Consider the following 55,023-nt stretch of genomic DNA (forward strand, 5'->3'; position numbering starts at 1 on the left):
TCGCGGGGCACCGGGCGGCCAATCCCTTTCAGCCACGACATCGGCTCACCCATGCCAGCCATACCCGGACCCCCGGGCGTCCCGATCTTACGAATGATCAGAAACAACCCACGAAGAAAGGTATGGAACCCATGGCCATCACCCACGTCCTCGCCGTCGCCCCCGTGCGGGACATCGAGCAGTCGGTCGCGTGGTACGAGCGGCTCTTCGGCCGTCCCGCCGATCTGCGGCCCATGCCCGGGCTCGCCGACTGGCATCTCGCGGTCGGCGGATGGCTGCACGTGTTCCAGGACCCGGAGCGGGCCGGGGCGACCCTGGTGAACTTCGCCGTCGAGGACCTCGACAAGGAGACCGCCGCCTTGGCCGAACGCGGTCTGGTGCTCGGCCCGGTGCAGCCCGGCGCGGGCGGCACCGCCCGGTTCGCCGCGATCGAAGACCCGGACGGGAACCGGGTCACGCTGATCGAGAACCCGGCGGGCTGACCCGTCAGACCTCGGCCTGCCGCCCCGCCGCGTCCAGGTAGGCCACGGTCGTCGCGTCCGCGTGCGGCAGGAGGAGCACACGGAGTTCCTCGGCGGCCGCCTTGACCAGGTGGCCGTCACGCGCGGCCCGGACGGTTTCGAGCAGGAAGACCACGCGGCGGGAGTCCTCGGTGACCCGCGTGCGGTCGGCGTCGCGGTGGTTCCAATGGCGGGTGAGGACACCCGACGCATCGGTGTAGACGACCTCGCCGGGCTTGGGCGTCTCGACGGTGCCGGGTTCGCCCAGCGGGGTGAACTGCTCGGTGCCGGCGGCGTAGTGGATCGCGATGTCGCCCGCGACGCGGTCGAGGTCGAACGCCCCCGCGGGCAGTCCGTGCCGCACCGAAACGGCGTTGTACGAGTCGACCGCCGGGTTGATCCGCGGCAGCGCGCCGCGCTTGGCGAGGCGGCGCCCAAGGGCGTCGACACTGGGCCGGATCCGCCGCGGGTTGGTCCCGAAAGCCCGGTAGGCCGCGTGCCAGGCCTCGATGCGCGGGTCGGTCTCGTCGGCGGGCCGCCACGTGCCCGCGGCCAGGTCGCCTTCGAGTCCGGCGACCGCCGCCTCGGTGACGGGCCACGGCTCGTGCCCGCGCAGTCCGGTGGCGGCCACGAGGGCGATCAGCGTGTCGGGGAAGGCATCGGCGACGGCGGCGTCGAGGCGGAGAGTCGGCAAGGCACGGATTCCGTTTCCTGAGGCGTCCCGAGGGCGGAGACGCCCCGACCTTGCCGCGCCGCGGCGGCCGGACGCAACCGGACGCGCGGCGGGCCGGCGGCAGTCGGTTCGCCCCGGCTCGCGGCGGGAGCGGACCAACCCCCTCAGTCCATCGCCCCCGTGACCAGCTCGTGCCCCAGCAGGGCCCCGCCGAAGACCACGAACCCGGCGCCGATGAGCCACGACTCGACGACGAGGAGCGTGCCGACGGTGCCGTAGGTGACGGCGTTGCTGACGATCAGGGGAGCGAAGACCAGGGTGGAGAAGAGCCGCAGGCCGACGAGCCCGACGATGGTGGCGATGGCGCCCGGGGACAGGAAGCGGGCGGGGACGCGTCCGCCGAGGAGGAAGTAGGGGCTCCACCAGAAGAACAGCCAGCCGCCGATCACGATGACGACGACCCGGATCACGCTGTGGGACGCGCTGTCGAGGGGCAGGTCGCGGCTGGCCGCCATGCCGAACAGGTAGAGGCTGAGCACGGCGAGCCAGATCGTGCCGCGCCACGCCCGGTGCCACGCGCCGACGGTCAGGCCCCAGATCTTGGCGTAGCCCGTCTGCACGCTGGAGGCGAAGGTCAGGCCGAACACCGCGAGGATGGCGAGGCTGAACGCGCTCGTGGTGCTCAGCACCTGGCGCGGCGCGGTGAACAGATCCTGCACCGAGGCGGCCGATCGGCCGGAGATCCCCATCGCGTCCACGATCCACCCGCCGAACCCGGGATAGGCCACGTCCTCGGGCAGCGGGTTCGCCGCGGCCATGACGATGAGCAGCGGCACCAGCGTGACCAGCCCCAGTGCGGCGAAGCCCATCGAACGGTGCATCAGCTCCACGTCGGTGGCGTGCTGGTAGCAGCCCCGCGCACTGGCCACCGACCGCCGGACGCCCGCGTTCCCGGACAGTCTGCGCAAGGCCGCCTGCCGGGCCGCGGGGCGGCGCTGTCGGCCGTCCGGCGCGGGCTCGTCGCGCCGCTCGCTCATGGCGCCCTTCCGTTTCGGTCCGCCGTCTGCAGGCCCGGCGCCGTCGCCATGGCCTGCATGTGCGCTACCCGGTTGGCGCTCGACTATCCCGCGGGACATGATCGCCACCCCGGTCGGGCGGGTCGCGCCGGTTCCCGCCGCACCCCTCGCCACCTGCGCGGACGATTCAATCGCCGGACGTGATTTTCGGCATATGACGGAGCGTCAGATAATGCGTCCGAAAGCGTTGCCTTCGGGGGAGGCTCGTCCCTAGGCTCCCGGCATGTCCGAGAACCTCAAGCCGGAGGAGTTCGTCACACCCTCGCGTGACGACATCCCCGCGATCAGCCGCCAGCACGTGCAGGGCCTGGAAGCCACCGACGACGACTCGGTGTGGATCTACGGCGGGATGAACCACGTCCTCATCCACACGGTCGGCCGGCGCACCGGAAACCTGCACAAGGTCGCGCTGCCGTTCTGGGCGGACAAGGACGGGCACCGCGTCGTCGTCGCGTCGTTCGCGGGCGCGCCGCAGAACCCGGCGTGGTTCACCAACCTCTCGGACCGCACCGCCAACCCGCAGCTGCTGGTGCGCGTGCAGGGCGCCACGTACTGGAGCGACCACGAGGTCCTGGACGGCGACGAATACACCGCCACTTGGGCCGCGCTGACCGCCGAGCGCCCGTTCTACAAGGACTACCAGGCCAACTGCGACCGCCGGATCCCGCTCGTCCGCCTGCCCGAGACGGTGCGGATCGCCAGCCGCGGCTGAGCACCCCCCTTGTGTGGCGAAAACGCCCGCTGCGCCCGGAACTCCCCGGGGGCCGCGGGCTTTTCCCGTGTCCGGCACCCGTGATGGGGTGGAGCCGCGACGCCGGGACCGCACCACGATCCGTTTGCCCGACCCTTGCTCTTGCATAGTTGCTTAACTGTTGAAGTGTTGTGCATGCTGCATGGTCGACGCTCTTGCGCGTACGTGCGGCCATTGCCGTCGGTGCAGGGATTTCGCAAGTACGGAACTACTCGCCGCCGGAAACCGTCTCCATCGTTGGACGCGCGCGGCTGCGGGCGCCGGCCGTTGGTGCGACGAGCGATGGAGACCCGTGACCGTCCGAGAAGAACAGCAATCGCGTGCCGCTGCCCGACGCGCGATACGCGGCGACCGGCGACGCATCCGTTGGCGCCGGCGATTGCGCACCGCCGGAATCACGACGCTGGTGCTCCTCGTGGTGATCTTCTCCGGCGCCGGCTGGATCTACTACAAGCTGAACAAGGACATCAACACGTTCAGCGACGACGGCGTCGCCCAGGACCGGCCGCCGGACACGTCGCCGGGGCAGAACATCCTGATCCTCGGCTCCGATTCGCGGTCGGGCGACAACTCGGACTTCGCCGGGGGCAGCGCGGAGAACGTCGGCGGGTCCGACACGACGCTCCTCATGCACGTGTACGCGGACCACAAGCACGCCGTCGCGGTGTCCATCCCGCGCGACACGCTCGTCACGGTGCCGTCCTGCCGCCAACAAGACGGAACGTGGACCAAGCCGAGGAACAACGTCAAGATCAACTCGGCGTTCGAGGTCGGGCAGTTCAAGGACGGCAACCCGGCCTGCACCCAGAACACGGTCGAGAAGCTCACCGGACTGCGCGTCGACCACACGATCGTGGTGAACTTCGCCGGGTTCGCCGCCATGACCTCCGCGGTGAACGGCGTCGACGTGTGCATGCCCAAGGATGTGTACGAGGGCGACCTCAACCCCAACCTCGGGCACCGGGGCGCACTGGTCTTCCCCAAAGGCCCGCAGAAGGTCTCCGGGCAGAAAGCGCTCGACTACGTCCGCATCCGGCACGGCATCGGCGACAGCTCGGACATCGGCCGCATCAAGCGCCAGCAGGCCTTCATCTCCAGCCTGCTCAAGGCCATCAAGGCGAAGGGCCTCAGCCCCACGACGCTGCTGCCGCTCGCCGAGTCCGCCGCCAAGTCCATGACGTTCGACCCCGGACTCAACTCGGTCGACAAGCTGCTGTCCTTCGGGCTCGGCCTCAAGGACATCGACCTCCACAACATCAAGTTCAGCACCGTACCGTGGCGTTACTCGGGCGAAGACGTCGCGATCGTGCAGCCCGACGCGAACGCCGTGTGGGCCGCGATCCGCGACGACCGCACCCTCGACAACCAGGACGCAAGCGGCAAGAACGGCCAGAACCCGTCCGCCTCGGCCACCCCGCCCGCGGCGCCCACCACCGCGCCGCCGACGGTCAACGGCAGCGGCATCCGCGTTGGTGTCTACAACGGCACCGTCACCCCCGGCCTGGCCGGCCGAGCCTCGGACATGCTGAAGGCCCAGGGCTTCACCGTGACCGCGGCGGGCACGGCGAAGGTGCAGGACCAGGCCACGACCCTGGTCGAGTACGCGGCCGGAAAGGCCGAGCAGGCGAAGACCGTCGCCGCCGCGTTCCCCGGCGCGCAGGTGCGGCAGACCGACGGCGTCACCGGCATCCGCGTCGTGCTCGGCGCCGACTACGCCGCCACCGGGCCCAAGGCGTCCGGCTCGCCGTCGGCGCCCGCCCCGACCTCGGTGCCCACGAAGGTCGCCGACGACGCGCGGTCGGCGGACGAGGACGTGTGCGCGGACCTGTCGTACGGGTGATCGGCGCCTGACAGGCGGCCATGCCGCGGCGCCCGGGTCTTCGGACCCGGGCGCCGCGGCATGGTCATGAGGCCCGCAGACCGCGAAGCGCGGTCTCCACGACCGCGTCCGTGTAGGCCGTCGTGACCGGGCCGGTGCGCAGCAGCCAGCGGTTCAGGAGCGGGCCCCAGATGGCGTCGACGGCGACGTCGAGGTCGAGGTCGGCGGCGAGTTGGCCGGCCTGTTGAGCCTTGCGCAGCCGCGCGCGCTTCAGTTCGCGGACCGGCTCGTCGAGGCGCTCCGCGTACAGCGCGGCGAGTTGCGGGTCGTGCGCGATCTCGGTGCTGAGCGCGCGCATCGGCTCGGCGATCCGCGGGTCGGCCAACTCCTCGACGGTCGCCCGCAGGACGGTCTTCAGGTCGGCTTCGATGTCGCCGGTGTCCGGGAGTTCGGCATCGCCGTCCGGGCCTTCGCTGAGCATGAGGAAAGCGTCGAACAGCACGGCGCCCTTGGTCGGCCACCAGCGGTAGATCGTCTGCTTGCCCACCCCGGCGCGGGCCGCGATGGCCTCGATGCTCAGCTTCGCGTAGCCCAGTTCGCCGGCCAGCTCGAACGCGGCGGTGAGGATCGCCCGGCGTGAGGCCTCGCTGCGGCGCGCGGAGTTGGGCCGGGCGGGGGCGGCGGGCGCGGGGGATTTCTTGGCGGGCGGCATGGGATCAGGCTAGCAGGGGAGCTAGACGAGACGGTCCGTCTTGACTCGTGGGGATCGGCGGCGCATAGTGGTGCCTCGAAACGAGACGGGCCGTCTCGTCTCGAATAGTCGAACCCCGGCCCGAGGAGTTGACGCGCAGATGCGTACCACCGCGAACCCCGCCGCCACCGCAAGCTCCGCCGCCGCGACCATTGCCGACACCGTCGCCGCCCCTGCGGCCGCCGAGGAAACCCGTTTCCGCGTCTGGCTCGTCACCGGCGCCAGCCGCGGTCTCGGCCGGGCCTTCGCCGAAGCCGCGCTGGCGGCCGGCGACCGGGTCGCCGCGCTCGCCCGCACGACGTCCGCGCTCGACGGCCTCGCCGACGCACACCCCGGCCGCGTGCTGCCGCTGACCGCCGACGTGACCGACCGCGACGCGGTGTTCGCCGCGGTCGACGCCGCCGTCGGCCGCTTCGGGCGGCTCGACATCGTCGTCAACAACGCGGGAACGCTGTCGATGGGCATGGTCGAGGAGTTCACCGAGGCCGAGGCCCGCGCCCAGATGGAGACCAACTTCTTCGGCGCGCTCTGGGTCGGCCAGGCCGTCATGCCGCAGCTGCGGGCGCAAGGCGCCGGACACATCGTGCAGGTGTCCAGCATCGGCGGACTCGGCGGCTTCCCGTCGACCGGCATGTATGCCGCGAGCAAGTTCGCCCTGGAGGGCATGAGCGAAGGGCTGGCCATGGAAGCCGCCGGCTTCGGCGTCAAGGTCAGCATCCTCCAACCCGGCGGCTACTGGACGGACTTGTACACCGCGATGCGCACCACCACCCCGCTCGACGCGTACGCCCCGCTGCGCGCCGAACTCGAAAAACAGTTCGCCGACGGCTCCATCGACAGCGAACCCCGCCTCGCCGCCGAGGCGTTGCTCACGCTCGTGGACGCCGAGGACCCGCCGCTGCGCCTGCTCCTCGGCAGCATGGTCTACGACTTGGCCTTCGACATCGCGCGGAAGCGGATGGCCGCGTGGTCGCAGTGGGAGGACGTCAGCCGCGCCGCCGAGCACGCGGTTCCGCCGCCCGCCGACCTGCACGAACGCCTCGGAGGAGCCTCGTGAGACGGCTGCCACGGAAAGCAAGTGTCCATATAGCGAGAAGCATTGTCCCGCATGGTGGATGGTGGGAGTAGGGTCTGGGCATGGCTCGAGAAACCGCCGTTTACACACACGGCCACCACGACTCCGTTCTGCGCTCCCACCGTTCGCGTACCGCCGAGAACTCCGCCGCCTACCTGCTGCCCCACCTGCAGCCGGCCATGAAGGTCCTGGACGTGGGCTGCGGCCCGGGCACGATCACCGCCGACCTGGCGCAGCGTGTCCCCCAGGGCTCCGTCACCGCCGTCGACGCCTCCGCGGACGTCCTGACCGCGGCGAGCGCGTACGCGGCGGAACGCGGGGTGGAAAACGTCGAGTTCTCCACCGCGGACGTCCACGCGCTGGAGTACGCGGACGACACGTTCGACGTCGTCCACGCACACCAGGTACTGCAGCACGTGGGCGACCCGGTGCAGGCGCTGCGCGAAATGCGCCGGGTCTGCAAGCCCGGCGGCGTCATCGCCGCACGCGACGCCGACTACGGCGGCTGGTTCTGGTACCCGGAAGCCTCGGGCCTGACCGAGTGGCAGGACCTGTACCGGACCGTCGCCCGCGCCAACGGCGGCGAGCCGGACGCCGGCCGGCGCCTGCACGCGTGGGCACGCGAGGCGGGCCTGACCGACGTCACGGCGTCGACCTCCACGTGGACCTACGCCACGCCGGACGAGCGGGCCTGGTGGGGCGGCCTGTGGGCGGAACGCACGCTGGCGCCCACCTACCGCGAGCGCGCGGTCGGCGGCGGCCATGCGACGGACGCCGACCTGGAGCGCATCGCCGGGGCGTGGCGTGCGTGGGTGGCCGAGCCGGACGGGTGGCAGGTCATCGTGCACGGCGAGATCCTGTGCCGCGCTTGACGGTCGGCGGGGCGGCGGCGAGCCGGACGTCTGCCGGCCGAGGCGGCGTCCGGCGCGGCCGCGTCGCACGATGCCGGCGGATACCGCGGGTGCCCGGGTTCGCCCCCGGGCACCCGCGGTCGCCGTTTCAGAGCCGGGCCATCCAGGTGTCGGTGATGCCGCGCGGTCCGCGGGACCCCGGCCGGACGTGCGTGTCGTCGTAGTCGTAGCGGAGATCGTGGGTCACCCCCACCACGCCGTCGACCGCCCGGCACAGCCGGACCACGAGCGGGACGAGGCTCCGCGTCTCCAGACTCCCGGCGAGGTGGACCCGCCCGGCGTCGACGGTGACGGACACCGTCGCCGGGTTGATCCACAGCGCGCGGCGCAGCACGTCGCCGACGATTTCGTCGTGGATCTCCCGGTCGCCGCGCAGGAACACGCGCAGGAGGTCGCAGCGGCTGACGACGCCTTCCAGACGGCCGTCCGCGTCCACGACCGGGAGGCGTTTGACGCCGCGGCGTTCCATGAGGCGGGCGGCGTCCACGACCGTGCCGTCCGCGCGGATGGTGACGGCGGGCGAGGTCATCAGGTCGCGGGCGACCTCGGCGCGGGACTTGTCGGCCGTGCCGCGGCCCCCGAAGAGCCGCCGCGCCGGAGCGCGGCACGCATCGTCGGCGTGGGCTTCCTTGCGCAGCAGGTCGGCCTCGGAAACGACGCCGAGGATCCGTCCGTCGGCGGCCGCCACGGGCACGGCGCTGATCCGCGCGCTCCGCAGAGTCCGCACGATGTCGGTGAAGTGGGCGTCCGGGTCGATGGTGACGACGTCCGTGGTCATGACGGAGCGGACGAGCTGGTGACCCATGGCGTGCCTCCGAGCGTGGTCGGGACGGGGGATGGGCGGGGCGGGGATGCGGAGCGGGGCCCGTCGGGCGCCTGATCGGCTCGGGCGGCGGGGGCGGCTCCTCGGCGTGGACCGCCGCGGGCGGAAAGCCGTGCCGATCGACGTGAACGGCGTCGGGCCGTCGGTCAGTGGCCCTGGCGGTGGCGGTGCCGCGGCGGGCCGCCGAGCGCGGCGCCGACCAGGAAAGCGACCACGCCCGCGCAGCCGACGATCAGGCCGAAGACCGTCCAGAAGTGGGTGTCGAAGAGGAACACGGCCGACCCCTTTCCTACCGTTGCGCCGGGGCGGTCTGCCCGGTCGTCCTGGGAAGACCTTCGCGCGGCAGGGGAGTTCGCCCGCAGAGGCGGTGGACCCGACGTCATGGGTCGAATGGCCGGTTGGGGTGTGCGCCAGGCCGGGGCCGGATCGCCCGCCCGGCGGGTGGCAAGGCAGCCGGGAGCGTCGCGCCGGGGCGGAGTCGGGGACGGCGGCGCACGTCGAAGGGACGTGCGGCGGTCACCGCCCGCCGGGCGGCAAAGCGGCAGGCAGGTTCGGGTCGGACCGGCGCGGGGACTGGGCATAACGATCAAAGGGACGCACGGCACGGGGTCGGCGGTCGGCTCAGGCATCGGCTCCGCCGAGCGGCCTCGGCTCCGTCACCCGCCTGCGGCGCGGCGTCCGCGATCCGGGCAGCCGGATCCGTCACCAGGCTGCGGCCTCCGGCGATCCGTCGCTGGTCCCGCCAACGGGATCCGGGCGCCGGATGCCGTCGCCGGCGGTCCGGTCCGCCGGTCCGCCGGTCCGCCGGTCCGCACGGGCCGAACGGCCCTGTCCGTGCCGTTCCCCGACCCGGCAGGGTCGTGGCGCGAGGCCGTCGCGCCCACGAGGTGCGCCGCCCGTCGGCCTCGGGCGTGCCCACCCGCCACTCCGCACCCGGAGGAACAGCGCTCATGAACACCACCCCGCCCTTCGGAGCCCCCGCCGCGGCGGGCGAACGCCACGCTCTCGCCGCCGACGGCACGATGCTGCGCCTGGCCGTGCCGGATCCCGCGGACGAACCCGCCGTCCGGGCGTTCTTCACGGGGCTGTCCGACGAGAGCACGCGGATGCGGTTCTTCGGCGCGAGCCGCGTCGCCGGGACCCGGACGGCCGCCCGGATATGCCGTCCGCCCGCGGAAAGCGGCGCCCTGCTCGCGTGGCGCGGCGACCGGGTGGTCGGCGCCGCCGAGTTCCACGGCACCACACCGCACGAAGCCGAACTCGCCCTCGCCGTCGCCGACGACTGGCACCACCGCGGCATCGGCACACTCCTCATCGAGCACCTCATCGACATCGCCCGCGGCCGCGGCGTGCGCCGCTGGACGGCCGACGTGCTCGCCGAGAACCGGGCGATGCTGCGCGTCCTGCAAGACCTCGGGCTGCCGCTGCACCGCCGTGCGGAAGCCGGGGTGGTCACCGCCGTGATCCCGCTCGACCCGGCCGCCGACGACCCCGGGCGCGAGGAGTTCCTGTCCGCGATGGGGCTGCGCGAGCGCCAAGCCGACACGGCGAGCCTGCTGCCGTTGTTCCGGCCGTCCGCCGTGGCCGTCGCGGGCGCCGGGCGGCGCCCCGACTCGATCGGCCGCGCGCTGCTGGCGAACCTGACCTCGGCCGGATGGCGCAACGGGCTCTACGTGCTGCACCCCACGGCCGAGTCCGTCGCGGGCGTGCCCGCCTACCGCCACATCGCCGATCTGCCGCGGCTGCCCGAGCTGGTGGTGGTCGCCGTCCCCGCGAAGGCCGTACCCGATCTCGCCGAGGAATGCGGGCAGGCCGGCGTCGCCGCGCTCGTCGTGGTCACCGCCGGTCTGGACGCCGACCAGTCCGCCCGGGTCCGCAACGCCTGCCACCGCTACGGCATGCGCATGATCGGTCCGAACGGCGTCGGCATCGCCGACACCGGCGGCCGCACCCCGCTCAACGCGAACTTCACCGGCATCCGGCCGGTCGCCGGGCACGCCGGCGTGGCCGTCCAGTCCGGCGGCGTCGGGATCGCGCTGCTGCGGCAGCTCGACCGGCTCGGCATCGGGGTGTCCACCTTCGTGTCGCTCGGCGACAAGTACGACGTCAGCGGCAACGACATGCTGCAGTGGTTCGAGACCGACCCGCGGACCGAACTCGCGGTCCTCCACCTGGAATCCTTCGGCAACCCGCGCAAGTTCTCGCGCATCGCCCGCCGTGTCGGGCGGTCCATCCCCGTGCTCACCGTGGACGCGGGGCGCTCGGCCTCGGCCCGCCGCGCCGCCGCGTCGCACACCGCGGCCGCGGTCACCCCGACCGTCGCCCGCGCCGCGCTGTTCCGCCAAGCCGGTGTCACCGCCACCCACTCGATCGGTGACCTGGTCGCGGTGTCCGCGCTGATGTCCGCGCAGCCGCTGCCGCGGAACAGCGCGGTCGCCGTCCTCGGCAACGCGGGCGGCCTGGGCGTGCTGGCCGCGGACGCGTGCGCGGATGCCGGACTGGCCGTCCCGTACCTCGGCGAGGAACTGGAGCGCGAGCTGAAGCAGATCCTGCCGCCCGGTGCGGTGTGCGCGAACCCCGTCGACACCACCGCCACCGTCACCGGCGAGAGCCTGCGCCGGGCCGTCGACGCCATCGCCGCGACCGGACGGATCGGCGCGGTCCTGCTCGCCCTCGCCCCGACGGCGCTGGGCGACCCGCTCGCCGAGCTCACCCGGGGATCCGCGGTGCGCGGCATCCCGCTGGCCGTCGTCGCCCCGGAACGCGCCGAGGCCGTCGACCTGCTGCCCGCCTGGCACGGCGCGCTCCCGGTGTTCGCCGACTCGCGGACCGCCGCCGTCGCGCTCGCCCACGCCCGCGACCGTGCGCAATGGCTCGCCCGGCCGCGCGGCGTCGTCCCGCTTCTCCCCGGAATCGACCCGGACCGGGCCCGGGCGGTGGTGGCCGAGTACCTCGCCGGGCACGAAGCCGGCGGCTGGCTGCCGCCGGAGGAGTGCGCCACGGTGCTGGGCGCCTACGGCATCCCCCAGGCACCCATGCGCTACGTGACGTCGGGCGACGCCACGGTGCGGGCGTTCCGCGAACTGGCCGACCTGTCGCCCGCCGGGACCGTCGCGGTGAAGGCGTATGGTCCGGAACTCCCGCACAAGTCCGACGTCGGCGGCGTCCTCCTCGACATCGCCGACCCGAACGCCGCCTACGCGGCCTACGCCGAACTCGCGCACCGCCTCGGCCCGCGGCTCGCCGGTGCCGTCGTCCAGCCCATGGCGGCGCGCGGCGTGGAACTCATCGTCGGCATCGACCAGGACGAAGTCCTCGGCCCGCTCCTGCTGTTCGGCCTCGGCGGCACCGCCGTCGACCTCTTCGGCGACCACGGGGCCCGGCTGACCCCGCTCACCGACCTGGACGCCGACGACCTGCTCGGCGAGTCCCGCGCCGCCAAACTGCTCTACGGCCACCGCGGCGAACCGCCGTGCGACACCGACGCGGTCGCCGACCTGCTGCACCGGGTATCGCGCCTCGCCGACGACCTCCCGCAGATCGCCGAACTCGACCTCAACCCGGCGATCGCCACCCCGGGCGGCGTCACCGTCGTGGACGCCCGCATCCGCGTCGCGGTGCGGCACCCGCGCGACCCCTACATACCGCGCGTGCGCTAGGCCGCGGCCAGGCCGTGGCTACGCCGTCTCGTCCTCCGCCCCGGACAGGACGTCGGCGATCATGCGGGTGGCGAAGTCGTGGTCGTCGGTCATCCGATTGATGTGCTCGGCGAGGAGGAACGCGGTGGCTTCGAGCGGCGTCATCTCCTCGTTCGTCCAGTAGCCGTACTGCTTGCGCCACAGGTTCGGGCTCAGCCCGGTGCCCGCGGCGACGAGCAGGCCGGCCATCGTCGGAATGACCTCCGGGCGGATACTCTTCGGCATCATCCGCATGGTGGCCACGAGGTTCGGCACCACGGCCTCGATGGGGTCCTGGTCGTGGTCCTCGTAGGCCTGCCGCAGCTATGCCATGAACATGTAGATGAGCGTGCACGTGCCGTCCAGCACCGCGTCCGCACCCTCCGGGCCGAGGGACGCGATGTACTGGTCGACCAGCGCCTGTTCCTCGGGGTCCGGGCCGGTCTTGCCGTCGTAGATGCCTTTGAGGCGCGAGTCGATCAGCATGAGCGCGGCGGCGACGTCGCCGGCCGGAGCGTGCCGGGGGTCGCAGGGTGATGGCACGAGGTCCCTTCCTCGGGTGCGCGTCCGGGTAACGCGGCGTACACGTACCGTAGTCCGCCGGGGAACCCCGCGTCTCGGCCGGGTCGAGGCGTCGGGTCCGTCAGGTGTGTGCGGCGACGACCGACGCCGCGGCGGCGAGCAGCGGTTCGTCCGCGGCCGCGGCGGCATCGGGCTTGGTGGTCAGCACGGCGAGCACGAGTGGGCCGCGGGAGGGCGGCCAGGCGAGCGCGACGTCGTTGGCGGTGCCGTAGTCGCCGGTGCCGGTCTTGTCGGCGACGGTCCAGTCGCGGGGGAGTCCGGCGCGGATGCGGTTGGCCCCGGTGGTGTTGGCGCGGAGCCAGCCGGTGAGCAGCTCGCGGTGCCGGGGGTTGAGGGCGCGTCCCAGGGTGAGGCGGGCGTAACTGCCGGCCAGGGCGCGGGGTGTCGAGGTGTCGGTGATCCGGCCGGGTTCCGCCGAGTTGAGGGCGGGTTCCCAGCGGTCGAGGCGCGTCACCGGGTCGCCGAGCGAGCGGCAGAAGCGGGTGACGGCGGCGGGGCCGCCGAGCCGGCGGAGCAGCAGGTTCGCCGCGGCGTTGTCGCTGTAGGCGATCGCGGCGGCGCAGAGGGCGGAGACGGTCATGCCGTGCGTGAGGTTGTCGGCTCGGCCGGTGATCGGGGCGTAGCCCGCGGCGGCGGTGTCCTGTTCGGTGTAATGCAGCCGGGTGGCCAGGAATTCGCCGTCCCGGTCGAGGTCGCGCAGGACCGCGCCGACCGCGAGTGTCTTGAACGTCGAGCACATCGGGAAGCGCTCGTCGGCGCGGTAGGCGACGCCGCGGCCGGTTCGCGGGTCGTGGGCGAAGACGCCGAGGCGGGCGCCGTGCGCCTGTTCGAGTGCGCGCAGGTGTGCGGTGACGCCCGCCGGTGCTGTTTCCCCGGCGAACGCCCGTGCACCGGAGGGGTAGACCAAGGCGGCGCCCGCCGCGGTGAGGCCGACGAGTAACCCGCGCCGGCTCGGATTCCGTTCCATGATCCTCATACTGCCGCGCGGCGCGGGCCGGTAACCGCGCCCGCCCCCTGAGCAACGGCTTCAGTAACCGCCGCCGCCGGAGCTGCCGCCGGACGGGCTGGGCACCGTGGTGACCGGGTTGCCGTGGGCGTCGAGCACCCACCAGGTGCCGCCGAAGGTGTTCAGGCCTTGGCCGTTGACGTCGCCGGGCTTGGCGTCCTGGGCGTAGGTGTAGACCGGGTGCCCGTTGTAGGTGACCTGGCTACTGCTGTCGTTACGCGGTGTGGAGCCGACCTTGGAGGCGTCGGCCTGGCCGCTGGCGGGGGCGTTGACCTGCGTGTCGGGCGGCCAGATGGAGGCGCATTCGCCATAGCAGTTGGACGTCGTGCCCGCGTCGGCGGTGAGGAGGTACAGCGTGCGCCCGGAGCCGTTGACGAGGATCTCGCCGTACTGCGAGTTCGCGGTGTGCAGCCCCGCGGCGCTCGTCGCCGCGGACGGCGTAGGGGACGAACTCGACGAGCTGGACGACGAACTGCCGCAGCCCGCGGCCAGGGCCGCGACGGCGACCGCGCCCGCGGAGAACGCGAGGAGTCGATTCATGACGGACTTCTTCCACGAGTGACCCGGCTCGCCGCGGCGAGGCGGCGTCCGAGGTCCGACGTCGTGGTTGCGGACCGAAGGGCCCCGGCCGGACCCTCCCGCGGGCCCGGGACTGAGGCCGTGTCACCGGACACGACCTGAGGGTCATACCCCAAGCGTTGCACCGCGCGCGGACCGCTCGCCGCTCGTGCCCGCCGGTCGTCCGGATTTCCCGACCTACCCGCGGCGGTTCGGCGGATCAGGTGGCGGGGCGGCTGTCCACGTTGCGGGCCAGCGTGGTGAGGAGGCCGGGCAGGCCCGCCGCGGTGCCGGCCGGGAGGCCGGCCACCGTCTCCTCGGCGAGGGTGCGCCACAGCTCCTTGACCTGCTCGGTCAGCGCCGCGCCGCGCTCGGTCAGCTCGACGACGCCGGCGCGCTTGTCGGACGGCGCGGGCGTGCGGCGCAGGTAGCCGGACGCCTCGAGCTTGCGGGTCATGAGCGTGACGCTCGGCGGTTCGACCCCGAGCGCCCGACTGAGCCGGGCCTGGATCATCGGGCCGCTTCTGGCCAGTTCGAGGAGCACCGCCTCCTGTCCAGGATGCAGGCCCAACGGGGCCAGCAGCGCCGAGATCCGCGCGCGGTGGCGCAGGGTCAGCAGGCGGACGGCCTGGTTGACGGCGTCGGCTTCCTCGAAGTCCACGGGCGCTCCTCGACGGGGTGGTTACGCGGATAACCATCGACGGGGAATATTATCCGCATAACCAGGTGCGAGCGAGGAGAACGGCATGTCCGCACGTCCCAACGAATACGGCCAAGCCGTCGGTCGCCCTCTGCCCGGCTGGACGGCTGTTCCCGCGCCCGCCGGGGTCACCCTCGAGGGCCGCTTCTGCCGGGTGGAGCCCTTGGACGCGGACCGCCACGCCGGCGACCTGTACGCGGCCTTCGCCCTCGCGGCGGACGGCAGCGACTGGACCTATATGTCGGCCGGCCCCTTCGACAGCCCGGCCGACTACCGCGCCTACGTGACGGCGACGACGCAGGCGGACGACCCCCTGCACTACGCAGTCGTCGACCCGCGCACCGGCAAGGCCGCGGGCAGTCTCGCCCTGATGCGCCAGGACCCGTCCAACGGCGTCGTCGAGGTCGGCAGCGTGGCCTTCTCGCCCCTGCTGAAGCGGACCCCGATATCCACCGAGGCCCAGTACCTGCTCATGTCCTACGCCTTCGACGAACTCGGCTACCGCCGCTACGAGTGGAAGTGCGACAGCCTGAACGCACCCTCGCGCACGGCAGCCCTGCGGCTGGGCTTCACCTTCGAAGGGATCTTCCGCCAGGCGGTGGTCTACAAGGGCCGCAGCCGCGACACCGCCTGGTACTCCGTCATCGACTCCGAGTGGCCGCGCGTGGGCATGGCGCTGCGGGAGTGGCTCGCGCCCGGAAACTTCGACGCGGAAGGCCGCCAGAAGCGGTCGCTGTCCGATATCCGTGCTCCGGACGACGTGTGAACCGTCGAGGCTTCCCGCGTGCGGGAAGCTAGCCCCCGAGCTGCTGCCGCCAGTCGTCCGGGAGCCGGTCCGCGGGGCCCGGCGTGGACTGGTCGACGGGGTGGTGCTCCGGCGGGGCGAGCGCGGGGCCGGACTCGTAGAACTCGGACGTGGTGTAGTCCCAGAACCACGCCTCGCCCGGTTCGAAGCTGCGGATCACCGGGTGCCCCGTGTCGTGGGCGTGCGCGGTGGCGTGCTTGCTCGGCGAGTCGTCGCAGCAACCGATGTGCCCGCACCGCGCGCACCTGCGCAAATGCAGCCACCAGCCGCCGGACGCGTCGCATTCGGCGCAGCCGGTGCCGCTCGGCGGCACGGTCGGGTCGATCGCCTTCTCGGGGTTCATCGGGACTCCTCCGCGGGGTCGGTGTCGGCTCGGGTCCGTGCTTCCCGCTTCACAGGCTAGGCGGGGTGGCGGGAATCGGCCCGGTACGGCACGACACCGGTGTGTTGTCCGGGGCGCCGGGAATACCCCTTTGTCTTGGTCAACTCGCATGTGTGCCAAGTGGGTTACCATCCGCTCGGAGTTCGTCCGAGAGGGGGCGCGGTGCCTGCTGGGGGAAGATTCGTCGCGATGCTGGCGGCGGCCGGGGCGGTGGCCGTGGCGGGGGCGGTCGCCTCGGTCGTGGTGGCGACGTCCACGGGCGGGGGCGGCAACCGCGAACTGGAGAAGACCACGAAGGAGTTCCTGGCCGCGACGGCCGCGGGCGCGGCGGCGGACGGGTACTACGGCGTCTGCGACGGAACCCCCGACACCGGGGCGCCCCGGCGGCTCGTCGAGACGGAAGGCCCGGGGTTCACCTTCGACCTCACGTCGTCGACGGCGACGGGGGACACCGCGTACGTCAACCTCACCGTGGTCGGCCGGGACCGGTCCCCGACCCCCTACGCCGTCGACCTGCGGCGGGAGGGCGGGATATGGCGGGTCTGCCGAGTGGAGACCGGGAGCATCCAGATCGACGTGGGAGGCCCCGGGGCGTGGTGACCCGGGGCCGACGGCGGGAACGGGGTCAGCGCACGACGTCGAGGACCTGCTTCTGCAGCCCGTTGCCGTAGACCTCGTGCTCGACGATCCGCAGCTTCTGCGCGTCCTTGTCCGTGGCGCTGAACAGGCGCTTGCCCGCGCCGAGCAGCAGCGGGAAGACGAGCAGGTGGTAGCGGTCGATCAGGCCGGCGTCGGACAGGGCGCGGTTCAGCGACGCGCTGCCGTGCACGATGATCGGGTCGCCATCGGTCTTCTTCAGCTCGGCGACCTCGTCCAGCGAACGCAGGATCGTGGTCTCGCCCCAGTTGGAGACCAGCCGGTCGTCGGTGAGCGTCGTCGAGACGACGTACTTCGGCAGCGTCTTGTAGCGCGCGAAGTCGGCCATGTCCGGCCATACGGGGCTGAAGGCCTCGTAGCTCGCCCGGCCCATCAGCATGGCGCCGGCTTCCTCCTGCTCACGGCCCTTGATCTCGAACGCCTCGGGGAGGAACTCGACGTCCTTGAAGGTCCATCCGGAGTTGCGGTAGCCGGGCTCGCCGCCGGGGGAGTCGACGACGCCGTCGAGCGACACGAAGGCGGAGGTGATGAGGGTGCGCATGGGGTGCTCCTGGTGAGGTGTTCGTGTGCCGGGGCGGGCAGCGCTCAGGCGAGGGTCGTGGACAGCCACTGCTGCCACGCGGCTTCGGCGCCGTCGGTGTCGGTCTTCGGGCCGAAGAGGTGGTGGAACATGAGGGCGATGTCCGCGGAGTGGTGGAACGTGTAGAGGCCGTCGGCGGTGCGGACTTCGAAGCGCTCGTCGTCGGCCCAGACGACCTCGCCGTCGAGCGGCGGCCGGTCGGCCTGCGCGCGGGCGCCCTGGACGACCGGGATGCCGAGCCCGAGCGCGCGGGCCAGTGCGGCGCGGACCTCCGGCGCGGTGCGGTCGCCCGCCGGGGCCATGCCGAACACCGGGACGGCGGTGCGGCCGGCGAAGTGCGCGAGGTACTCGCGCAGCGTGTTGAGGTGGAACGGCCAGCCGCGGCGCAGCGCGTCGTACTCGTCCTGCCAGTCGTCGCCGAGCATTCCGCTGTGCACGACGCGGAGGACGGTGCTGCCCTGGTCGCGGCCTTCGACCAGGTACTCGAACGCCATGAAGCGGCCGTCCGGCGCGGTGCCGGTCCGGGTGGCCAGTCGCCGCCCGGGCTCGTAGGCGGTGATCTCGGCTTCCTCGCGGTGGCCGCCGGTGTCCATCGCGGCGGTGCCGGCCTCGGGGTCGACCTCGTTGCGCCCCATGAACCAGGAGTCGAGCCCCGGTCCGGTGGCGATGGCCTCCCAGACCTGCTCCGGGGTGGCGGGCAGCGTCGTCTCGAGGCGGATCTCGAAGGGCTCCGTCATGATCCTGGTTCCTGTTCCGATGCGGATTCGTGCGAGGTGCGGTCCGGGGCTCCGGGCTCCGGTGCGTCGGGGATCTGGTGGATGCCGGCGACGACCCGGTGCCGTCGGCCGCCGGGCGCCGACTCGTCGTGGTACCGGCTCACCAACGCGGCCACGGCCTGCGTCAGTTCCTCGGCGAACGCGGCCCGGTCGGCGGCGGACGCGAAGCGGACCTCGGTGTCGAGGCCGTACGTGGCCACCCGCCGCCCGGCCCGCGCGGCCCCGGTCACCAGCCCCCCGACTTCCTGCACCAGCCGGGCGCCGAGGGCGACCAGCCACCGGGCGGACAGCCGGTCGGGCGCCCGCGCCGGGTCGGGGCTGACGGCGGCCAGGGCGGCCGGCGAGATGACGTACGAGGCCGCGGCCGCCTGGTAGATCCGCTCGTTGACATTGCCCTTGCGGCGCTCCTCGGCCAACTCGACCAAGCCGTGCCGTTCGAGTTCCTTGAGGTGGTAGTTCACCTTCTGCCGGGGCAGGCCCAGGCGGGAGGCGACCATCGCCGCCGACCCGGGCTCGGCCAGGGACGCCAGGATCTCGGACCGTATGGGGTCCAAGGAGGCCTCCGCGGCCGCGGATTCTTCGATCACGAGTACGTCGAGCACGCATCCAGAATCCCTCCGACAAAAAAATTTGTCAAGGAGGATCTGATTGTCGGTAGTGGCCGGCGCACCCAGCAGAAGGCGGCGCGCCCGGGTCCACCGTGGTGGTCCCGACCGCGCCGCCCGGACGCTGTCCCCGCTATTCGCCCACCAGCACCTCGGATGCCGCCTCGACCCCCACCCGCCGCCAGTGCTCCCACCGCGTGCGGACGCTGCCCGGGTACGGATCCGTGGCCGGCAGTCCCGTCACCACCCACGCCAGCAGTTCGCCGTAGAGCCGCGCGGCGCGCTGCGGGTCGCCGGAGACGCCCAGCCAGTGGGCGTAGGCGTTCATCGCGTACAGCGCGACATCGGAGCCGTCGCCCAGCGTGCGGCGGCACTCGTCGACCAGGTGGGACAACTGGCGCACGGCTCGGGCCGGGTCGCCCGCGACGCCCAGCCACAGCGCACGCTCGGTGCGGGCGGCGAGGGCCAAGGGGTAATGCCCGGTGCAGTCGGCGGTGAGGAGCTCCAGGGCGTGGGCGGCGGTCTCGGGGTCGCCGGAGTGGCCCGTCCAGTACGTGTGTTCGCCGCGGAGCAGCAGCGTCCGCACGTCGGTTCGGCCCAACGCGCGCGCGGCGCGGTCCGCAGCCGTGCCCACCTGGTCGCGGGCGGCGCCGCACCAGCCCATCGCCCCGGTCATGTGGACGTGGCCGAGCAGCGCGAACACCGTCTGCGGGTGCCAGGGGCCGAAGTCCCGGGTCGTCTGGGCGTGGAGCGCGCGGAACGCCTTCCGGGCCTCGTGGTGCCGGTCGGCGCGGGCCAGTGCCGCCGCCGTGTCGTGCCGGGCCGCGCACGCGACCTCGGCGGCGGTGGCCGGGTGCGTGAACGACCGGAGGGCTGCGTAGCGGACGGCGCGCGGCTCGGGCGCGGAGACCGTGAGCGCCGGTGGAGCCGTCGAGGCGGCCTTGGTGGCAGCCGCCATCGAACCGTCCGCCGCGCCCGGCGCCGGCACCGGCAGCAGCGCCTCGCGGAACCGCCGCACCAGCGCCCGCCCTCGTGGGTCCAGCCAGCCCTCCGTATCGCGGTGTGCCGTCAGGTCGACCGCGTCCCCCAGCGTGCGGATCAACGCGGCCGGCGTCGGCCGCTTGTGCGGCACGGGGCGCAGGCAGTCGGCGACGATTCCCCGCAGCGGTTCCGGTAGTTCCGCGGGCAGTTGGCCGGTGGGGGCGGCCGCCCCGGTGGCCAGGTACAGGGCGGTCTGACCCAGCGCGTAGACGTCCGCCTTTGCGGTGACCGGCCGCCCGTGCACCTGCTCCGGCGCCATGAACGACGGCGTCCCCACGGCCGTCGTCCCCGCGGTGGCGGCACGGCCCCCGAGCGCGTGCACGAGGCCGAAGTCGATGACCCGCGGTCCTTGCTCGTCCAACAGCACGTTGGCCGGTTTGAGGTCCCGGTGCACGACTCCGGCGGCGTGGATCGACTGCAGGGCCTCGGCGATGCCCGCGGTGAGCCACAGCACGGTGTCGGTGCGCAGCGGGCCCGCGTCGGCGGTGAGCAGGTGCAGGGACGGGGCCGCGATGTATGCCGTGGCGATCCAGGGCACGGGGCCGTCCGGATCGCTGCCCAGGACCGGCGCGGTGAACATTCCGTTGACCCGGGCGGCGGCGCGCGCTTCCTGTGCGAAGCGGTCGCGGAACGCCGGGTCGCCGGCGAGCTCCGGGCGAATCGTTTTGACGGCGACCCAGCGGCCGGTGGCGGAGCGGGCGAGGAACACGTGCCCCATCCCGCCCGCGCCGAGCCGGGCCGTGACGCGGAACGGCCCGATACGGGCCGGGTCTTCCGGATCCACCGCGAACCACGGTGCAAACAGCATGACTTTCCCCCCAGGCTTGCGGCGGCGCGCGGCCGTGGCCTGGCCGATCCGCCGTCGTGATGCGCGGCATCCTGCCACGGCCCGCGACGCCCGGCGTGCGGTCCGCGCCGGACGGCAACCAGGCGCGCTCCCAACGGATGACGGGGTCATTTGATATGACGTATGTCGCCCGTGCGGCGCATCATTCGGGACGAACTTCCGTGCCCTGTCCACCGACACGCCGATTCGTGTTGCGCAGAGCGCGCCCCAACCCGCCTGTAGCGTGTCCGATATGTCACTTTCTGTTGCTTTATGGTCTGGTGACGACTCGGGTAGTGCGGCGCTCTCCCGGCGGCGGGTCCTGCAGGGCACGGCGGCTCTCGCCAGTGCCGCGGTCCTTCCGGTGGGGTTGGCCGCCGACACCGCCTCCGCCGCCACGAATCCGGTCGATCCCGAGCAGAGCCAAACGCGGATGGTTCCCGGGGGAAACGGGGTCATCTACAGCGTTCAAGCCGACGGCCGCCTGAAGTGGTTCCGCCACCTGGGGCGCGAGAACGGCACCGGAGTGTGGGTCGGCGGCGGCAGCCCCCGGGAGATCGGATCCGGCTGGCACCTCCATACGAACGTGCTGGCGGCCGCCGACGGGCAGCTGTTCGGCTTCTGCGGCGACGGCTCGCTCGTCTGGCACAAGTACCAGCTGGCCAACCAGGACACCGGCGAAGGCTCTTGGCATCCCAAGAGCAACACCGTCATCCACACCGGCTTCGGCGGCTTCGGCCAGATCTTCGGCGGCTGGGACGGCGTCATCTACGGGATCGACGCCAACGGCGACCTCTACTGGTTCAAGTACCTCGCCGGCGACGGGTCGACCGGCTCCGGTGCCTGGGCGAACGGCGGCCGAGGGTCCCGCATCGCCTCCGGGCGCCGCGACTACGACATGCACTTCGCGGACGCGGACGGCGTCATCTACGGCGTCCGGCACGGCGCCACCCTCGACTGGTTCCGCTACCTCGCGGGCGACGGCTCGAACGGCTCCGGCGCGTGGGCCAACGGCGGCAGCGCGATCCGCATCGACGACGGCTGGGACTGGGGCTCCCTCACCGAACGCTTCGCCGACCACGGGACGTTCTACTCCGTGTGGCTCGACCGGAAGGATCCCCCCGGCCGCGACCACGAACTCCACTGGAGCCGGCTGACGAACTGGCAGACCGTCGACCGCGACGGCCGCGGCACCTGGGCGGGCTCGGCCGGCGCCCTCGTCGGCAACGGCTTCACCGTCGGCCGCACCGCGAACCTCCAGGGGTACGCCGACCGCTGGTCGGTGGCCAACGGCCAAGCCCTCAACGTCTCCGTCTCGTCCGCGTTCGACCGGTACCAGGCCACCGTGCTCCGCCTCGACGGCCCGATCACCCCCGGCACCACGCTCGACCGGACGAACAGCCAAGTCGTGTCCGGCCCGACGAGCCACACCGGACATCTCCGCAGCGTGCAGTCCGGCTACCGCACCAAGGGCTGCGGCTGGCCCACCGACTTCACCGTCCCCATCGCGCAGGACTGGAAGTCCGGGTTCTACGTCGTGCAGCTCACCGGCGACCGCGGCGTGCGACGCTACGTCCCCTTCGTCGTGCGCCCGCCCAAGCCGGTCGCCAAGATGGCGCTCATGCTGCCGTTCCTCACGCACAGCGCCTACAACCACTGGGGCGGCCACTACCAGTACAGCTGGGACAACCCGCCGCACAACCGCACGCACACCATGCTCCGGCCGTTCGCCAACGCCTACATCGAACCGCCCGGCCACATGGACGTGCGCTTCTACGGCGACCTGCTGCTGCTGCGCTGGCTCGCGGACAACAGCGTCGCGTACGACTGCTACCAAGACCTCGACCTGCACAACGACGACACCTGGCTCGGCGGCTACAAGGCCCTCATGCTGGCCTCGCACCCCGAGTACTGGACCGACACGATGCGCACCCGCCTGGAGGCCTACCTCACCGGCGGCGGACGCGTCATCTACACCGGCGGCAACGGCATGTACGAACGCGCCGAGCCGTCCGTCAACGGCACCGCCCTCACCCACCGCAACGAACGCGGCGACCGCTGGCTGTGGCGCGACCAAGGCCACTCCGAGAAGAACATCCTCGGCGTGGCCTACAACGGCGCGTCCTTCATGGAGTTCGCCCCGTACGAAGTCGACGCCGACCACCCGTTCCTGGCCGGCACCGGCCTGCAGCCCGGCGACCAGTTCGGCAGGACCGGCTACAACTTCGCCGCCAGCGGCTGGGAAGTCGACACCTGCGACGAGAACGGCGCGCGGCTGCCCGGCGTCCAGCGCATCGCCCACGGCACCCAGCAGGGCGGATCCCACATGGTGCACTTCGAGCGCGGCAACGGAGGCTGGGTGTTCTCCGCGAGCTCTTTGTGCTTCAACGGCGCACTCGCGCACGACCGGGCGCTGGCGGGGATCCTGCGGAACGCCGTCAACGCGGGGGTGCAGTAGCCGCCCCGACTCGTCCCCGCAGACCGGGCGTTACGCCCCCGTGCCCTCCATCAGCCCCTTACCGATCATGTCCCGGCACACCTCCACCGAAAACGCCATCAGCGCGCCCGCCTGGGCGTCGCGGAAGTGGCGTTGGATGGGGGAGGTGCGCAGGAATCCCGAGCCGCCGCCGACCCGGAGGCCGAACTCGGCGATCTCCTTCGCGACTTGGTTCGCGTACAGCTTGGCCTCCATGGCTGCCGGGAGGCAGCCGGGGTCCTTGCGGTCCGCGAGCCACATCGCGCGTTCCGCGAGCGTGCGGGCCGCGAGGAGTTTGACGTGCGAGTCCGCCGCGTCGAACTGCACCCACTGCATCGCGCCCACCGGGGCACCGGTGCCCGGGACGATGCGGGTGCGCGCGTGGTCGGTCAGCGCGTCGAGCGCGGCTTCGGCGATGCCGATGGACAGCCACGGCAGGCCGAGCCCGATGATGTTCGGCGCGAGCGGGTCGACCATGTGCGCGCGGTTCTCCGCGCGCAGCAGCGTCCCGCGGAAGTTCAGCAGCTGGCTGCGGGTACCGCGCAGGCCCATCGAGTCCCAGATCGGGACCATCTCGACGGAGTCGTCGCGGTCCACGCCGAAGAACGCCGGGACGTCGTCGACCAGCGCGTTCACCAGGAAGTGGTCGGCGATCTCGCAGCCCGACACGAAGCGTTTCGCGCCGTCCAACACGTAGCCGCCGTCGGCCGGTTCGGCGTGCTGCAGGGGCATGAGGAAGCGGTTGCCGCCGCTGGGCTCGGACAGGGCGTTGGCGAACCGCTCGCCCGCGCGCAGCGCGTCCGCGTACCGCGGCGGCCCGAACGAGACGAGGGCCTGCGCCGCGCCGAGGTGCATCGTCCAGATGCACGCCGTCGCCGGGCAGGCCTTGCCGACGATCCGCAGGATCTCGCCCAGCGCCTGGTACGACATCCCCGACCCGCCGCGCTCCTCGGGCATCGCGGCCATGTCCAGCCCGGCCGCGTGCAGCGCGGTCAGGTTGTCCACCGGCAGGGTCGCCTCGTGGTCGTGCGCGTCCGCCCGCGCGGCGAACTGCGGGGCGAGGTCGCGCGCCGCGGCGACGAACCGCCGGTCGTTCCCGGGAACCGCAAACGGTGAGTCCACCGGGACAGCTTAGGGCGGCGGAGTTGCGGCGGGGGCCGATCCGGGGGCATCCCGCGAGACGTCCGGCCCGCTGCCGGGCGGGTGATCGTCCGCGTACAGCGCCGCCGCGCGGCGGGTCGCTTCGGCGACGCGGTCGCGGAGGTGCGGCGGGTCCAGGACCTCGGCTTCCGGGCCGAAGCGCAGGATCTCGAAGTAGCCGATCTCCCACGACTCGACCGGCAGCGTGACCGTCACCCAGCCTTCCGCGTCCGGCTCGCCCGCGGTGGCGAGCGCGTCGGCCGCGGCGGTGGCTTCCAGCAGCACGGCCAGGTGTGCGACGGCGATCGGGCTCAACCGGACTCGCGCCTTCTCGTGCAGCATCGAGCGCGCGAAATCCCGCGACGCGTCCTCCCAGTAGCCCGGCAGGTCGAACTCCGGGTCGCGGGCGAACCGTTCCTCGCCGACCTCGGCGCCGGCGAACCGGTCGACGCGGTAAGACGCCATCCGGCCGGACGGGCCGCGCGCCGCGACGTACCACTGCCCGGCCTTCAGCACGAGGCCGTACGGCTCCAGCCGCCGCTCCCGGCCGCCGTACCCGCCCCGCAGCACCCGGTCCTCCCAGACCGCACGCGACACCGCGCCGAGCAGCGGCGGGGTGTCGGCCTCGCGGAACCAGGCCGGCGCGTCCAGGTGGAACCGCTGTGTCGCCGCCGCGGGCGCGTCGCCGAGCGCCGCGGCGACCTTCAGCCGCGCGGCGAGGGCCTGCCCGGCCAGGCCCATGTCCCGCAGCGGGCCCGGCAGCCCGGCGAGGAACAGCACCTCGGCCTCGGGCCGCTCCAGGCCGGTGAGGCGGGTGCGGTAGCCGTCGACGAGGCGGTAGCCGCCGGCCCGGCCGCGTTCGGCGTACACCGGCACGCCCGCTTCGGACAGCGCCGCGACGTCGCGCTGCACGGTGCGCTCCGAGACGTCCAGCTCGGCGGCCAACTCGGCCGCGGTCATCGCGCGGCGGGACTGGAGGAGCAGCAAGAGCGCGATGGCCCGGCTCGCGCGCATGCTGCTCCTCTCCGGCGTGTGTGGTGCCCGGTCGTCTCGTCCCCGGCCGGTGCCGCGACCCTACCGAAGGGCCGGTCAGGCCTTCCGGTCCGCGAGCAGCTTGGCGAAGTCCGGCGCGAAGACGGTCATCCAGTGCGGGTGCAGGCGGAAGTAGACGATGTCCCGCTCCCAGTCGAAGGCGTCCGCACCGTAGAAGTCCTTGAAGTACGCGAGCAGGTCCGGCCAGTCCGCGGCGGGCTCGCCGTCCGCGGGGTTGAGGATCTCCACGGTGCCGTGCGTGAACACGCCGAGGTCTTCGCCGGCCATGTGCGCCGCGCTCGCCGCCGGCCGGGCGGCGAGGTGGCGGGCTTTGGCCGCGGTGCGGGCCGTGCCGAAGTGCCATTTGCCGTGCAGGAAGTGGCCGTCCACGCCGCTGATCCGCGGCTCGCCGTGCGCGGTCACGGTGGACAGCGCCAGCGTGCGCATGCCGGTGAGGACCTGGGTGAGCTGGTCGGCGGTGAGGCTGCGTTCCGCGTTGATGATCGAGCGGAGGTGGGACGTCGCGCCGGAGAGCGAGGCGTCGAGGAGTTCCTGGAGCGCGTCCAGCTCCGCGGGAGTTTCGTACATGGTCGTCCTTGCCGGTCGGTGCGGTGACGGTTCCCACGATCGCGCCCATACCCGACGTCTTGTGTCGGCATTTCCGGTGGCTTTTCCGCGGCATTGGCCCGTCCGGTCGATACGCCGGCGCATGCCGGGGTGTCGCCGTTACCGCATGCGTGCAAAATGTCAGGGTTGTCGCTCTTTAATCGTCACCCGTAGGAAGGCGGAATCCGTGAGCGTGAAGCCGATCCCGGAGAACTACCCCCGGATCACGCCGTACATCTGCGTCGACGGCGCGGCCGCCGCGATCGACTTCTACGTCGCGGTCCTGGGCGCCGTGGAGCAGGTGCGGATGGCGGGGCCGGACGGCCGCATCGGCCACGCCGAAATCCAGCTCGGCGACGGGATCGTCATGCTCGCCGACGAGTTCCCGGACATGGACTTCCGCAGCCCCAAGTCGATCGGCGGCACCGCGGTCACGCTGCACGTCTACGTCGAGGACGCGGACGCCGTGTTCGCCGCCGCGGTCGCCAAGGGCGCGAAAGCCGTCCGGCCGGTCGCCGACCAGTTCTACGGCGACCGCAGCGGCCAGTTCGAGGACCCGTTCGGCCACCGCTGGAACATCGCCACCCACGTCGAGGACGTCCCGCCGGACGAGATGGCCCGCCGCGCCGAGGCCGCCATGCGGTCCGCACCCGGCGGCGAGTGAGCGTACGCGCACCCGATGATCGAACGGCTCGTCCTCTTCGGCGCGACCGGTGACCTCACCGCGCGCTACCTGCTGCCCGCCCTGGCCGCCCTGCACGAAGCCGGGCAGCTCGGCGCCGCCGTGCGGCTCACCGGCGTGAGCCGGGAGGACATGGACTCCGCGGACTACCGCGCCTGGATCGCGGAGCAGCTGGAGCGGCACGGCGGCACCTACCCGGCGACGGCCCGGGAAGCCGTCGTGGCGATGGCCGACTACCGGCGTACCGACGTCACAGACCCCGCCGCGGTCGCCGACGCCGTCGCGGGGGAGGGGCCCGTCGCGGTCTACCTCGCCCTGCCCCCGGCGCTGTTCCCCGGCGTCGTCACCGCCCTGCACGCGGCGCGCCTGCCGACCGGCAGCCGCATCGTCCTGGAGAAGCCGTTCGGCGAGAATCTGGCCGGGGCCCGGGAGTTGAACCGCATCCTCGGCGAACTCCTTCCGGAGAACGCGGTGTTCCGGGTCGACCACTTCCTGGCGATGACGACCGTGCAGAACATCCTCGGCAGCCGCCTCGCCAACCGGGTCCTGGAACCGCTGTGGAACGGCGTCCACATCGACGAGGTCGAGATCGTCTGGGAGGAGACCCTCGCGCTCGAAGGCCGGGCCGGCTACTACGACCACGTCGGCGCGCTCAAGGACATGATCCAGAACCACCTCCTCCAGCTGCTCTGCCTGGTGGCGATGGAACCCCCGATCACCCTCGGCGAACGCGACCTGCGCGACCGCAAAGTCGACGTGCTGCGCTCGGTGCGCCCGCTGACCGAGGACGACGTCGTCCGCCGCACGCGCCGCGCCCGCTACCTGCCCGGCCGCATCGGCGACCGGGACATCCCGGCCTACGCCGACGAGGACGGCGTCGACCCGGGACGCGGCACCGAGACCTTCGCCGAGATCCGGCTCCAGCTCGACAGTTGGCGATGGGCCGGCACGACATTCCGGCTCTGCACCGGCAAAGCGCTGGCGGCCGAGCGCAAAGAGGTCGCGGTGCGGTTCCGCCCCGTGCCGCACCTGCCGTTCCGGCACGCCGGCGACGTTTTGCCCAACGTGCTGCGCTTCGGACTGGAACCCGAGGGGCTCACGCTCGACCTGACCGGCACCGGCGCCCGGCCCCAGGAACTCGCCCCGCTGTCGCTGACCGCGCACATGGAACCGCCCGCCGTGCCCGCCTACGGTCGACTCCTGCTCGACGTCCTGACCGGAGACGCCGCACTGTCCATTCGTGGCGACGAGGCCGAGGAGTCGTGGCGGGTCGTCGAACCCGTGCTCGCCGCCTGGCAGAGTGGCCTGGTCCCGCTGGAGGAGTACCCGGCGGGCTCGGCCGGCCCGGCCTAGGCCGTTTCCGGCGGACCCGACCCCGTCCGGGAGACCGCCGGCCCCGGAGACCGCCGGCCCCGGAGACCAGGAGGGACGCGATGCCGCACGCCGAAGCCGAGCCGCCGACCGTCGTGGTGATGGGCGTCTCGGGCACCGGCAAGACCACGGTGGCCCGGCTCCTCGCCGAGCGGCTGGGCGTCCCGTTCGCCGACGCGGACGACTTCCACCCCCGCGCCAACATCGTCAAGATGTCCGCCGGCATCCCGCTCGACGACGCCGACCGGCGGCCCTGGCTGCAGTCCATCGGCCGCAAAGTCCGCGACTGCCGCGCCGCGGGCACCGGCTGCGTCATCGCCTGCTCGGCGCTGAAACGCAGCTACCGCGACATCCTCCGCGACGTCTGCCCCGGCATCCGGTTCGTGCACCCGACCGCGCCCCGCGACGTGCTCGCCGCCCGGATCGCCCGCCGCACCGACCACTTCATGCCCGTCTCGCTGCTCGACTCCCAGCTCGCCGAACTGGAACCCCTCGGACCGGACGAGCACGGCGTCACCCTCGACGCCGGACCACCCCTCGACGTCCTCGTCACGAAGGCCCTGCAGGCGTTGCCGTACCGGCCTCCGCCGCCCGCGCCAGCTTGACCAGCATCGCCCGGTTGCGCAGGTTGACCGCCCAATCGATCGGCAACCCGTGCATCCGCCCGCCCAGGCCGCGCAGCGGATGCCAGTCGAACACCACCAGCGTGTCCGCACCCCACGGAATCAGCCGGATCGCGATCCGCGCCGCCCCGAAAGGCGACGCCTGCGCCTCGAGCTCCAGACGGCGTACCGGCTCGCTGATCCGGACCGTGCACGTGTCCTCCAACGAGACCGGCCCCGCGCCCACCCGCACCCGCAGGTGCGCGCCCGCGCGCGGCCACTCCGGCTCCACGTACGTGATCCGCTGCGCCCCGCTCACCCACTCCGCGTAGCGGTAGCCGTCGGCGAGCAGCTCCCAGACCGTGCGGGGCGGGCATTCGATCAGCTGGTGGCAGCGAGCCATGGGGCGGCTCCTTCGGGTCGGGCGGCCGGGGTGTCCCTCCAGGGTTCGCCGGGTCGCACGCCCGCGCACGTCGGCGAAATCCCACGTCACGTGCCCATTGCCTTCTCCGAAGAACCGTGGGAATGTCCCCAAAGGCTTTGGGAAAGTGTTGTGGGAACGGCTCGGCCGGCACCACCGTGAGCACCTGATGGAGGCGACGTGACCGGGGTTGACGTGCGTACCGGAGGCGGGGAAACGGCCGCGGCGACGCCCGCGACGATGGCGGAGATCCTGCTCGCCCGCCGCGGCGACCAGGCCCCCGGCCTCCTGCACGAGGACCAGGTCTGGACGTGGGACGAGGTCGTCGGCGAAGCCGCCGTCCGCGCCGCGGCCGCCGGGGAACTGCGCCCGGCCGACGACACGGCGGAGGGCCCGGCGCACATCGGCGTGCTGCTGGACAACGTGCCCGAATACCTGTTCTGGCTCGGCGGCGCCGCGCTCGCCCAGACCGCGCTGGTCGGCATCAACCCGACCCGGCGCGGCGAGGAGCTGGCGGCCGACATCGCGTTCACCGACATCGCCGTGGTGGTCACCGACGACGCCGGTGCGGAGATCCTCAAGGAATGCGGCACCGACGTGCCCGTCCTGTCCGTCGAGTCCGCCGAGTACGCGGCGCTCCTCGCCCGCCACGCCGGCGCCGAGCCGCCCGCCGGCCCGTTCGACCCGCAGGCGCTCTACCTGCTCCTGTTCACCTCCGGCACGAGCGGCGGCGCGTCCAAGGCGGTGCGGTTCTCGCAGGGCAAGCTCGCCCGGTCCGCGCCGCACGTCGCCAAGCTGCACGGCATCGGCCGCGACGACGTCTGCTACTGCCCGATGCCGCTGTTCCACGGCAACGCCCTGATGGTGGTGTGGCACCCGACGATGGTCAGCGGCGCGCGCATGGTGCTGCCGCGCAAGTTCTCCGCGTCGAAGTTCCTCGACGACGTACGCCGCCACAGGGCCACGTTCTTCAGCTACGTCGGCAAGGCCATCACCTACGTCCTCGCCCAGCCGGAGACCCCGCACGACGGCGACAACGCGCTGGTCCGGGCCTTCGGCAACGAGGCGTCCGCCGCCGACATCCGCGAGTTCCGGCGCCGCTTCGGCTGCGAACTCGTCGAGGGCTACGGCTCCAGCGAAGGCGGCGTCGTCCTCGCCCGCACCCCCGAAACCCCCGACGGCGCCCTCGGCATACCCACGATCGGCGACGTCGCCGTCGTCGACCCGGTGACCCGCGAGGAATGCCCCCGCGCCCGCTTCGGCCCGGACGGGCAGTTCCTCAACGCCGCCGAAGCCATCGGCGAACTCGTCAACCGCGAGGGCGCGCCCGGCTTCGAGGGCTACTACAAGAACGAAGAAGCCATGGCCGAACGCCTGCGCGACGGCTGGTTCTGGTCCAACGACCTCGCCTACGTCGACGAGGACGGCTGGTTCTGGTACGCCGGACGCGCCGCCGACTGGCTGCGCGTCGACGGCGAGAACTTCCCCGCCGTGCCCGTCGAACGCGTCCTCGTCCGGCACCCCGACGTCATGCTCGCCGCCGTCTTCCCGGTCCCCGACCCGCGCACCGGCGACGAGGTCATGGCCGCGCTCGAACTGCGCGACGGCACCCGCCTGGACCCCGCCGCGCTCCCGGAGTTCTTCGCCGCGCAGACCGACATGGGCACCAAGTGGCTGCCGCGCTACCTGCGCGTCGTCGACGTCATGCCCTTCACCGGCTCCAACAAGGTCCTCAAGAAGGAACTGCGCGCCGAAGCCTGGGCCCGGCCCGGCACCGACACCGTCTACTGGCGGCCGGACCCCCGCTCGGACACCTTCCGGCCGATGGACGAAGCGGACCGCGACGCGCTCGCCGCGCAACTGCGCACACACGGCCGCGGCCACCTGATGGGCTGGTGAGCACGGACCCCCGTCCGTGTGCGATCTTGGGGCGGACGCCGCCGGGGAACCCGCCCGGCGGCACCGGCTTGCACCCCGGTCAGCAGAGGAGGCCCGATGGCGGGCGGTGAGCGGCTCGACCGCACGGCGGTGATCACCGCCGCCGCGCGGCTCGCCGACGCGGAAGGGGTCGGCGCGCTGACCCTCTCCCGGCTCGCCCGCGCCCTCGACCGGCACGTGGCATCGCTCTACACCCACGTCAAAGGCATCGACGGGCTGTACCGCGACGTCGCGCTGCTCACCCAGCGCGAACTCGGCGCCCGGCTCTGGCAGGCCGCGGTAGGACGCTCCGGGCCCGACGCGATCCTCGCGCTCGCCGAGGCCTACCGCGGCTACGTCGTCCGATACCCCGGCCGCTACGAAGTGCTGGTCCGCTACCACCACCCCGCCGACGACGAGGAGTTCCAGGCCAACGCGCAGTATGTCGCGGAACCCATCCGCGCCTCGCTCCGCTCGTTCGGCCTGGGCCCCGCCGAAGTGTCGTCCGCACTCCAGGTGTTCAGTGCTTCGATCCGCGGCCTCTGCCTCAACGAGTCGGTCGGCTTCCACGGCGACAAAAGGCAGGGCCCGGAACACACCCTGCGGCAGTTCGTCGCCCTGTTCACGACCGGACTGACCAGCGGCACCTGGCCGGTGGCGAAAGACGCCGACCCGGCGGACTGACCGCCTTTCCGGCGAGGCCGACGGGAGTGCGGCGGGAGCCCGGCACGCGACCAGCCCGAGGGAAGTCCCTCTGCGGTGATCGCCGAGGCTGCGTATATTCGCCGGGACCGACGGGCGACGGCCGGTGTTGCCCGCGCGATTCGGGGAGTACGGCGCATGCCGGACGAGTTTCATGACACGGCACGTGCCGCCGCCGCGAACGTGGCGCGCGCGATGGGAACGGACGCGTGGCCCCGGCTGCGCCCGGCACTCCTGGAACTGCTGGCCCGCCACGGCACCGACCCGGCCGCGGCCGGCTGGGCGGACGGCTTCGCCGACATGATCGCCAACGCGCAGGGGGCGGAGCAGAACAGCCTCCGGGACGCGGTGTACGCGCGGTGCGAGTCGACCTTCACGAGTCTGCTGGCGGCCCGGCCGGAGACGGCGGGGGAGTTGGCGTGGCTTGCGGGGTCCGGGATGCCGGCCGGCGGGCCGGCGCCGGCGCCGGCCGCGGGGCCACCGGTGGGGGCGCCGGGGGCGCCGAACTTCGCGAAGCCGCCGGAGCAGGTTCCCGCGCCGGGTGCGCCGTACGGGCCGCCGCCGGTCGCCGCTGCGCCGCCGGACGCGTCGCAGCCCCAGCCCCAGCCCCAGCCGCAGTTCGCGTCGCAGCCTTTCGTCGCGCCGCCGCCTCCGCCCGGCCCGCCGGGCCCGCCGCCCGGCCCGGCCGGGTATCCGGGGGCGCCGGGGGCGTTCCCGCAACAGCCCGGTGCGTACCCGGCGGCGCCGCAGCCTGCCGGTGCCTACCCGTCGGGCCCGTATCCAGGCGCTCCGGGCGCCCCGACCGGCACGCGCAACAACAACAAGCTCGTCCTCGGCGGCATCCTCGCGGTCGCCGTGATCGTCGGCGCGGTCTTCGGCGGCATCGCCCTGTTCGGCGGCGATGACGACGACAGCGGCAACGCCTCCGGACCCGGCGCGACCGGCCCGGCGAAGCCCGGGGGCTCGGACGGCTCCGGCGGCGAGGTCGAAGGGCCGTGGATCGGCACGTACGCCAACCAGAAGCCGGTCAAGGCGAACGGACCCGTGTCGGTCGTCCTCACCCAGGACGGCGACGAAATCACCGGCGACTTGCAACTCGAAGCCCCCGGCTGCGACTTCACCGGTCCGGTCACCGGAAAGGTGAAGGGCTCGAAGATCACCCTCGAGTCCGGCCCCGACACGGCCTACCACATTCAGATGGAAGGCACCGTCTCCGGCGACCGGATGTCCGGCAGCTACACCACGACCTGCGAGAACGCCTCCGGGACCTGGAAGGCCGACAAGGGCTGACCGGTCGGCGATTCACCCGCCTGCCGGGTGGCGACCCGGCCCGAACGTTTCCTCAGCTCGCCAGGCCCGCGCGGGCCGCGACCGCGGTGTCCGGCTGGTCCGCGAAGACACCGTCGAGGCCGATGCCGTAGAACGCCTCGTACTCGGCGATGTAGTCGCCGCGCGCGTTCGGGTCGGCGCCGACGCGGAAGTCCGCCGGGAGGAACTGGTTTTCCGCGCGGAACGTCCACGCGTGCACGAGCAGCCCGGCCCGGTGCGCGTCCCGGACCACCGTGGTCGGCGTGAGCAGGCGGCCCGCCGGGTCGCGGGGGATGAGCAGGTTCTTGGCGGTGCCGATGCCGTCCGCGTACCCGGCGATCCACTTGAGGTTCTCGGGCTTGACCAGGTCCTGGTACGTGCGCGGGTCGCCCGCGGCGGCGAAGTCGAACGGACGTCCGGACGCGTCCAGCAGCTGGATCAGCGGCACGTCGGTCATCTTGTCGAGCTTGCGCAGGTTCGCGGTCTCGAACGACTGGACGAACACCTTGGCCTTGCGCCCGTTCAGCCCGTTGCGCTTGAGGGCCTGGACGAGCGGCTCCTCGAGCGGCAGCCCGACGGACTGGAAGTAGCTCGGGTGCTTGGTCTCCGGGTAGATGCCGATCGTGCGGCCCACCCGGCGGCCCTCGGTGCGGGCGAGGTCGACGACCTCCTGGAACGTCGGGATCTCCAGCCTGCCGTCGAACGCGGTGTTGGTCGGCCGCACCTGCGGCAGCCGCTCCTTGGCGCGCAGCGTCTTCAGCTCGGCCAGCGTGAAGTCCTCGGTGAACCAGCCCGTGACGGCGTTCCCGTCGATGGTCTTGGTGGTCTTGCGCCCCGCGAACTCGGGGTGCTTGTCGACGTCCGTCGTGCCGCCGATCTCGTTCTCGTGCCGGGCCACCAGCACGCCGTCCTTGGTCGACACCAGGTCGGGCTCGATGTAGTCGGCGCCCATGCGGATCGCCAGCCGGTACGACTCCAGTGTGTGCTCGGGCCGGTAGCCGCTCGCGCCGCGGTGCCCGATGACCAGCGGCGCGGCCGTCGGCCGGCCGGAGCGGGCCTCGTCGTCGTGCGCCGCGGCGGGCACCGCGACCACGGTGGCCAGCAGCGCGCCGGCCAGCCCGAGCGCGGGGAGGATACGTCGCAACGTCGTCTCCTGTCGTCAAGACACGGAAGGGGTCCGCCGAGTCAATCCGCGGCAGACGACGCGGGGTACCGGCCGAGTCGGCCGACGGATGAACCTCCGGAGAACGTACGGACGTTGGAGCGAGGTGTCGGCCGTCGCGCGCGCCGGCTTGCGGCGATATGCGCCTTCCCGCCGTATCCGGCCCCGAGAGGCGCCATTCCCTGCCGCACCTTGCCACCCCGGTGTGGTGGCGGGCATCGGGCACGTGATGTGGATAGATTCATCCCTGTTTGTCTGATAAGGCGGCCCGCATGGCCGACGACGTGAGGAGACGCGTGGGCAGGGACGACGAGCTGCGCCTGGAGGACATCACCGTCGTCGACCCCAAGACCGTCGACACGGCGGTCCGCGCCACCATGCTCGGCAACGCCATGGAGTGGTACGACTTCGGCATCTATGCCTACATGGCCGTCACCATCGGCCACGTCTTCTTCCCGTCCGGCAACGACACCGCGCAAGTACTGTCGTCGTTCGCCACCTTCGCCGCGGCCTTCGTCGTCCGCCCGCTCGGCGGCTTCTTCTTCGGGCCGCTCGGCGACCGCATCGGCCGCAAGAAAGTCCTCGCGACCACGATGCTGATGATGGCCGGCGGCACGCTCAGCATCGGGCTGATCCCCAGCTACGCCACCATCGGCTTCGTCGCACCCATCCTGCTGGTGCTGTTCCGCATGGTCCAAGGCTTCTCCGCGGGCGGCGAGTACGGCGGCGCCAGCACCTTCATCGCCGAATACGCCCCCGACAAACGCCGCGGCTTCTACGGCAGCTACCTCGAATTCGGCACCCTCATCGGCTACATCAGCGCCGCGAGCCTGGTCACCCTGCTCAAGTCCCTCCTCGACGACAGCCAGATGGAAGGCTGGGGCTGGCGCATCCCGTTCCTGCTCGCCGCGCCCATCGGCATCGTCGGCCTGTACCTCCGGCTCCGCCTGGAAGAATCGCCGGCCTTCACCAAGGCCTTGGAGGAACACGCGGCGGCGGGCGGCGCCAAGGGACAGCGCGCCGACGCAGAACGCGGAACGGACGTGCCCGACAAGAACCCCGACGCCGGCTCGTTCGCGGAATTCCGCCGCATGTTCGCCGAGCAGCGCAAACCCATGCTCCTGTGCGTCGCGCTGGTCGCCGCGTACAACATCAACGACTACATGCTGCTGTCCTACATGCCGACCTACCTGTCGGACACCTTGGACTACGACGAGACCCACGGCCTCCTGCAGATCGTCGTGGTCATGCTCGTCCTGCTCGCCGTGATCCACCCGCTCGGCGCCTACACCGACCGCATCGGGCGGCGCCCGGTCGTCATCGGCGGATGCGTCGGCTTCATCCTGCTGCCTGTGCCGTGCTTCGCACTCGTCCAGAACGGCAGCCTGGCCACGATCTTCATCGGGCTGCTCATCCTCGGACTCGTACTCGTGTGCTTCCTCGCCACGATGTCCGCCGCGCTGCCCGCACTGTTCCCCACCGAGATCCGTGCCGGGGCGCTGTCGGTGTCCTTCAACATCTCGGTGTCCGCCTTCGGCGGCACGACACCGTTCGTCGCCGAGGCGCTGGTGAGCGGAACCGGCAACGACTACACGCCCGCGTTCTACATGATGTTCGCCGCCGCGGTCGGGCTCGTCGCCGCGTGGATGATGGACGAGACCGCCGGCCAACCGCTCATGGGCTCGCATCCGTCGGTCGCGACGGACGAGGAGGCCCGCGAACTCGTCTCGGCGGCACAGGAGTAGCGCGTGTCCGGTCCGTCGTAGACCGCCGTTCCGCAGCGCGAAACGGAACCCGCCCGCTCGCCATGATGGAAGCCCCGTCCACGCGAGGAGTGCGCTGTGCCCGGAGCCGTCGACGCCGACACCGAGGAAACCACCGGCAAGTCGATCGCCGCCGTCGAACGCGCCATCGACGTCCTGCTGCTGTTCGGCCGCAGCGGCCGCCCCGACCTGGGCGTCACCGAGACCGCCCAGGAACTCGGCATCACCAAAGGCGCCGTCCACCGCATCCTCACCGCGCTGCGCAGCCGCCGCCTCGTCACCGCCGACCCGGCCACCCGCCGCTACGCCCTGGGGCCGGCCGCCGTCGCCCTCGGCCGCGCGTACCTGGCCCGCACCGACCTGCGCATGACGGCCGCTCCCGAACTCCGCGCGCTGGCCGCGGAACGCGGCGAAACCGCGACCCTGTCGGTACGGCGCGGGGACACCCGGATCTACGTCGACCAGGTCGTGCCCGCCAGCGAGTTGCGCATAGAGGTCGCCATCGGCAGCCCGTACCCGCTGCACGCGGGCGCGTCGTCGAAGGCGATCCTGGCATTCCCGTCCGACGCGGAAATCGACGCCTACCTCGACCGATCCCGCCTCGAAGCCCTCACCGCCCGCACGGTCACCAACGCGGCCGCGCTGCGCAAGGAAATCGCACTGATCCGCAAGCGCGGCTACGCCACCTCGGCCGGCGAACGCCAAGAGGGAGCCGCAGCCGTCGCCGCCCCGGTGCTGGACCACGACGGCGGCGTCATCGCGGTGGTGAGCCTGGCCGGACCGCAGTTCCGCTTCCGGCAGCGGCTGACGGAGTGCGCGCCGAGCGTCCTGCAGGCCGCCCGGCGGCTGTCCGCCGAATTCGGCTACGGGCTCGCCGACGCCGACTGACCGCGCGCGAACCCGACCGGCACCGGGCAATCGGTGACGAAGCGCGTGTCCAGGAACTCCCACCAGTCGTCCTGGCTCACTCGCTCCGACTCCCACCCGGTATCGGCCTTCAGACCGGACAGCGCCTTGCGGTACGCGCCCCACGCCGCCTCGTCGTCGAACGCGGCCCAGTTCTCCAGCACGTACACGTCACCGATCACGCTGTAGTACCAGCGGACTTCGCGCACCATCGGCAGGTCGTGGTAGAACCATCGCTCGCGTTCCTCCAGCCATGCCCAGAATTCCTTCTGGTTGCGGCGCGACCGCTCGGTCATCTTCATGCGGTAGACGAGATAGATCACCGGCCGAACTCCCCACCGTGCGGCGATGGTTCGATCCCGGCATGCTATGACTGCGCAACACGGTTCCACAACAAGGAACAGGCCTGGGTGCGAACGGCCTTCCGCGCGTCGGCCTGCCGTGCGGTCTCCATCAATCGAAAGGTTGATATTCGCCTGCATCCTTCGATTCCGGCGGCCCCATCCCGCGCGCGATGTGCCTCCTCTCCGGCCCGGCGAGAGTGGAGACATGCTCACCGCCCGGTGAGTCCCCACCCTGCGTCCGGAGGATTCCGCGTCGTGTTCGTCGCCCTGAGAGACCTGCGCTCGGCCCGCGGCCGGTTCGCGTTGATGACGCTCGTCGTCGTCCTCATCACGGCGCTGGTCGTGCTGCTGTCCGGCCTCACCGCGGGCCTCGGCAGGGAGAACACCTCGGCGATCGACGGCCTCAACGCCGACCGGCTCGCCTTCTCCGACACCGACGGCGGAATCTCCTTCGGTGCCTCGTCGGTAGACGAGCAGACCTGGCAGGACTGGGCCCGGCAGCCCGGCGTGGATTCCGCGTCGCCGCTCGGCATCGCCATGACCCGCCTCGGCGCGGACGGCCGCACCGCAGGCGCGGCCGCGTTCGGCATCGACCCGGCCGGCCCCCTCGCCCCCGACGGCGCCCGCCCGGCCCCGGGCAGCGTCGTCCTGTCCCGGCCGCTGGCCGACGACCTCCACGTCAAGACCGGCGACACCATCGCGCTCGGCCCCGCCGGAAACGTCCGCGTCGGCGCCGTGGTGAGCGGCGCGTCGTTCAGCCACGCGCCCGTCGTGTGGACGGCCTTGTCCGACTGGCAGCCGCTGATGCCGGGACCGCGCGCCCCGGAAGGGCTTCAGGCCACCGTCGTGGCCCTCGACCTCGGCAAGGGCGCCGACCTCACAGCGGGCGACACCGCGCTGCACACCGACACCGTGACGAAGTCGGACGCGCGCACCGCCATCGGGTCGTACACCTCCGAGAACGGCTCGCTCCAGCTCATGCGGGGCTTCCTCTTCGCCATCTCGGCCCTGGTCATCGGCGCCTTCTTCACCGTCTGGACGGTGCAGCGCTCAGGCGACATCGCCGTCCTCAAGGCCCTCGGCGCCTCCACCGGCTACCTGGTCCGCGACGCCCTCGGCCAAGCCGCCGTGGTACTGGCCGCGGGAACGGCCGTGGGCACCGGCATCGCGGCGATCGGCGGACGGATCGCGGAGAACACCGTGCCGTTCGTCATCGACGCCGGGACCACCGTGCTGCCCGCCGCCATCATGATCGTCCTCGGCCTCGCCGGCGCCGCGCTGGCCGTCCGCCGCGTCACCTCCGTCGACCCCCTGATCGCCCTGGGAAGTGCCCGATGAGCCTCCGCCTGACCGGCGTCACCCTCACCTACCCGGACGGCGACCGCCGCCTCACCGCCCTCGACGACGTCACCCTCGACGTCCCCGCCGGCGCCTTCGCCGCGGTCGTCGGCCCCTCCGGCTCCGGCAAATCCAGCCTCCTCGCCGTCGCCGCAACGCTGATCACGCCCGACAGCGGCGACGTCGACATCGCCGGCATGCCGGTCCGCGCGCTGCGCCCCGCCGAACGCGCCGCGCTGCGCCGCCGCAGCCTGGGGATCGTCTTCCAGCAGCCCAACCTGCTCGGCTCCCTGACCGCCCGCGAACAACTCCAGGTCATGGCCCACATGGACGGCCGCTCCCCGCGGCAGGCGAAGACGAAGGCCGCGGAACTCCTCGACGCGGTCGGGCTCGCGGACCTGGCCGACCGCCACCCGCAGCGGATGTCCGGCGGCCAGCGCCAGCGCGTGAACATCGCCCGCGCGCTGATGAACGACCCGGTGGTGCTCCTGGTCGACGAGCCCACCAGCGCCTTGGACCACGAACGCGGCACGGCCGTCGTGGAACTGCTGGCGCGGCTCACGAGGGAACGGGGGACGTCGACGGTGATGGTGACCCACGACCGGAGTCAGCTGGCGTTCACCGACGCGGCTTACGAGATGGTGGACGGGCGGTTGGCGACGGCTTCGGGGACGGCGACGGGGGCGTCGTCGGCTTCTCCGACGACGGAGTGGACGGGGGAGCAGACGGGGGTGCGTGGCTGAGGCCGGATGGGCCCGGGCGTGCCGGCCGCGTGTTGCGGCGAGGCGAAGCGCCCGGTGTTCGAGCCGACCTTCGAACGCGGTATCGCTCGTGCGAGAACGGGGGCGTGACGTTTTCGGCTGCCGTTCGTTGGCGGAACAAAAGGAGCCTCGCAAGCCGGCCGGAACGGGTGTGCCGCGGGGGCAATGGTGCCGGGCTGGTCCCGGGTGTCGGGGGCTGTGTCCCCGACGTCGGCTTCCCGGACCCGGCTTCCTGGGCCCGGCTTCCCGAACCCGGCTTCCCGGACCCCGGTTCGCGCCCCATCCCCCTTACATCCCGTCCCCGTCCCACCTCCCCGGCGATCGGCTGCGCACCGGGAGCGTGGAGATGATCGGCGGCACCGGCCGACTCACGCCACGCTGCCACGACCGCCCCGCGCCGCGGTTGTGGCGCCGGCCGTCCGCTCGTCCTCGTGCTCCAGCGTGTCCGGGGGCGGCCAGCCCAGCGCGTCGTGGGTCGGCACGCGCTTCCGCTCGTGGTCGTGGCCGTGCCCGGGGCTGCCATCGTGCGCGTGCTCGGTGCCGTCCCCGTGCGTGTGGCCATCCGTGCCCCCGTCCCCGTCCCCGTGCGCATGACCGGCCTCGCCCCCGCCGTGCCCCTCCCCGAGCCGCGCCAAGTCGAACGCCCTCGCGATCGCCACCAGGCTCTGGTCCGCGCCCGTCCCGTGCTGCGCATAGTCGGTGTCGGGTGCGCCTTGTTCCTTCTGGTAGTTCAACGCCTTGTGCAGGACCCCCAGGTCCTCGTCCGACCGCCAGCTCGCGCCGCCCGCCAGGTCGTGCGACGAGTACGACCACGTCATCCGGCCGCCGTTCGGCGAGTAGTTGACCGCGTCGCCTCCCCAGCGGACCCATTCGTTCTGGGTGTACCAGTTCTCCAGTTCGCCGTCGGAGCGCATGAGCCACGTGGTGCCGCCCTCCATCGCGACGAAGTGGCCGTGCTTGACGCGCGCCGGGCGGAAGAAGTAGGTGCCGGGGTCCAAGTCGCCGAAGTTGTACGACATCTTCCCCTCGGTCGTGTACGCCTCCTCGTAGCACGGGTGGTGCGCCAGCCGGTGGTCCGCCCACCCCTCCTGCGCGTACACCAGCCGCGTATAGAACCCGCTGACCGGGTCGATGTGCAGGTACTTCACGAACAGCCCCGGCATCGGGCCCGCGTTCGGCACCGCGATCCACTCCATGCCCGCGCTGTCGTGCACGGTGACGTCCTCGCGAGCCGCCCGCGCCCACCGCGGCGCGGCAAGCGAGTCGACCGGGTCGAAGCCCGCGTCGCCGTACTCGCGGTAGTGCAGGATCCGGGTGCCCTCCGCGAACCGCACCGCATCCGCCGGCACGCCCCGCGGCGCGTGCACGTAGCCGCCCTTGCCGATGACCCGGTCCCCGTACCGCATTTCGCCGTCGAGGACGTAGTACTCGGTGTCGGCATGGTGGATGCCCGGTCCGCGCCCCCAGTCGGTGTGGAAAACGATGCGGAGCGAGGACGACCCGTCCTCCTCGTCGACGGACAGCCGGCGTTCGCTCGCCCGCCCCTCGCCGGCCACCAACTCCGCGGCGTGCCAGATGTAGTCCGTTTCCTGGATGGTCTCCACGTGGGGTCGCATTGGACATCCTCACCCGGTAGAAATGTTCCGATAGACGGGATGACGTTCCAATCTTGTGCATCCATGACGGCCGCCACCCTGCGGGAGGACAAGAGTGGGCATCAGCTTCGGGGGTGCGCCCCTGACGATCGTCGACGGCGTCCGCGGTTTCGCCGCCGCCCAGCCGGACACCCCCGCCGTCCGGGACGGCGACCGCACCCTCACCTACCGCGAACTCGACAGCCGGGCCGCCCGCTTGGCAAAAGTCCTCACCGAGACCGGCACCCCGCCCGGCGCCCGCGTGGCCGTCCTCCTCGGCAACCGACTGGAGTACTGCGAGATCGCCGCCGGGAGGAGGTCCGGCGATGCCCACACCGTCGGCTTCCATACCACCCGCCCCGACCCTGGCGTTCCGCGCCGTCGCCCTGCAAACGCGGACGCGCGCCGTCAACGCCCTCGGCACCGACGAAGCCCGCGCCGCCATCGTCGACGCGATCGACCGGATCGGCGCCCAAGTCGCCGCCGCCACCGCCAAAGGCGCCGTCGTCCACACCGGCGGCCGCGTCGAACGGCACGGCGGCGGCCACTGGATCCGCCCCACCGTGCTCACCGCCGTCGACCACACCATGACCGTCATGCGCGAGGAGACCTTCGGCCCGCTGCTGCCCGTCATGCCGTTCACCACCGAAGACGAGGCCGTCGCCCTCGCCAACGACTCCGACTACGGGCTGTCCGGCGCCGTCTTCGGCCCCGACCCGGCCGCCGCACGTGCCCTCGCCCGCCGCCTCGACGTCGGCGCCGTCAGCATCAACGACGCCGCGCTTACCGCCCTCGTCCACGAAGGCGAGAAGAACTCGTTCCGGTACAGCGGCCTGGGCGGCTCCCGCATGGGCGACGCGTCGCTGCGCCGCTTCGTCCGCCGCCAAACCCTGATCGGCACCACCGCCACCGGCCGCGACCCGTGGTGGCACACGCCCTGAAGCCCAGGGCCGACACCCCCGACCGAACCCCGAACCCGAACCCCGAACCGAGGAGCGTCATGGGAATCCGCGAAGGCATGCCCCTGCTCGCCAAGCACGAGGGCGACTGGGAAGGCACCTACACGCACGTCGACCCGGAAGGCAAGATCCTCGACCAGCACAAGTCCCACCTGACCTGCGCATTTCCGGACGACGGTGACTACCCGTACCACCAGACCAACACCTACACCTGGCCCGACGGCCGCACCGAAGTCCACCAGTTCCCCGGAACCTACGACGGCTACGGCCGCATGCACTTCGACACCGACCGCATGAAGGGCGTCACCTGGGGACTCGACGAGAACACCATCTACCTGACCTGGATCTACAAGGCCGAAGGCGAAGACCTGCGGCTGTTCGAGCTGATCGTCCTCTCCGACGACGGCCGGCACCGCACCCGCACGTGGCAGTGGATCCGCGACGGCAAGGTCGAGATGCGCACCCTCATCAACGAGACCCGCGTCGTCGACCGACCCGGGCCGACGCCCTTCGGTGGACGGCTCCCTACCGGCACGCGACGATGAAGGTCGGGCCGCCTTCACGGCAGCAGACGCCGACCGCGCCCAGGCGCGGGCGGCCCGCTCGAGACCGGTGAGGCGACGGAGGCCCGCCCATGACCGAGACCCGAACGCGGATCGAAACCGACCTGCGGCGCATCGGCATCGACCCGGACTTCTGGTACCCGATCGCCTTGTCCCGCGCCATCGCGGCGGGCAATGCCGTCGCTGCCTCGTTCGCGGGCGAACGCATCGCGCTGTACCGGGGAACGAGCGGGCGACTGTACGCCTTGGAAGACCGTTGCGCACATCGGCAGGTCCCGCTCAGCATGGGCGTCGTCGAAGGCGACATCCTGCGCTGCTGCTACCACGCCTGGGCGTACCGCGGCACCGGGCGGATCTCGCAGATCCCGTACCTGCCCAAGGGCGTCACGCGGCCGCCGCGCGGCGTACGCGCCTACCCCGTGCACGAGGCCTTCGGGCTGGTCTTCGTGTTCCCCGGCAACCCCGCCAAAGCCGCGGTGATGCCGCCGCCCGAGCTGCCCGCCTGCGTGTCGCCGCGGCACCGCACCATGACGTTCTCGCGCACCGTGCTGTGCCACTACTCGTTCCTGCACGAGAACCTGCTCGACATGAACCACCAGTTCCTGCACCGCGGCGTCCTCGGCAAGATCGAGCCCACCCTGCTCGGCTACGACACCGGTCCCACGTCCGTGGAAGCCCGCTACCGCTTCACCCACAAGGCGGGCAAGAAGGACCGCGGCGCCGGGCTGCTCGCCGCAGAACGCGTCGGCGGCGCCGACAACCCCGACGTCATCACCATCCGCACCGAATACCCGTACCAGACCCTGACGCTGGTACCGGAAGGCGCCGACCTGCCGGCGTTCTCGCTGTGGGTCGCCTACGTGCCCGAGGACGCCGAGCAGCGCCGCAGCCACGTGTACGGCCTGCTCTCCATCGAGAAGCCGCGCGTGCCCGGCGCCCTGCACCTCGCCTGGCCGTTCATCCGCCGCTTCACCGAACGCGTGTTCGCCGAGGACCGGATGGCCGTCGAAGCCGAACAGCGCGCCTGGGACGAGCAGCGCGGCGACCGCAACCACGAGGTCTTCCCGCTGATCCTCGACGTCCGCGACGTACTGCGGAACAACGGGCTGCCGTTGGCGGCCCCCTGTGTGCGGCTGCGGGTCCTGCACGGTCACAGGGCCGCCATCAGGGCAATGAGCCGGTCCTGGCACGTTCGGATCTCCGACGGCGTCATGCCGTGCGACGCGGGGGACAGCTTCACGCTGTCGGCGATGCCGTCGAAGGCCAGAATCCGGCGGCGTACGTCCTCCGCCGTCCCGGCCGCGGTCACCGCCTCGACCATGCGGTCCGGTACGGCGGCCGCCAGACCGTCGGCGGCCGCACCCGCGCGGAAAGCCTCCAGCACGGCATCGTGCTCCGCCGAGAGGCCGTGCGCCGCGCAGAAATCCGCATACGTGCGCACCGAGCCGTAGAACCCGACCGTGCCCGCCGCCCGCCGCCGCGCCACCGCCGGATCGTCGTCGACGGCGCACAGCACCGATGCGACGACGTCCAGGCTGCCGCGCGGCCGCCCGGCCTGCGCCAAGCCCTCCGCGAGGTTCGGCAGCACCACGGTCGCCAGGTACTGCGGCGAATGCAGCTCGTGGGAGATCCAGCCGTCGCCGATCTCCCCGGCGAGGCGGGTCATCATCGGCCCCATGGCCGCGAGGTAGACCGGGATCGCGTCGCGTTCCTGGTGGACGAGCCGCTGATAGCCGCGGATGCGCATCGGCTCGTACACGCCGGGCAGGTCGATCGCCTTGCCCGTGCGGGCTTCGGCCCAGAACGCGCGGATGTCGCGCACAGTCTCCCGCATGTGCGCGACCGGCTTCCCGAAGCGCGCGCGGTGCCAGTCCTCGTTGAGCCGCCGCACCCCGCTGCCGAGCCCCAGGACGAACCGGCCGCCGGAGATCTCGTCCAGATCGAGCGCCTCCAGCGCCGTCACCAGCGGACTCCGGGTGAACGCCAGCGCAATCCCGGTGCCGAGCCGCGCCGACTCGGTCGCGTGGGCCAACGCCGCGACGGGCACCGTCGCACTGCGGTACAGCTCCGGAACCCACACCACCTCCGCCCCGGCCCGCTCGGCGCGCCGCGCGGCGTCCGCCAGCTCGTCGATCGTCTCGCCCCACGGCCCATAGGTGATCCGCACCGCGCCCCCCTTGTCGGTCTTACCGTGCCGCCGCGAGCGTGCGCTGTGCGCTCCGCACCACCGCGAGGTCGACCATCCGGCCGTGCGCATCCACGAAGACCCCGCTGCCTGCGGCGACGGCTGCTTCTTAGCCGGCGAGCAGGGCCCGGGCCCGCGCCACCTCCTCGGCGGACGGGGTGAACACGCCGTGCACGACTGCCAGTTGTGCGGGATGAATGCAGGCCCTGCCCCGGTAGCCGAGGCGCCGCAGGGCTTCCGTGGAGGCCTGGAGCGCTGCGAGATCGGTGAAGTTCGTGCTGGCCGGCGCGACCGGCGGCTCGATTCCGGCCGCGGCCGATGTCGGCACGATCTGGCTGCGCACCCCAAGGAGTTCGCGTTCGTCGGTGCCCGGCTCGACGCCGAGTTCGGCGCAGAGATCGGCCTCACCGACCTGGAGGCGCCGCACGCGCGGCGCGCCGGCGATGTCGCGCGCGGCGAGGACGGCCGCGGCCACCAGCGACGGATGCGACGAGCGGCGCGTGCGGTGCGGCGTGTACCCGGCGTTGAGATGCCACGCGGCGGGATAGTTGAGCAGCGCGAGGGCGGTGTCGAACAGCGACACGTCGCAGTCCATGCCCACGCCGTCGCGGCGCGCCGCGTGCACGCCCGCAAGCACGGCGATCGCGGCGACAAAGCCCGCCGAGTAATCGACCAGCGAGAGACCGGACTTGGTGGGTGGGCCGTCCGGTTCGCCGGTCGCGTCCATCCAGCCGAGCAGGCCTTGCAGGACGTAGTCGTAGCCCGGCTCGGCGATGCGCGGGCCGGTCATGCCGAAACCCGACAGCGAACAGCACACGATGCGCGGGTTGAGGTGCTTGAGGTCGTCGTAGGTGATGCCGATCTTCGCGGGGACGTCGCCGCGCAGGTTGGAGTAGACGACGTCGGACACGCAGACGAGTTCGTCGAACACCGCACGCCCGGCCGCGGTCGACAGGTCCAGCGACAAGCTGCGCTTGTTGCGGTTGAAGACTTCGAAGAACAGCGAGTCTTCGCCTTCCGCATACGGCGGCACGTAGCGGCCGACATCGCCGCCCGCCGCCGGGTCCTCGATCTTGATGACCTCGGCTCCGAGATCGGCCAAGTGCAGCGATCCCCACGGCCCGGCACCTTACTGTTCGACCGCGACGACGCGGACGTCCTCCAGCGGACGCCGGGTGCTGTCCGTCGGGCTCCCCGGAGGCCTTCCCGCCAGGCTTCCCATCAGGCTTCCAGCGGGCCCGCGGTGCAGGCCGGGAAGTAGTCCTGCCCGAGGCCGGACGCGCGGTTGGGGACCAGCACCGAGCGCGTCCAGGTGACGAGTTCGAGCCCGTCCTGGTTCAGGCCCCGGGTCTTCATCGTGAGGATCCCATGTCCGGACGCGAGGCGCTGGCGCGGTTTCCGGTGATGAGGCTTTCGGCGTAGACGGTGTCGCCGACGTAGACGGGGTTGCGGAGCTTGATGTCCGTCCAGCCGAGATTGGCCACCGCGTTCTGGCTCGTGTCGATCACAGACCGAGGACCAGCGCCACGGTGAGGCCGGAGTTGACGATGATCCGCCCACCGGTGACGGGGTTGCCGGCTGCCAGATGCGCGTTGAAGTGGTTCTGGTTCGTGTTGCACGTCAGCAGCGTGAACCACGTCGAGTCGGCTTCACTGATGGTCCGGCCGAACGGATGCCGGTACACGTCCCCGACGGTGAAGTCCTCGATGAACCGCCCGAGTCGGGCCGGGTGAACGGTCATGGCCAGGATCCCTCCCGGCTCGCCCTACGGCCGCGCATGTTCCGCCATGGTAAATAGCGTTCCACTGGGTGAACAAGCATCCCAGCCCGCGATCAGCCCACCGGAAACGCCCACGCGACCCGCGCGGCACCCACGAAACGGGATTTGGCCTGGTCGAAGGGGGTGAGGTCGGCGTCAGTGCGGGGGCAAGTCGCATGACATCGAGGCGACGTCGACGGTCAGGCGGGCGGTGAGTGCGGGGCCGACGGACACGTCGATCTGCGGGTGTTCGCTGGTGTCGACGGCGTCGGGCCAGGCGAGGAGCGCGGCTGCGGCGATCATGGCGGGGAGGGCCGGGCTGCCGTCGGGGTCGGCGGTCGCGTGGAGTCCGCGTACGTGATCCCGCCCGGTGCGGGCAACGACGTGCCGATGCGGCGGTCGCCGCCGACGACGCGCAGCAGGTCGAGGAGCCGCGTCGCCGCGGTCACGTTGTGTGCCACGGCCAGCAGCCGACGATCCGGCGGGACGGTGTCCCAGCGGGACCCGGCCCGGGCCCGCTGCGCCCTCGGTGCCGTCGACTCCGACCCCACCGCATCCCCCCGTGCACCGCCGAGCCCGTCGTCAGACGGTCGTCGTACCGATGTACAGCATGACGTCGTCGCGGCCTCCGTCGATGTACGAGGTTTGCGTTGCGGCGCGCGCAGGCTGGACCAAGGCGGCCGGCCGACGCCCTGCCTACCGCGGCGACACGGTCCGATCCCGGCGCCCCTGCCGCTGCTCCGCGTACAAGTCCTGGAGCAAGTCGGCCAGCATCTCGGCTGCATCGCCCAGGACCTCGCGGTCGAAGGCGGCGGTGTTGCCGGGCCACGGCTCGGCGTTGACCAACACCCGGAAGGCGTCGCGGCGGCTGTGGTCGATGAGCCCCGCGGCCGGGAAGACCGTGCCCGACGTGCCGATTGCCATCCACACGTCGGCCTTCCGGGCCGCGTCGACCGAGCCGCGCAGCTTCTTCGCCGGGACCGACTCGCCGAACAGGATCACGTCGGCGCGGGCGATCCGCCCGCAGTGCGGACAAGTCGGCACCGTGTCGTGGACCTCGCGGTCCGGCCACGCGCCGTGCCGGGCATGGCAGGCGCGCCGCGAGCAGCGGCTGCGGAAGAGGCCGCCGTGCAGTTCGGTCACACCGGTGGATCCGGCCGCCGTGTGCAGACCGTCGATGTTCTGCGTGGTGACGTGCACGTCGAACCACGACTCGGCGGCGGCCAGTGCCCGGTGCGCCGGGTTCGGCTGCGCGAGGAGGGCGGCGCGGCGCAGGCCGTTCCAGTGGTTCCAGGCCTGCTCGGCCTTGCCGTACCAGCGCGACGCGGTGGTGATCTGCGCCAACTCCGGGTCGCGGTCCCACATTCCGTCCCCGCCCCGGTACACGGGCAGCCCGGAAGGCGCCGAAACCCCGGCTCCCGTCAGGACGGCGAGCCGGGGTTTGGCGGCGGGCACGGGGGCGTCGTCGGTCATGGGGGCAGTGTCGAGGGCGTGGGGGAGCGGGCGACAGCGGTTTTCGCCACGGGTGCGTGATCGGGATCAGGGCGGCGCGGGGTGTCCTTGCGGAGGACTTGCCGGCTTACTGCCGCTGTCTCGACTTGCCGACGGCCTACCGCCCGCTTACTCCTCGTCGAAGTCCGTGCCGCGGGAGACCTTGTCCCACGCCGCGAGCTCCGCCCGTACCGCGTCCAAGTGCCCGGTGATCGCGTCGACCGCGTCGCCGCCCAGCGCCAGGCGCAGCGGAGTGTCGTCCGCGTCCAACGCCGTCCGGATCGCCGCGGCGGCCTTGGCCGGGTCGCCCGGCTGGGTGCCGCCGGCGTTCTCGACGAGCCTGCGGGTGGCGCCGGACGTCTCCGCGTATGCCGGAAGCTCCGCGGAGAAGTACGCCGCGCCCTTCGCGAACAGGTTCGTCCGGAACGCGCCCGGCTCCACGATCAGCACCTTGATGCCGAACGGCGCCACCTCGTCCGCCAACGCCTCCGACAGCTGCTCCAACGCCGCCTTGGTCGCGCTGTACGCCGAGAACCCGGCGAACGACAACTGCCCGCCGAAACTGCTGATGTTCACCACCGCCCCGCTCTTCCGCTCCCGCATATGCGGCAGCAGCGCCCGCGTCAGGCGCGCCGGACCGAACACGTGCAGGTCGAACAGGGCCCGGAGTTCGGCGTCCGTGGTCTCCTCGAACGCACCCACCTGCGTGCGCCCGGCGTTGTTCACCACGACGTCGACCCGGCCGTAGCGTGCCAGGACGTCCGCCGCGACGGCGTCGACGCGCTCGCCGTCGGTGACATCCAGCGCCACCGCGTCCACCCGGTCGGGGTACGCGGCGACCAGGTCCGCCAGCGCCTCGGTCCGCCGCGCCGTGCCGACGACCGTGTCGCCCGCCGCCACCGCGGCCTCCGCGATCGCCCGGCCGAAACCGCTGCTCGCGCCGGTGATGAACCAGACCTTGCCGGTGCCCGTCATGATGCTCTCCCGTTTGCTCGTGCTCCGTCGCTCTGCCTCCATCCTTCGGCCGCACCCCGCCCCACGTCCAAGACCTGCCGTGATAACCATGGGCTATGGATGTGCACGGACGAGACCTGCGCTACTTCGTAGCCATTGCCGACGAACTGAGCTTCACCCGCGCCGCCGAACGCTTGTACGTCTCCCAACCCGCGCTCAGCAAGCAAATGAAGATGCTCGCCAAGCAGATCGGCGCCGAGCTGTTCCAGTGGGACGGCCGGACCGTCCGCCTCACCGCCGTGGGCGAAGCCCTGCTGCCGCACGCCCGCGGCGTGTTGGACGCCTGGCAGACCGCCGAAACCGCGGTGGCCGACGCCGTCGCCGCCGAACGCCACACGCTGGTGATCGGCATGTCCACCAGCCCCGGCCGCGGGCTGCTGCCCGCGCTGCGCACGCGCCTGCTGGCGCAGCACCCCGCGGCCCACCTGGTCTTGCGGCAGGTCACCTGGGCGGACCCCAGCGCCGGGCTGGCGGACGGCACCAGCGACGTCGCCTTCGTCTGGCTGCCGCTCCCCGACGGCGACCGCTACCGCTACGCCGTCGTGGCACGCGAACCACGCCTGGTGGCATTGCCCGCCACGCACCCGCTCGCGGCGCGTGCGGCGGAATCGGGCGGGGCGGTGGACTTCGCCGATCTGCTCGACGAACCGTTCCTCGCCCTGCCCGCCGACGCCGGCCCGCTCCGCGACTACTGGCTCGCCCTCGACGCCCGCGGCGGCCGCCCGCCGCGCATCGGGGCGGTCGTCGCCAGCGCCGAGGAAACCCACGAGGCCGTCGCGAACGGCCAAGGCGTCGTGCTGCTAGCCGCGGGCAACGCGCCCCTGATCGCCCGCGACGACGTGATCGTCCTGCCGGTACACGGCATCGCACCGTGCGAACTCGCGGTGGCGGCGAGGCGGGACGACGATCGGGCGCTGGTGGGGGCGTATCTCGCGGGGGCGCGGGCGGTGGGGGTCAGCGGGTAGCGGCGTGGCTTGGCGGCGTGGCTTGCCGGTCGGGTGTGGCGTGGCGGTGTCCGTCGGCCGGGCGGCGTGCAGTCTGGGGTGCTTGGGCCGGGGCGGCTTGCCCGCCGCGCCGTGGCGCGGGGCTGTGCCAGTCGGGCGGGCAGCGTGAAGTCCGGCGCGGGCGGATACCGCCGGGACTGTCGGTCGGTGTCCGGCGTACCGGTCCGGTGGTCGGCTGCCCCACGGGAAGATCTCCATATCCCCCTCGCCCTACCCCACCCGGCCCGATACCGTTTCGCCCGTGTGTCCGGTCCGGGAACCCACAAGGTTCCCGGCGTGGCCTCGATGTCGGTTACCCCGCGGAAAGTAGGTTGTCGTCCATGGCATGTCGTATCGGTGAGCTCGTCTTCGGTTGCCGCGACCCCGAGGCGCTGGCCCGGTTCTGGTGTGAGGTCCTGGACTTCCAGGTGGTCGGGCGCGAGGACGACGGCAGCATCGAGATCGGCGCGAGCGACGGGTTCGGCGGCAAGCAGCCGACCCTCTTCTTCAGCCGCCGCGACGAGCCGGAGCCCGGCAAGTCCCGCCTCCACATCGACCTCAACGCCACCGACCGCGACCAGGACGCCGAACTCGAACGCCTCCTCAAGCTCGGCGCCCGCCCGGCCGACATCGGCCAGACCGGCGACGAGCAGTGGCACGTCCTCGCCGACCCGGAAGGCAACGAGTTCTGCCTGCTCAGGGCGCGGATCGAGCCGATCGCCTGAGTTTCTCGCAGTGGTGTCCGGCGGAGCCGAGGCGCATTTCGGCTCCGCTGCCGCCGCTCCCGGCGTTCGTCCTGGCGCTTACTCCCGCATGTCGTCCACCAACTCGGCCAGCTTGCGTTCGCTGCGGGCCTGCCACGGGAGCGCGCCGTAGGCGGCATTGGCCGCGACCGCCGCGCCGAGTTCGCGGATGGCTTGCGCGCGGTCACCGCACGCGGCGGCGCCCACGCCCAGGAAATAGCGGACCGAGCCCAGGTACGCGATGCTGCCGTACACGGCCGGCCCGTCCGCGTGCGGGCGAATCCGGTCCATCGCCACCCGCACCTCGTCGACGCGGCCCAGCCCGGCCAGGACTTCGACCCGCAGGCAATCCGCGGCCAGCGACTGCCAACTGCCCGCGAACCCCGGCGGCGAAGCGGGCGGCAGATGCTGCGCCGCCAGATCGGGACGTCCGGCCAACAGCGCCGCCCGCGCGACCTGGGCATGGAACGCCGGATAGGGCGAGCCCTTCACCAGCTCGATCAGCTGCGGCAACGCCGCCGCCAGGTTCCCCTCCAACTCCGCTACCTGCGCCAGCGCGTTGCCTTCGCACTCCGCATGCCCCACCAACGTCGTCGCGCGGTGCTGCCGCACCGCGGCCGGAAGTATCGCCGCCAGATCCGCCGTACGCCCGGCCATGTGCATGCGCAGAAAATCCCACCACTGCATCTGGATCGCCGAACTGCTGCGCCGCAGCCGCGCCACCAGCGCCGCACACGCGGCCCGCTGCTCGTCGGACTCCGGGACACGCCCGAGTTCGAGCAGCACGATGCCGCGGAAGAACCGGGCCACCAACTCCACGTCGGCATGTCCGGTGGCGACGGCCAGGTCCGTGAGTTCCTCGGTGGTCGCCAGCCGCGCGGCTGCCGTGCCGGGGAACCACGTGGCGAGGTAGTGGCAGCCCAGCGCGTAGGCGAGCGTTTCCGGGTCGCCCAGCTCCCGCGCTTCGGCGACCGCCTCCGTGGCAAGCGCGTCGGAACGCTCCGCGTCCCACGTGAAGACGAGTTCGACCGCAAGACCGGCGGTCGCCCGGCAGCGCAGCGGGCCGGGCGGCAGTTCGATACGGCACCGTTCGAGTACGGCGATGACCTCGTGGTCGACCTCCGTGTACTCGCGCCAGTTCCACAACTCCGTCCCGCCGACCGCGATCGCCGCCAACGCCACCAACTCGATGTCGGCCAGCTCCCGCGCCAACCTGATCGCCTCGCCCAACGCCCGCTTCGCACCCGCAAGATCCCCCACCCGGCGACGCGCGACCCCGAGCCCGTGCATGACGTCGAACCGCACCCGCGGGTCGACACCACGCCGCCCCGCGACCAGATCCGCGGTCCGCTCCCAGCGCGCGCACGCGTCGTCGTACGCATACTGCAGACCCGCCTGCCGCGCCGCGGCGATCCCGTGCCGCGCCGCGGAACCGACCAGCGCCGGACGCAGCGCCGAGCCGAACGCCAGGTGGTAGGCGACGCTGTCGAGGAGTTCGGGATGCTCGGGCAGCCATGCTTCGAGGACGGCACCTATGTCGCCGTGCATGCGTCCGCGCCGTCCCGCACCGAGGTCGTCGTAGAGCGTCTCGCGGACGAGCGCGTGCGTGAACCTGTAGCGCGCGAGACCCGTCTCCTCGAGGAGCCCGTGCGCGACCGCGGCATCGCACGCGTCCACGAGATCGTCGAAGGGCGTGCCCGACACCGCGGCCAGCAGATCGACGTCGACGTCGCGCCCCACGACCGACGCGAGACGCAGCAGCGTCCGCGTCGTCTCGGAGATCAACCCGACCCGCCTTCGCACCACATCGCGGACGCCGTCCGGGATGGCCGACGAGTGCAGGTCGAAATCCGTATCCCGCCCGAGCAGCCGCGCCAACTCACGCGCATAGAAAGGATTGCCGTCCGCCCGCGCGTGAATCAGATTCGCCGTCGCGCCGTCGATGTCGGCACGTACGGACTGCCGCAGCAGCTCGCCTATCTCGGCCGGATCCAGCCCCGACAGCCGCAACCGCAGCGGATGCAGGCGCGCCAACGTCGCCAGACAGGCATCCAGTGCGGAATCCGACCGCGCATGGTTGTCCCGCAGCGTGACCGCCACCAGCACCGGCTGCCCGGCCAGCATCTCGGCTGCATAGCCGAGCAGATGCAGAGAGGACGGGTCGGCCCAGTGGATGTCGTCGAGCACGACGGCGACCGGGCCGTGGGCCGTGGCATCGGTGATCAGGGCATGAGTGACGGACTCGTAGACGCGCAACGGCGCACTGGCGGAAGCGAAGCCGACGGCGTCGGCGGACGGGTCGCCGGGGAGCGGGCCGAGGACGGTGGGAGGTGACGCGTGGGCCGGTCCGGGTGCCGGCATGGGCGTGGGTGTCGGTGTTGCCGTGCCGAGGTTCCGCAGAACGGCATGCCATGGCCAGAACGCCGGGGCTGCGTCGGTCTCCGGACACCGCCCCCGCAGCACCCGTACCCCCACCTCGCCCGCAAGCCGCTCCAACTCGGCCAACAGCCGCGTCTTGCCGATTCCCGGCTCACCGCTGACGACCACGAGGGCACCGTGCCCGGCACGGGTGTCGGCGAGCGCTTGCGCCAGAGCGTGGCGCTGGGGGTGGCGGCCGATGTGGGGGAGCAGACCGCCGGGGGGAGGGATGGAGGTCGCGCGGCGGCCATCGGGGTCACGCGGTCGGAGGGAGGTGCCGAGAGTCGAGGCGTCTTCGGGTGCTCCGTCGGTCTGGGGCGAGAGGACGTCTGATGTGTCGGGGTTGTTTGGTGGCGCGGACGTCGGTGTCGGATGGTGAGCTTCGTGGGGCTGTGTTGCTGCGGAGGTGGTGGCTGCTTGCGGGCCTGTGCCGGTGGGCGTTTGCGGGCCGACGCGCGTGCTTGCGGCCGCCGCTGCCGCCTCCGTGCGTGCGTCCGCCTGTGTGCGTGAGCGTGCCGATGGATCGGTATGCGCCCGCGCGCCTGAGTCCTTATCTGTGCCTTCTTCCGCGGCGGCGCTTGCGTGTGCTTGCGGGCCCCTGGTCGCTTGCCCGCTCGTGCTTGCGCCCGCTTCCGCGCGTGCCGACATGCTCGGTTCTCCGCGGGTGTGCGCGTGCGGGCCCCGGCTCGTGCCCGCACGCCCCGCGTCGTTTGTGCTCGTGTATGCCCGCGCGCGGGCATGCGGCACCGCGCCGATGCTCGCCTGCGCGCCCCTGTCCGTGGTCGCGGGCCCTTCCGCATGCGCGTCCGGGCCTGGTCCCGGGCCCGCGTTCGGGCCGGTCTCCGCGCCTGCGTTCGCGCCCGTCGCCGTTTCGGCGCCTGCGCGCGCAGTCGGCTCTGCGGCGGCTTTCGCTGTGGGCCTCGTGCTCGCTGGGGTGCCCGTGCTCGACCCCGCGGTCGCCGGGGTACCGGCGCCCGCGGTCGCCTCCGTGCTCGTGCCAGTGCGCGCGTGCGGGCCCGTACCTGTGCTCGTGCTCGCCTGCGCGTGCGAGCTGGGGCTCGTCCCCGCTTCCGTGCCGGACCGTGCGCTTGCGTCCGCGCCCGCGTTGGGGCCCCCACGCGCACCTACACCCGCGCCTCGCGCCCGCGGTCCCGTTCCGCTGCTGCCGACCTCCGCTCCGGACTCCAGCCGGGCCTGCGCTCCCGCCACCACCCCCATCCCCGCGACGTCCCCGACGTCCAATCGCGGCGCCTGGCGCAGGATGTCCCGTTCCAAGTCCCGCACCATCGGGCACGGGTCCACGCCCAGTTCGTCGGCCAAGCGGCGTCGATTCGCGGCCAGCACGGCAAGTGCGTCGGCCTGCCGTCCGGCCCGATACAACGCCAGCGCCCACAGCTCGGCCAGCCGCTCGCGGAACGGGTGTTCGCGCGTGAGCCGCTCGGCGTCCAGAACCACCTCGGCGTGGCGGCGCAGCGCGAGTAGCGCGTCGAGGCGCAATTCCGCCGCCGCCAGCCGAAGTTCGGTGAGGCGGCCGGCTTCCTCACGGGGGCCGGGAAGGTCCGCGGTGTCTGCGTACGCCGCGCCCTTCCACAGCGTGAGCGCGGCGTCGACGCGACTCAGCGCAGCGGCCGGGTCGCCGTCGGCCGCCGCGGACTGCGCGTCGTCGACCCCCGACACGAACCGGTCGGCGTCCACGGCCCTCGCGGGCGGCCGCAGTTCGTATCCGACCGACGTGGTGACGAGCAGCTTCGACGGCGTTCGAGGCCGCCGCCCCGGCTCGAGCGCGGACCGCAGCCGCGACACGCAGACTTGCAGCGCCGTCAATGCCGTCGTCGGCGGATTACCGGCCCACAGATCGTCGACGAGCCGCTCCGGCGCTACGGACGACGGCCGCGCGGCGGTCAGCGACGCGAGGACCATGCGTTCCCGACGCCCCGCAATCGCGACGTCGGCGCCGCCCAGCGACACCGCCAACGGCCCGAGCACCGAGATCCGCAGCTCCGGCCCGGAAGGTCCCGGCGACGGCACCGCCGAGCCCGGAAGATTCTGGGACACCCCGTCCCCCCAAGTGTGCGTGTGATGTGGTCCGCTCCCCACCCCTAAGGAACGTGCCCACATGATCGCGCACCCCGCCGGCGAAATGGACCCGTCAAGTCCGCCCCTGTGGAT

At 72.4% G+C, this 55,023-nt stretch carries 52 protein-coding genes and 4 pseudogenes; 25 read left to right on the top strand and 31 right to left on the bottom strand.

Annotation, left to right across the window (positions count from 1 at the left end; genetic code table 11):
- Window positions 1–131 precede the first annotated feature (131 nt).
- Entirely contained in the window at window positions 132–482 is a 351-nt protein-coding gene (locus ABEA93_RS34120; RefSeq protein ID WP_345679792.1) for a VOC family protein, read from the top strand.
- A 4-nt stretch (window positions 483–486) separates the two neighbouring features.
- Here the strand turns inward: ABEA93_RS34120 and ABEA93_RS34125 are convergent, their stop codons facing one another.
- Window positions 487–1,194, bottom strand: coding sequence for a B3/B4 domain-containing protein (locus tag ABEA93_RS34125; protein ID WP_345679793.1), 708 nt, complete (start codon window positions 1,192–1,194; stop codon window positions 487–489).
- A gap of 143 nt (window positions 1,195–1,337) precedes the next feature.
- Window positions 1,338–2,210, bottom strand: a complete 873-nt coding sequence (locus ABEA93_RS34130; RefSeq protein ID WP_345679794.1) for a ribonuclease BN — start codon at window positions 2,208–2,210, stop codon at window positions 1,338–1,340.
- A 262-nt stretch (window positions 2,211–2,472) separates the two neighbouring features.
- On the opposite strand from ABEA93_RS34130, the gene ABEA93_RS34135 reads away from it, so the two are divergent.
- Together ABEA93_RS34135 and ABEA93_RS34140 are read left to right on the top strand one after the other, a co-directional pair.
- Window positions 2,473–2,961 (top strand): nitroreductase/quinone reductase family protein, encoded by a 489-nt coding sequence (locus tag ABEA93_RS34135; protein WP_345679795.1) that lies wholly within the window; start codon window positions 2,473–2,475, stop codon window positions 2,959–2,961.
- A gap of 418 nt (window positions 2,962–3,379) precedes the next feature.
- Window positions 3,380–4,840 (top strand): LCP family protein, encoded by a 1,461-nt coding sequence (locus ABEA93_RS34140; protein ID WP_345679796.1) that lies wholly within the window; start codon window positions 3,380–3,382, stop codon window positions 4,838–4,840.
- A 64-nt stretch (window positions 4,841–4,904) separates the two neighbouring features.
- Here the strand turns inward: ABEA93_RS34140 and ABEA93_RS34145 are convergent, their stop codons facing one another.
- Window positions 4,905–5,531 (bottom strand): TetR/AcrR family transcriptional regulator, encoded by a 627-nt coding sequence (locus ABEA93_RS34145; RefSeq protein WP_345679797.1) that lies wholly within the window; start codon window positions 5,529–5,531, stop codon window positions 4,905–4,907.
- A gap of 139 nt (window positions 5,532–5,670) precedes the next feature.
- On the opposite strand from ABEA93_RS34145, the gene ABEA93_RS34150 reads away from it, so the two are divergent.
- Complete coding sequence (locus ABEA93_RS34150; RefSeq protein WP_345679798.1) at window positions 5,671–6,627, top strand: SDR family NAD(P)-dependent oxidoreductase; 957 nt, start codon at window positions 5,671–5,673, stop codon at window positions 6,625–6,627.
- 80 nt (window positions 6,628–6,707) lie between these two features.
- Entirely contained in the window at window positions 6,708–7,517 is an 810-nt protein-coding gene (locus tag ABEA93_RS34155) for a methyltransferase domain-containing protein (protein ID WP_345679799.1), read from the top strand.
- A 127-nt stretch (window positions 7,518–7,644) separates the two neighbouring features.
- On the opposite strand, the gene ABEA93_RS34160 is transcribed toward ABEA93_RS34155, so the two are convergent.
- Together ABEA93_RS34160 and ABEA93_RS34165 are read right to left on the bottom strand one after the other, a co-directional pair.
- A complete protein-coding gene (locus tag ABEA93_RS34160; RefSeq protein WP_345679800.1) occupies window positions 7,645–8,361 on the bottom strand; it encodes a CBS domain-containing protein in 717 nt (238 codons plus the stop codon).
- Between the two features lie 164 nt (window positions 8,362–8,525).
- Window positions 8,526–8,654 carry a hypothetical protein gene (locus tag ABEA93_RS34165; RefSeq protein WP_345679801.1) on the bottom strand — a complete coding sequence of 43 codons (129 nt, stop codon included), beginning with the start codon at window positions 8,652–8,654 and terminating at the stop codon, window positions 8,526–8,528.
- Between the two features lie 675 nt (window positions 8,655–9,329).
- Here ABEA93_RS34165 and ABEA93_RS34170 point away from each other — a divergent pair.
- Window positions 9,330–12,038 (top strand): bifunctional acetate--CoA ligase family protein/GNAT family N-acetyltransferase, encoded by a 2,709-nt coding sequence (locus ABEA93_RS34170; protein ID WP_345679802.1) that lies wholly within the window; start codon window positions 9,330–9,332, stop codon window positions 12,036–12,038.
- Between the two features lie 18 nt (window positions 12,039–12,056).
- Here the strand turns inward: ABEA93_RS34170 and ABEA93_RS34175 are convergent.
- The 4 genes and pseudogenes from ABEA93_RS34175 to ABEA93_RS34190 form a co-directional block, all read right to left on the bottom strand.
- Window positions 12,057–12,599 (bottom strand): annotated as a pseudogene (locus ABEA93_RS34175) (hypothetical protein).
- A gap of 100 nt (window positions 12,600–12,699) precedes the next feature.
- Window positions 12,700–13,614: a class A beta-lactamase gene (gene bla, locus ABEA93_RS34180; protein WP_425585204.1), complete on the bottom strand. Its 915-nt coding sequence runs from the start codon at window positions 13,612–13,614 to the stop codon at window positions 12,700–12,702.
- Window positions 13,615–13,665: 51 nt separating this feature from the next.
- Complete coding sequence (locus tag ABEA93_RS34185) at window positions 13,666–14,184, bottom strand: COG4315 family predicted lipoprotein (RefSeq protein ID WP_345679804.1); 519 nt, start codon at window positions 14,182–14,184, stop codon at window positions 13,666–13,668.
- Between the two features lie 238 nt (window positions 14,185–14,422).
- On the bottom strand, window positions 14,423–14,863 hold the full coding sequence (locus ABEA93_RS34190; RefSeq protein WP_345679805.1) for a MarR family winged helix-turn-helix transcriptional regulator: 441 nt from the start codon (window positions 14,861–14,863) through the stop codon (window positions 14,423–14,425).
- 85 nt (window positions 14,864–14,948) lie between these two features.
- Here ABEA93_RS34190 and ABEA93_RS34195 point away from each other — a divergent pair, with 85 nt between their 5' ends.
- Window positions 14,949–15,668, top strand: coding sequence for a GNAT family N-acetyltransferase (locus ABEA93_RS34195; RefSeq protein ID WP_345679806.1), 720 nt, complete (start codon window positions 14,949–14,951; stop codon window positions 15,666–15,668).
- Between the two features lie 28 nt (window positions 15,669–15,696).
- Here ABEA93_RS34195 and ABEA93_RS34200 read toward each other — a convergent pair whose 3' ends face one another.
- Window positions 15,697–16,050: a UBP-type zinc finger domain-containing protein gene (locus ABEA93_RS34200; protein WP_345679807.1), complete on the bottom strand. Its 354-nt coding sequence runs from the start codon at window positions 16,048–16,050 to the stop codon at window positions 15,697–15,699.
- A gap of 201 nt (window positions 16,051–16,251) precedes the next feature.
- On the opposite strand from ABEA93_RS34200, the gene ABEA93_RS34205 reads away from it, so the two are divergent.
- Entirely contained in the window at window positions 16,252–16,689 is a 438-nt protein-coding gene (locus ABEA93_RS34205; RefSeq protein ID WP_345679808.1) for a hypothetical protein, read from the top strand.
- 25 nt (window positions 16,690–16,714) lie between these two features.
- On the opposite strand, the gene ABEA93_RS34210 is transcribed toward ABEA93_RS34205, so the two are convergent.
- From ABEA93_RS34210 to ABEA93_RS34225, 4 genes are all read right to left on the bottom strand, one after another.
- Window positions 16,715–17,287, bottom strand: coding sequence for a dihydrofolate reductase family protein (locus ABEA93_RS34210; RefSeq protein ID WP_345679809.1), 573 nt, complete (start codon window positions 17,285–17,287; stop codon window positions 16,715–16,717).
- Window positions 17,288–17,331: 44 nt separating this feature from the next.
- Window positions 17,332–18,063: an SRPBCC family protein gene (locus tag ABEA93_RS34215; protein ID WP_345679810.1), complete on the bottom strand. Its 732-nt coding sequence runs from the start codon at window positions 18,061–18,063 to the stop codon at window positions 17,332–17,334.
- Window positions 18,060–18,704 carry an ArsR/SmtB family transcription factor gene (locus ABEA93_RS34220; RefSeq protein WP_345679811.1) on the bottom strand — a complete coding sequence of 215 codons (645 nt, stop codon included), beginning with the start codon at window positions 18,702–18,704 and terminating at the stop codon, window positions 18,060–18,062. Before ABEA93_RS34220 ends, ABEA93_RS34215 begins: the two co-directional genes overlap by 4 nt.
- A gap of 136 nt (window positions 18,705–18,840) precedes the next feature.
- A complete protein-coding gene (locus tag ABEA93_RS34225) occupies window positions 18,841–20,556 on the bottom strand; it encodes a serine/threonine-protein kinase (RefSeq protein WP_345679812.1) in 1,716 nt (571 codons plus the stop codon).
- Between the two features lie 451 nt (window positions 20,557–21,007).
- Here ABEA93_RS34225 and ABEA93_RS34230 point away from each other — a divergent pair, with 451 nt between their 5' ends.
- Complete coding sequence (locus tag ABEA93_RS34230) at window positions 21,008–23,032, top strand: N,N-dimethylformamidase beta subunit family domain-containing protein (RefSeq protein WP_345679813.1); 2,025 nt, start codon at window positions 21,008–21,010, stop codon at window positions 23,030–23,032.
- Between the two features lie 30 nt (window positions 23,033–23,062).
- Here ABEA93_RS34230 and ABEA93_RS34235 read toward each other — a convergent pair whose 3' ends face one another.
- From ABEA93_RS34235 to ABEA93_RS34245, 3 genes are all read right to left on the bottom strand, one after another.
- Window positions 23,063–24,172: an acyl-CoA dehydrogenase family protein gene (locus ABEA93_RS34235; RefSeq protein ID WP_345679814.1), complete on the bottom strand. Its 1,110-nt coding sequence runs from the start codon at window positions 24,170–24,172 to the stop codon at window positions 23,063–23,065.
- Window positions 24,173–24,181: 9 nt separating this feature from the next.
- Window positions 24,182–25,204 (bottom strand): helix-turn-helix transcriptional regulator, encoded by a 1,023-nt coding sequence (locus ABEA93_RS34240; protein WP_345679815.1) that lies wholly within the window; start codon window positions 25,202–25,204, stop codon window positions 24,182–24,184.
- Between the two features lie 75 nt (window positions 25,205–25,279).
- Complete coding sequence (locus ABEA93_RS34245) at window positions 25,280–25,810, bottom strand: pyridoxamine 5'-phosphate oxidase family protein (protein ID WP_345679816.1); 531 nt, start codon at window positions 25,808–25,810, stop codon at window positions 25,280–25,282.
- A gap of 205 nt (window positions 25,811–26,015) precedes the next feature.
- On the opposite strand from ABEA93_RS34245, the gene ABEA93_RS34250 reads away from it, so the two are divergent.
- The 3 genes from ABEA93_RS34250 (at window position 26,016) to ABEA93_RS34260 (ending at window position 28,486) form a co-directional block, all read left to right on the top strand.
- Window positions 26,016–26,492, top strand: a complete 477-nt coding sequence (locus tag ABEA93_RS34250; RefSeq protein ID WP_345679817.1) for a VOC family protein — start codon at window positions 26,016–26,018, stop codon at window positions 26,490–26,492.
- A gap of 15 nt (window positions 26,493–26,507) precedes the next feature.
- Window positions 26,508–27,863 carry a glucose-6-phosphate dehydrogenase gene (locus tag ABEA93_RS34255; RefSeq protein ID WP_345679818.1) on the top strand — a complete coding sequence of 452 codons (1,356 nt, stop codon included), beginning with the start codon at window positions 26,508–26,510 and terminating at the stop codon, window positions 27,861–27,863.
- Window positions 27,864–27,943: 80 nt separating this feature from the next.
- Window positions 27,944–28,486, top strand: a complete 543-nt coding sequence (locus ABEA93_RS34260) for a gluconokinase (RefSeq protein WP_345679819.1) — start codon at window positions 27,944–27,946, stop codon at window positions 28,484–28,486.
- Here the strand turns inward: ABEA93_RS34260 and ABEA93_RS34265 are convergent.
- Complete coding sequence (locus ABEA93_RS34265; protein ID WP_345679820.1) at window positions 28,431–28,886, bottom strand: SRPBCC family protein; 456 nt, start codon at window positions 28,884–28,886, stop codon at window positions 28,431–28,433. The genes ABEA93_RS34260 and ABEA93_RS34265 overlap by 56 nt on opposite strands.
- Window positions 28,887–29,084: 198 nt before the next feature.
- On the opposite strand from ABEA93_RS34265, the gene ABEA93_RS34270 reads away from it, so the two are divergent.
- The 3 genes from ABEA93_RS34270 to ABEA93_RS34280 all read left to right on the top strand — a co-directional run bounded on the left by ABEA93_RS34270 (window position 29,085) and on the right by ABEA93_RS34280 (window position 32,813).
- Window positions 29,085–30,803, top strand: a complete 1,719-nt coding sequence (locus ABEA93_RS34270) for an AMP-binding protein (protein WP_345679821.1) — start codon at window positions 29,085–29,087, stop codon at window positions 30,801–30,803.
- 96 nt (window positions 30,804–30,899) lie between these two features.
- A complete protein-coding gene (locus ABEA93_RS34275) occupies window positions 30,900–31,505 on the top strand; it encodes a TetR/AcrR family transcriptional regulator (protein WP_345679822.1) in 606 nt (201 codons plus the stop codon).
- 156 nt (window positions 31,506–31,661) lie between these two features.
- Window positions 31,662–32,813 carry a hypothetical protein gene (locus ABEA93_RS34280; protein ID WP_345679823.1) on the top strand — a complete coding sequence of 384 codons (1,152 nt, stop codon included), beginning with the start codon at window positions 31,662–31,664 and terminating at the stop codon, window positions 32,811–32,813.
- A 52-nt stretch (window positions 32,814–32,865) separates the two neighbouring features.
- Here the strand turns inward: ABEA93_RS34280 and ABEA93_RS34285 are convergent, their stop codons facing one another.
- A complete protein-coding gene (locus tag ABEA93_RS34285) occupies window positions 32,866–33,975 on the bottom strand; it encodes a glycerophosphodiester phosphodiesterase (protein WP_345679824.1) in 1,110 nt (369 codons plus the stop codon).
- Between the two features lie 290 nt (window positions 33,976–34,265).
- Between ABEA93_RS34285 and ABEA93_RS34290 the strand changes: the two genes are divergently transcribed.
- Window positions 34,266–35,738 (top strand): MFS transporter, encoded by a 1,473-nt coding sequence (locus tag ABEA93_RS34290; protein WP_425585205.1) that lies wholly within the window; start codon window positions 34,266–34,268, stop codon window positions 35,736–35,738.
- 96 nt (window positions 35,739–35,834) lie between these two features.
- Window positions 35,835–36,644: an IclR family transcriptional regulator gene (locus ABEA93_RS34295; protein ID WP_345679825.1), complete on the top strand. Its 810-nt coding sequence runs from the start codon at window positions 35,835–35,837 to the stop codon at window positions 36,642–36,644.
- On the opposite strand, the gene ABEA93_RS34300 is transcribed toward ABEA93_RS34295, so the two are convergent.
- Window positions 36,620–36,985: a hypothetical protein gene (locus ABEA93_RS34300; protein ID WP_345679826.1), complete on the bottom strand. Its 366-nt coding sequence runs from the start codon at window positions 36,983–36,985 to the stop codon at window positions 36,620–36,622. The genes ABEA93_RS34295 and ABEA93_RS34300 overlap by 25 nt on opposite strands.
- 276 nt (window positions 36,986–37,261) lie before the next feature.
- Between ABEA93_RS34300 and ABEA93_RS34305 the strand changes: the two genes are divergently transcribed.
- Together ABEA93_RS34305 and ABEA93_RS34310 are read left to right on the top strand one after the other, a co-directional pair.
- Complete coding sequence (locus tag ABEA93_RS34305) at window positions 37,262–38,344, top strand: ABC transporter permease (RefSeq protein WP_345679827.1); 1,083 nt, start codon at window positions 37,262–37,264, stop codon at window positions 38,342–38,344.
- Window positions 38,341–39,087: an ABC transporter ATP-binding protein gene (locus ABEA93_RS34310; RefSeq protein ID WP_345679828.1), complete on the top strand. Its 747-nt coding sequence runs from the start codon at window positions 38,341–38,343 to the stop codon at window positions 39,085–39,087. Before ABEA93_RS34305 ends, ABEA93_RS34310 begins: the two co-directional genes overlap by 4 nt.
- Window positions 39,088–39,473: 386 nt before the next feature.
- Here the strand turns inward: ABEA93_RS34310 and ABEA93_RS34315 are convergent, their stop codons facing one another.
- Window positions 39,474–40,721 (bottom strand): DUF4437 domain-containing protein, encoded by a 1,248-nt coding sequence (locus tag ABEA93_RS34315; protein ID WP_345679829.1) that lies wholly within the window; start codon window positions 40,719–40,721, stop codon window positions 39,474–39,476.
- Between the two features lie 94 nt (window positions 40,722–40,815).
- Between ABEA93_RS34315 and ABEA93_RS34320 the strand changes: the two are divergent.
- The 4 genes and pseudogenes from ABEA93_RS34320 to ABEA93_RS34335 form a co-directional block, all read left to right on the top strand.
- Window positions 40,816–41,034: pseudogene (locus tag ABEA93_RS34320) on the top strand (AMP-binding protein); the annotation flags it as partial.
- A gap of 31 nt (window positions 41,035–41,065) precedes the next feature.
- Window positions 41,066–41,680 carry an aldehyde dehydrogenase family protein gene (locus tag ABEA93_RS34325; RefSeq protein WP_345679830.1) on the top strand — a complete coding sequence of 205 codons (615 nt, stop codon included), beginning with the start codon at window positions 41,066–41,068 and terminating at the stop codon, window positions 41,678–41,680.
- 59 nt (window positions 41,681–41,739) lie between these two features.
- Window positions 41,740–42,243, top strand: a complete 504-nt coding sequence (locus ABEA93_RS34330; RefSeq protein WP_345679865.1) for a DUF3598 family protein — start codon at window positions 41,740–41,742, stop codon at window positions 42,241–42,243.
- Window positions 42,244–42,332: 89 nt separating this feature from the next.
- Window positions 42,333–43,250 (top strand): annotated as a pseudogene (locus ABEA93_RS34335) (Rieske 2Fe-2S domain-containing protein); the annotation flags it as partial.
- 161 nt (window positions 43,251–43,411) lie between these two features.
- On the opposite strand, the gene ABEA93_RS34340 reads toward ABEA93_RS34335, so the two are convergent.
- The 9 genes and pseudogenes from ABEA93_RS34340 to ABEA93_RS34380 form a co-directional block, all read right to left on the bottom strand.
- Window positions 43,412–44,428, bottom strand: coding sequence for an LLM class flavin-dependent oxidoreductase (locus ABEA93_RS34340; protein WP_345679831.1), 1,017 nt, complete (start codon window positions 44,426–44,428; stop codon window positions 43,412–43,414).
- Between the two features lie 127 nt (window positions 44,429–44,555).
- A pseudogene (locus ABEA93_RS34345) lies at window positions 44,556–45,560 on the bottom strand (aldolase/citrate lyase family protein); the annotation flags it as partial.
- 107 nt (window positions 45,561–45,667) lie between these two features.
- Window positions 45,668–45,802 carry a hypothetical protein gene (locus ABEA93_RS34350; RefSeq protein WP_345679832.1) on the bottom strand — a complete coding sequence of 45 codons (135 nt, stop codon included), beginning with the start codon at window positions 45,800–45,802 and terminating at the stop codon, window positions 45,668–45,670.
- Window positions 45,799–45,954 carry a hotdog family protein gene (locus tag ABEA93_RS34355; protein ID WP_345679833.1) on the bottom strand — a complete coding sequence of 52 codons (156 nt, stop codon included), beginning with the start codon at window positions 45,952–45,954 and terminating at the stop codon, window positions 45,799–45,801. Before ABEA93_RS34355 ends, ABEA93_RS34350 begins: the two co-directional genes overlap by 4 nt.
- Window positions 45,951–46,187, bottom strand: coding sequence for a hotdog family protein (locus ABEA93_RS34360; RefSeq protein ID WP_345679834.1), 237 nt, complete (start codon window positions 46,185–46,187; stop codon window positions 45,951–45,953). Before ABEA93_RS34360 ends, ABEA93_RS34355 begins: the two co-directional genes overlap by 4 nt.
- Before the next feature lie 174 nt (window positions 46,188–46,361).
- Entirely contained in the window at window positions 46,362–46,508 is a 147-nt protein-coding gene (locus tag ABEA93_RS34365; RefSeq protein ID WP_345679835.1) for a hypothetical protein, read from the bottom strand.
- Complete coding sequence (locus tag ABEA93_RS34370; protein WP_345679836.1) at window positions 46,505–46,666, bottom strand: hypothetical protein; 162 nt, start codon at window positions 46,664–46,666, stop codon at window positions 46,505–46,507. Before ABEA93_RS34370 ends, ABEA93_RS34365 begins: the two co-directional genes overlap by 4 nt.
- A 235-nt stretch (window positions 46,667–46,901) precedes the next feature.
- Window positions 46,902–47,678 carry an SIR2 family NAD-dependent protein deacylase gene (locus ABEA93_RS34375; RefSeq protein WP_345679837.1) on the bottom strand — a complete coding sequence of 259 codons (777 nt, stop codon included), beginning with the start codon at window positions 47,676–47,678 and terminating at the stop codon, window positions 46,902–46,904.
- 147 nt (window positions 47,679–47,825) lie between these two features.
- The gene (locus ABEA93_RS34380; protein ID WP_345679838.1) at window positions 47,826–48,671 is read right to left on the bottom strand and encodes an oxidoreductase; all 846 of its coding nucleotides are present in this window, start codon (window positions 48,669–48,671) and stop codon (window positions 47,826–47,828) included.
- Window positions 48,672–48,766: 95 nt separating this feature from the next.
- Between ABEA93_RS34380 and ABEA93_RS34385 the strand changes: the two genes are divergently transcribed.
- The gene (locus tag ABEA93_RS34385; RefSeq protein ID WP_345679839.1) at window positions 48,767–49,675 is read left to right on the top strand and encodes a LysR family transcriptional regulator; all 909 of its coding nucleotides are present in this window, start codon (window positions 48,767–48,769) and stop codon (window positions 49,673–49,675) included.
- 359 nt (window positions 49,676–50,034) lie between these two features.
- Complete coding sequence (locus tag ABEA93_RS34390; protein ID WP_345679840.1) at window positions 50,035–50,418, top strand: VOC family protein; 384 nt, start codon at window positions 50,035–50,037, stop codon at window positions 50,416–50,418.
- A gap of 78 nt (window positions 50,419–50,496) precedes the next feature.
- On the opposite strand, the gene ABEA93_RS34395 is transcribed toward ABEA93_RS34390, so the two are convergent.
- The gene (locus ABEA93_RS34395; RefSeq protein WP_345679841.1) at window positions 50,497–54,909 is read right to left on the bottom strand and encodes a BTAD domain-containing putative transcriptional regulator; all 4,413 of its coding nucleotides are present in this window, start codon (window positions 54,907–54,909) and stop codon (window positions 50,497–50,499) included.
- Between the last annotated feature and the right edge of the window lie 114 nt (window positions 54,910–55,023).

Origin of the sequence: Yinghuangia aomiensis, from assembly GCF_039542225.1 — a bacterium.
GTDB classification, from domain to species: Bacteria; Actinomycetota; Actinomycetes; order Streptomycetales; family Streptomycetaceae; genus Yinghuangia; species Yinghuangia aomiensis.

Excerpts from the sequence above, each read along its gene's own strand:
- ABEA93_RS34120 (WP_345679792.1), top strand. The coding sequence starts at position 132 with ATGGCCATCACCCACGTCCTCGCCGTCGCCCCCGTGCGGGACATCGAG.
- ABEA93_RS34130 (WP_345679794.1), bottom strand. The coding sequence starts at position 2,210 with ATGAGCGAGCGGCGCGACGAGCCCGCGCCGGACGGCCGACAGCGCCGC.
- ABEA93_RS34135 (WP_345679795.1), top strand. The coding sequence starts at position 2,473 with ATGTCCGAGAACCTCAAGCCGGAGGAGTTCGTCACACCCTCGCGTGAC.
- ABEA93_RS34145 (WP_345679797.1), bottom strand. The coding sequence starts at position 5,531 with ATGCCGCCCGCCAAGAAATCCCCCGCGCCCGCCGCCCCCGCCCGGCCC.
- ABEA93_RS34150 (WP_345679798.1), top strand. The coding sequence starts at position 5,671 with ATGCGTACCACCGCGAACCCCGCCGCCACCGCAAGCTCCGCCGCCGCG.
- ABEA93_RS34155 (WP_345679799.1), top strand. The coding sequence starts at position 6,708 with ATGGCTCGAGAAACCGCCGTTTACACACACGGCCACCACGACTCCGTT.
- ABEA93_RS34160 (WP_345679800.1), bottom strand. The coding sequence starts at position 8,361 with ATGGGTCACCAGCTCGTCCGCTCCGTCATGACCACGGACGTCGTCACC.
- ABEA93_RS34170 (WP_345679802.1), top strand. The coding sequence starts at position 9,330 with ATGAACACCACCCCGCCCTTCGGAGCCCCCGCCGCGGCGGGCGAACGC.
- bla (WP_425585204.1), bottom strand. The coding sequence starts at position 13,614 with ATGAGGATCATGGAACGGAATCCGAGCCGGCGCGGGTTACTCGTCGGC.
- ABEA93_RS34185 (WP_345679804.1), bottom strand. The coding sequence starts at position 14,184 with ATGAATCGACTCCTCGCGTTCTCCGCGGGCGCGGTCGCCGTCGCGGCC.
- ABEA93_RS34195 (WP_345679806.1), top strand. The coding sequence starts at position 14,949 with ATGTCCGCACGTCCCAACGAATACGGCCAAGCCGTCGGTCGCCCTCTG.
- ABEA93_RS34200 (WP_345679807.1), bottom strand. The coding sequence starts at position 16,050 with ATGAACCCCGAGAAGGCGATCGACCCGACCGTGCCGCCGAGCGGCACC.
- ABEA93_RS34210 (WP_345679809.1), bottom strand. The coding sequence starts at position 17,287 with ATGCGCACCCTCATCACCTCCGCCTTCGTGTCGCTCGACGGCGTCGTC.
- ABEA93_RS34215 (WP_345679810.1), bottom strand. The coding sequence starts at position 18,063 with ATGACGGAGCCCTTCGAGATCCGCCTCGAGACGACGCTGCCCGCCACC.
- ABEA93_RS34225 (WP_345679812.1), bottom strand. The coding sequence starts at position 20,556 with ATGCTGTTTGCACCGTGGTTCGCGGTGGATCCGGAAGACCCGGCCCGT.
- ABEA93_RS34230 (WP_345679813.1), top strand. The coding sequence starts at position 21,008 with ATGGTTCCCGGGGGAAACGGGGTCATCTACAGCGTTCAAGCCGACGGC.
- ABEA93_RS34240 (WP_345679815.1), bottom strand. The coding sequence starts at position 25,204 with ATGCGCGCGAGCCGGGCCATCGCGCTCTTGCTGCTCCTCCAGTCCCGC.
- ABEA93_RS34245 (WP_345679816.1), bottom strand. The coding sequence starts at position 25,810 with ATGTACGAAACTCCCGCGGAGCTGGACGCGCTCCAGGAACTCCTCGAC.
- ABEA93_RS34255 (WP_345679818.1), top strand. The coding sequence starts at position 26,508 with ATGATCGAACGGCTCGTCCTCTTCGGCGCGACCGGTGACCTCACCGCG.
- ABEA93_RS34260 (WP_345679819.1), top strand. The coding sequence starts at position 27,944 with ATGCCGCACGCCGAAGCCGAGCCGCCGACCGTCGTGGTGATGGGCGTC.
- ABEA93_RS34265 (WP_345679820.1), bottom strand. The coding sequence starts at position 28,886 with ATGGCTCGCTGCCACCAGCTGATCGAATGCCCGCCCCGCACGGTCTGG.
- ABEA93_RS34275 (WP_345679822.1), top strand. The coding sequence starts at position 30,900 with ATGGCGGGCGGTGAGCGGCTCGACCGCACGGCGGTGATCACCGCCGCC.
- ABEA93_RS34280 (WP_345679823.1), top strand. The coding sequence starts at position 31,662 with ATGCCGGACGAGTTTCATGACACGGCACGTGCCGCCGCCGCGAACGTG.
- ABEA93_RS34290 (WP_425585205.1), top strand. The coding sequence starts at position 34,266 with ATGGCCGACGACGTGAGGAGACGCGTGGGCAGGGACGACGAGCTGCGC.
- ABEA93_RS34310 (WP_345679828.1), top strand. The coding sequence starts at position 38,341 with ATGAGCCTCCGCCTGACCGGCGTCACCCTCACCTACCCGGACGGCGAC.
- ABEA93_RS34315 (WP_345679829.1), bottom strand. The coding sequence starts at position 40,721 with ATGCGACCCCACGTGGAGACCATCCAGGAAACGGACTACATCTGGCAC.
- ABEA93_RS34325 (WP_345679830.1), top strand. The coding sequence starts at position 41,066 with ATGCCCACACCGTCGGCTTCCATACCACCCGCCCCGACCCTGGCGTTC.
- ABEA93_RS34330 (WP_345679865.1), top strand. The coding sequence starts at position 41,740 with ATGGGAATCCGCGAAGGCATGCCCCTGCTCGCCAAGCACGAGGGCGAC.
- ABEA93_RS34350 (WP_345679832.1), bottom strand. The coding sequence starts at position 45,802 with ATGAAGACCCGGGGCCTGAACCAGGACGGGCTCGAACTCGTCACCTGG.
- ABEA93_RS34360 (WP_345679834.1), bottom strand. The coding sequence starts at position 46,187 with ATGACCGTTCACCCGGCCCGACTCGGGCGGTTCATCGAGGACTTCACC.
- ABEA93_RS34365 (WP_345679835.1), bottom strand. The coding sequence starts at position 46,508 with ATGATCGCCGCAGCCGCGCTCCTCGCCTGGCCCGACGCCGTCGACACC.
- ABEA93_RS34375 (WP_345679837.1), bottom strand. The coding sequence starts at position 47,678 with ATGACCGACGACGCCCCCGTGCCCGCCGCCAAACCCCGGCTCGCCGTC.
- ABEA93_RS34380 (WP_345679838.1), bottom strand. The coding sequence starts at position 48,671 with ATGACGGGCACCGGCAAGGTCTGGTTCATCACCGGCGCGAGCAGCGGT.
- ABEA93_RS34385 (WP_345679839.1), top strand. The coding sequence starts at position 48,767 with ATGGATGTGCACGGACGAGACCTGCGCTACTTCGTAGCCATTGCCGAC.
- ABEA93_RS34390 (WP_345679840.1), top strand. The coding sequence starts at position 50,035 with ATGGCATGTCGTATCGGTGAGCTCGTCTTCGGTTGCCGCGACCCCGAG.